This is a genomic window from Arthrobacter sp. Bz4 (assembly GCF_003075455.1).
Classification (GTDB): Bacteria; Actinomycetota; Actinomycetes; order Actinomycetales; family Micrococcaceae; genus Arthrobacter_D.
Window position 1 is genome coordinate 1 of sequence record NZ_QDAE01000007.1, and the last position, 57671, is coordinate 57671.

General features: G+C 64.8%; 44 protein-coding genes and 4 pseudogenes (1 of these 48 running past the window's edge). 28 read left to right on the forward strand and 20 right to left on the reverse strand.

Translation table 11 applies throughout. The annotated features are described in order from the left end of the window. Nucleotides 1–405 precede the first annotated feature (405 nt). Both DDA93_RS07390 and purD read right to left on the reverse strand, forming a co-directional pair. Nucleotides 406–1287, reverse strand: a complete 882-nt coding sequence (locus DDA93_RS07390; protein ID WP_116778392.1) for a phosphoribosylaminoimidazolesuccinocarboxamide synthase — start codon at nt 1285–1287, stop codon at nt 406–408. 2 nt (nt 1288–1289) lie between these two features. Next, nucleotides 1290–2620 (reverse strand): annotated as a pseudogene (gene purD / locus DDA93_RS07395) (phosphoribosylamine--glycine ligase). Between the two features lie 139 nt (nt 2621–2759). Here purD and DDA93_RS07400 point away from each other — a divergent pair. The 8 genes and pseudogenes from DDA93_RS07400 to purM all read left to right on the forward strand — a co-directional run bounded on the left by DDA93_RS07400 (nt 2760) and on the right by purM (nt 10328). Continuing rightward, nucleotides 2760–4297, forward strand: a pseudogene (locus DDA93_RS07400) (molybdopterin-dependent oxidoreductase). An 87-nt stretch (nt 4298–4384) separates the two neighbouring features. Then, entirely contained in the window at nt 4385–5389 is a 1005-nt protein-coding gene (locus tag DDA93_RS07405; RefSeq protein WP_116778393.1) for an asparaginase, read from the forward strand. 5 nt (nt 5390–5394) lie between these two features. Continuing rightward, a complete protein-coding gene (locus DDA93_RS07410; protein ID WP_116778394.1) occupies nt 5395–5772 on the forward strand; it encodes a sterol carrier family protein in 378 nt (125 codons plus the stop codon). Beyond that, the gene (locus tag DDA93_RS16295) at nt 5769–6059 is read left to right on the forward strand and encodes a hypothetical protein (RefSeq protein ID WP_165802590.1); all 291 of its coding nucleotides are present in this window, start codon (nt 5769–5771) and stop codon (nt 6057–6059) included. Before DDA93_RS07410 ends, DDA93_RS16295 begins: the two co-directional genes overlap by 4 nt. Before the next feature lie 151 nt (nt 6060–6210). Continuing rightward, nucleotides 6211–7206: a DUF2079 domain-containing protein gene (locus DDA93_RS07420; protein WP_279325268.1), complete on the forward strand. Its 996-nt coding sequence runs from the start codon at nt 6211–6213 to the stop codon at nt 7204–7206. A 19-nt stretch (nt 7207–7225) separates the two neighbouring features. Further along, on the forward strand, nt 7226–7606 hold the full coding sequence (locus DDA93_RS07425) for a hypothetical protein (RefSeq protein ID WP_237715239.1): 381 nt from the start codon (nt 7226–7228) through the stop codon (nt 7604–7606). A 41-nt stretch (nt 7607–7647) separates the two neighbouring features. After that, complete coding sequence (purF, locus tag DDA93_RS07430) at nt 7648–9207, forward strand: amidophosphoribosyltransferase (protein WP_019482178.1); 1560 nt, start codon at nt 7648–7650, stop codon at nt 9205–9207. Next, the gene (purM, locus tag DDA93_RS07435) at nt 9204–10328 is read left to right on the forward strand and encodes a phosphoribosylformylglycinamidine cyclo-ligase (RefSeq protein WP_019482179.1); all 1125 of its coding nucleotides are present in this window, start codon (nt 9204–9206) and stop codon (nt 10326–10328) included. The genes purF and purM overlap by 4 nt, the downstream gene beginning before the upstream one ends. Before the next feature lie 133 nt (nt 10329–10461). Here purM and DDA93_RS07440 read toward each other — a convergent pair whose 3' ends face one another. Continuing rightward, nucleotides 10462–10698 (reverse strand): DUF3073 domain-containing protein, encoded by a 237-nt coding sequence (locus DDA93_RS07440; RefSeq protein WP_116778397.1) that lies wholly within the window; start codon nt 10696–10698, stop codon nt 10462–10464. Nucleotides 10699–10984: 286 nt separating this feature from the next. On the opposite strand from DDA93_RS07440, the gene DDA93_RS07445 reads away from it, so the two are divergent. Further along, entirely contained in the window at nt 10985–12520 is a 1536-nt protein-coding gene (locus DDA93_RS07445) for a hypothetical protein (protein ID WP_116778398.1), read from the forward strand. On the opposite strand, the pseudogene clpB reads toward DDA93_RS07445, so the two are convergent. Both clpB and DDA93_RS07455 read right to left on the reverse strand, forming a co-directional pair. Continuing rightward, nucleotides 12517–15113: pseudogene (gene clpB / locus DDA93_RS16995) on the reverse strand (ATP-dependent chaperone ClpB). The gene DDA93_RS07445 and the pseudogene clpB sit on opposite strands and share 4 nt — an antisense overlap. A gap of 149 nt (nt 15114–15262) precedes the next feature. Then, nucleotides 15263–16261, reverse strand: a complete 999-nt coding sequence (locus tag DDA93_RS07455; protein ID WP_116778399.1) for an aldo/keto reductase — start codon at nt 16259–16261, stop codon at nt 15263–15265. A 214-nt stretch (nt 16262–16475) separates the two neighbouring features. Between DDA93_RS07455 and betT the strand changes: the two genes are divergently transcribed. The 3 genes from betT to DDA93_RS07470 are packed head-to-tail and all read left to right on the forward strand — an operon-like array spanning nt 16476 to nt 21690. After that, complete coding sequence (gene betT, locus DDA93_RS07460) at nt 16476–18605, forward strand: choline BCCT transporter BetT (protein WP_116778400.1); 2130 nt, start codon at nt 16476–16478, stop codon at nt 18603–18605. Beyond that, the gene (locus DDA93_RS07465) at nt 18602–20089 is read left to right on the forward strand and encodes an aldehyde dehydrogenase family protein (protein WP_116778401.1); all 1488 of its coding nucleotides are present in this window, start codon (nt 18602–18604) and stop codon (nt 20087–20089) included. The genes betT and DDA93_RS07465 overlap by 4 nt, the downstream gene beginning before the upstream one ends. A 2-nt stretch (nt 20090–20091) precedes the next feature. Continuing rightward, nucleotides 20092–21690, forward strand: a complete 1599-nt coding sequence (locus tag DDA93_RS07470) for a GMC oxidoreductase (protein WP_207771319.1) — start codon at nt 20092–20094, stop codon at nt 21688–21690. 29 nt (nt 21691–21719) lie between these two features. Here the strand turns inward: DDA93_RS07470 and DDA93_RS07475 are convergent, their stop codons facing one another. Further along, entirely contained in the window at nt 21720–22637 is a 918-nt protein-coding gene (locus DDA93_RS07475; protein ID WP_116778402.1) for a diguanylate cyclase, read from the reverse strand. Beyond that, nucleotides 22634–26053 (reverse strand): response regulator, encoded by a 3420-nt coding sequence (locus tag DDA93_RS07480; RefSeq protein WP_116778403.1) that lies wholly within the window; start codon nt 26051–26053, stop codon nt 22634–22636. The genes DDA93_RS07475 and DDA93_RS07480 overlap by 4 nt, the downstream gene beginning before the upstream one ends. Before the next feature lie 158 nt (nt 26054–26211). Between DDA93_RS07480 and DDA93_RS07485 the strand changes: the two genes are divergently transcribed. Next, on the forward strand, nt 26212–28143 hold the full coding sequence (locus DDA93_RS07485) for a penicillin-binding transpeptidase domain-containing protein (protein WP_116778404.1): 1932 nt from the start codon (nt 26212–26214) through the stop codon (nt 28141–28143). On the opposite strand, the gene DDA93_RS07490 is transcribed toward DDA93_RS07485, so the two are convergent. Both DDA93_RS07490 and DDA93_RS07495 read right to left on the reverse strand, forming a co-directional pair. Beyond that, complete coding sequence (locus tag DDA93_RS07490; protein WP_019482188.1) at nt 28144–28545, reverse strand: YccF domain-containing protein; 402 nt, start codon at nt 28543–28545, stop codon at nt 28144–28146. It lies immediately after the preceding gene. Nucleotides 28546–28679: 134 nt separating this feature from the next. Continuing rightward, entirely contained in the window at nt 28680–30362 is a 1683-nt protein-coding gene (locus DDA93_RS07495; protein WP_116778405.1) for a DEAD/DEAH box helicase, read from the reverse strand. 304 nt (nt 30363–30666) lie between these two features. Here DDA93_RS07495 and DDA93_RS07500 point away from each other — a divergent pair, with 304 nt between their 5' ends. The 7 genes from DDA93_RS07500 (at nt 30667) to DDA93_RS07530 (ending at nt 37014) form a co-directional block, all read left to right on the forward strand. Continuing rightward, the gene (locus DDA93_RS07500; protein WP_116778406.1) at nt 30667–31905 is read left to right on the forward strand and encodes a M20 family metallopeptidase; all 1239 of its coding nucleotides are present in this window, start codon (nt 30667–30669) and stop codon (nt 31903–31905) included. 175 nt (nt 31906–32080) lie between these two features. Further along, nucleotides 32081–32857: a type 1 glutamine amidotransferase domain-containing protein gene (locus DDA93_RS07505; RefSeq protein ID WP_116778407.1), complete on the forward strand. Its 777-nt coding sequence runs from the start codon at nt 32081–32083 to the stop codon at nt 32855–32857. A 158-nt stretch (nt 32858–33015) separates the two neighbouring features. After that, complete coding sequence (gene trmB, locus DDA93_RS07510; protein WP_116778408.1) at nt 33016–33900, forward strand: tRNA (guanosine(46)-N7)-methyltransferase TrmB; 885 nt, start codon at nt 33016–33018, stop codon at nt 33898–33900. A gap of 64 nt (nt 33901–33964) precedes the next feature. Then, nucleotides 33965–35116, forward strand: a complete 1152-nt coding sequence (locus DDA93_RS07515; protein ID WP_116778409.1) for an MFS transporter — start codon at nt 33965–33967, stop codon at nt 35114–35116. Nucleotides 35117–35217: 101 nt separating this feature from the next. Continuing rightward, nucleotides 35218–35358, forward strand: a complete 141-nt coding sequence (locus tag DDA93_RS16460; protein ID WP_207771321.1) for a hypothetical protein — start codon at nt 35218–35220, stop codon at nt 35356–35358. 142 nt (nt 35359–35500) lie between these two features. After that, nucleotides 35501–35797, forward strand: coding sequence for a transcriptional regulator (locus DDA93_RS07525; protein WP_116778410.1), 297 nt, complete (start codon nt 35501–35503; stop codon nt 35795–35797). Between the two features lie 158 nt (nt 35798–35955). Continuing rightward, nucleotides 35956–37014 (forward strand): LacI family DNA-binding transcriptional regulator, encoded by a 1059-nt coding sequence (locus DDA93_RS07530; protein WP_165802593.1) that lies wholly within the window; start codon nt 35956–35958, stop codon nt 37012–37014. On the opposite strand, the gene DDA93_RS07535 is transcribed toward DDA93_RS07530, so the two are convergent. Next, nucleotides 37000–38253 carry a glycoside hydrolase family 32 protein gene (locus DDA93_RS07535; RefSeq protein ID WP_116778412.1) on the reverse strand — a complete coding sequence of 418 codons (1254 nt, stop codon included), beginning with the start codon at nt 38251–38253 and terminating at the stop codon, nt 37000–37002. The genes DDA93_RS07530 and DDA93_RS07535 overlap by 15 nt on opposite strands. A 120-nt stretch (nt 38254–38373) precedes the next feature. On the opposite strand from DDA93_RS07535, the gene DDA93_RS07540 reads away from it, so the two are divergent. From DDA93_RS07540 to DDA93_RS17100, 7 genes and pseudogenes are all read left to right on the forward strand, one after another. Continuing rightward, nucleotides 38374–39687, forward strand: coding sequence for an ABC transporter substrate-binding protein (locus DDA93_RS07540; RefSeq protein WP_116778413.1), 1314 nt, complete (start codon nt 38374–38376; stop codon nt 39685–39687). 83 nt (nt 39688–39770) lie between these two features. Beyond that, the gene (locus DDA93_RS16760; RefSeq protein WP_243400550.1) at nt 39771–40568 is read left to right on the forward strand and encodes a sugar ABC transporter permease; all 798 of its coding nucleotides are present in this window, start codon (nt 39771–39773) and stop codon (nt 40566–40568) included. Continuing rightward, nucleotides 40466–40765 carry an ABC transporter permease subunit gene (locus DDA93_RS16470; RefSeq protein WP_243400551.1) on the forward strand — a complete coding sequence of 100 codons (300 nt, stop codon included), beginning with the start codon at nt 40466–40468 and terminating at the stop codon, nt 40763–40765. The genes DDA93_RS16760 and DDA93_RS16470 overlap by 103 nt, the downstream gene beginning before the upstream one ends. Beyond that, nucleotides 40762–41709, forward strand: coding sequence for a carbohydrate ABC transporter permease (locus DDA93_RS07550; protein WP_019482200.1), 948 nt, complete (start codon nt 40762–40764; stop codon nt 41707–41709). Before DDA93_RS16470 ends, DDA93_RS07550 begins: the two co-directional genes overlap by 4 nt. A gap of 222 nt (nt 41710–41931) precedes the next feature. Further along, on the forward strand, nt 41932–43839 hold the full coding sequence (locus DDA93_RS07555) for an amylosucrase (protein ID WP_019482201.1): 1908 nt from the start codon (nt 41932–41934) through the stop codon (nt 43837–43839). Nucleotides 43840–43862: 23 nt separating this feature from the next. Further along, nucleotides 43863–45592, forward strand: a pseudogene (locus DDA93_RS07560) (alpha-galactosidase); the annotation flags it as partial. Between the two features lie 96 nt (nt 45593–45688). Then, nucleotides 45689–46024 (forward strand): GH36 C-terminal domain-containing protein, encoded by a 336-nt coding sequence (locus DDA93_RS17100; protein WP_347693268.1) that lies wholly within the window; start codon nt 45689–45691, stop codon nt 46022–46024. Between the two features lie 67 nt (nt 46025–46091). Here the strand turns inward: DDA93_RS17100 and galK are convergent, their stop codons facing one another. The 10 genes from galK to DDA93_RS07610 form a co-directional block, all read right to left on the reverse strand. Further along, nucleotides 46092–47249, reverse strand: a complete 1158-nt coding sequence (gene galK, locus DDA93_RS07565) for a galactokinase (protein ID WP_116778414.1) — start codon at nt 47247–47249, stop codon at nt 46092–46094. Continuing rightward, nucleotides 47246–48394: a galactose-1-phosphate uridylyltransferase gene (galT, locus tag DDA93_RS07570; RefSeq protein ID WP_116778415.1), complete on the reverse strand. Its 1149-nt coding sequence runs from the start codon at nt 48392–48394 to the stop codon at nt 47246–47248. Before galT ends, galK begins: the two co-directional genes overlap by 4 nt. Next, nucleotides 48391–49206: a DeoR/GlpR family DNA-binding transcription regulator gene (locus DDA93_RS07575; RefSeq protein WP_116778416.1), complete on the reverse strand. Its 816-nt coding sequence runs from the start codon at nt 49204–49206 to the stop codon at nt 48391–48393. The genes galT and DDA93_RS07575 overlap by 4 nt, the downstream gene beginning before the upstream one ends. A 220-nt stretch (nt 49207–49426) precedes the next feature. After that, nucleotides 49427–50107 (reverse strand): SDR family NAD(P)-dependent oxidoreductase, encoded by a 681-nt coding sequence (locus tag DDA93_RS07580; RefSeq protein ID WP_019482205.1) that lies wholly within the window; start codon nt 50105–50107, stop codon nt 49427–49429. A 35-nt stretch (nt 50108–50142) separates the two neighbouring features. After that, a complete protein-coding gene (locus DDA93_RS07585) occupies nt 50143–50826 on the reverse strand; it encodes a PspA/IM30 family protein (protein ID WP_116778417.1) in 684 nt (227 codons plus the stop codon). Between the two features lie 20 nt (nt 50827–50846). Further along, the gene (locus tag DDA93_RS07590) at nt 50847–51446 is read right to left on the reverse strand and encodes a hypothetical protein (protein WP_116778418.1); all 600 of its coding nucleotides are present in this window, start codon (nt 51444–51446) and stop codon (nt 50847–50849) included. 55 nt (nt 51447–51501) lie between these two features. Further along, nucleotides 51502–53373 (reverse strand): glycoside hydrolase family 13 protein, encoded by a 1872-nt coding sequence (locus DDA93_RS07595; RefSeq protein ID WP_243400552.1) that lies wholly within the window; start codon nt 53371–53373, stop codon nt 51502–51504. A 3-nt stretch (nt 53374–53376) separates the two neighbouring features. Continuing rightward, nucleotides 53377–54318, reverse strand: a complete 942-nt coding sequence (locus DDA93_RS07600; protein WP_019482210.1) for a sugar ABC transporter permease — start codon at nt 54316–54318, stop codon at nt 53377–53379. Then, nucleotides 54318–55916: an ABC transporter permease subunit gene (locus DDA93_RS07605; RefSeq protein WP_116778420.1), complete on the reverse strand. Its 1599-nt coding sequence runs from the start codon at nt 55914–55916 to the stop codon at nt 54318–54320. The genes DDA93_RS07600 and DDA93_RS07605 overlap by 1 nt, the downstream gene beginning before the upstream one ends. 149 nt (nt 55917–56065) lie before the next feature. After that, nucleotides 56066–57364: a maltose ABC transporter substrate-binding protein gene (locus DDA93_RS07610; protein ID WP_019482212.1), complete on the reverse strand. Its 1299-nt coding sequence runs from the start codon at nt 57362–57364 to the stop codon at nt 56066–56068. Between the two features lie 255 nt (nt 57365–57619). Between DDA93_RS07610 and DDA93_RS07615 the strand changes: the two genes are divergently transcribed. Further along, nucleotides 57620–57671, forward strand: partial view of a glycoside hydrolase family 13 protein gene (locus DDA93_RS07615; RefSeq protein ID WP_116778421.1) — the beginning only. Its footprint extends 1739 nt past the window's final position; the window shows 52 of its 1791 coding nt (coding positions 1–52); the start codon lies at nt 57620–57622; its stop codon lies off the right edge, out of view.

The window sequence follows — 57671 nt, forward strand, 5'->3', positions numbered from 1 at the left end:
GCGGATGACCCTCGATCCGGAACTCTCCGAGGCCGCCAAGGAAATCCTCAGCAGTCTCGAAAGTGGTCACTAAGCCAAGTGGCACGACTCAGGTCAGGCGTGAAGCGGTCGGACAGTCGGTAGCGCTGAGTCTTGCGGACTGCTTGCTGCCGTCGTGGTGCGATCTGGCCAGCGTCCATCCGCTGCAGCGCAGCCGCAATGGTCGTCATCTGCTCGATTTTGTGGCAACCCTGGTTCGAGTAACATCCTAGGACCTCGACCAGCAGAAAAGGCCTCGCGGCCGGTTGAAGACCAACCGCGGGGCCTTTTTTGTGGCTGGTCCGGCACAGTCTCCCACCCACCACGCGCCGACCAGTGGAGATTAAGCGGCGGCCGGAGCTGGTCTGGTGAACAGGAGTGCAAAGGCTAGGCGAAGGTGAGGCCCGTCAGCCGCTCATAGGCCTCAATGTAACGGCCGCGGGTCTTCTCGATAATCTCGGCGGGAAGTTCCGGCGGGGTGGCGGACTTATCCCACCCGGATGCCTCCGAGGTGAGCCAATCCCTGACGAATTGCTTGTCGAAGGACGGCTGCGCCTGTCCGGGGGCATACAGGGCAGCATCCCAGAAACGTGACGAGTCGGGTGTCAGGACTTCATCGCCGAGGGTGATCTGGCCGTCGGTAGAGAGCCCGAACTCCACCTTCGTATCCGCCAGGATGATCCCCCGGGACCGGGCAATTTCCTCGGCCCGGCCGTAGATGGCCAGGGTCAGCCGACGCAGTTCCTCCGCCACGGGCGCGCCCACGGTGGCGACGACGTCGTCGTACGCAATGTTCTCGTCGTGATCCCCCACCGCGGCCTTCGCCGAGGGCGTGAACACCGCCGGCTCGAGCCGCGACCCATCCACCAGCCCGGACGGCAGCGGAAGCGAGCACACGGTGCCCGACGAGCGGTATTCCAGCAGCCCGGACCCGGTGAGATACCCGCGGGCGATGCACTCCACCGGGAACATTTCCAGCTTCCGGCAGATCATTGCCCGACCCGCAACCTCGGCCGGCACATCGGTCGACAGCACATGGTTGGGTACCTCGGCCAGCTGTTCAAACCACCACAGACTCAGCTGGGTTAGGACCCGGCCCTTGTCGGGGATCTCGGAGGACAGCACGAAGTCGTAGGCACTGATCCGGTCGCTCGCGACCACCAGCACCCGGTCGTCTGGTCCGGTCAGGGGCGAGTACAGGTCACGCACTTTTCCCGAATAGATGTGCGTCCACCCGGGTACGTCAATGAACGACGGCGCGAAGGTCACGCTCAGGCCCCCGCGGGCGTGGCCGCCGACGCGGCAGTGACAGGCGACAACGGGGACGCCACAGCGGGCGCCACCACCTCACCCTGCGCGGCCTTCAACGCAATGTCCCGCCGGAACTGACCGCCCTTGAGGCTCAGCTCGGCGATCCCACGGTAGGCCCTGTCGCGGGCGGCCGTCAGGTCATCTCCGAGCCCGACGACGGCGAGTACCCGGCCACCGGCCGATACCACCTTGCCGTGCTTGAGGGCGGTTCCGGCGTGCAGCACCTGGACGCCGTCGATCGTCTCGGCCCGCTTCAGGCCGCGGACGCGGTCGCCCGTGCGGGGAGCGTCGGGGTAGTGCTCCGACGCGAGGACCACGGCCACTGCCGATTGGGGAGACCAGTTGAGGCTTTCAACCTGGTCCAGCCCGCCCTTGGCTGCTGCCATGAGCACTCCGCCTAGCGGAGTCTTCAGCCGGGCAAGGACGGCCTGCGTCTCGGGATCACCGAAGCGGACGTTGAATTCGATGACACGAAGGCCGCGGGTGGTGAGGGCCAACCCAACATAGAGGACTCCAACGAACGGTGTCCCGCGGTGGGCCATCTCGTCGATGGTGGGCTGGGCCACCCGGTCGATGACCTCGTCAACCAGTCCCGCTGGCGCCCAGTCGAGGGGCGAATAGGCTCCCATGCCGCCGGTGTTCGGCCCCTGATCGCCGTCGTAAATGCGTTTGAAATCCTGGGCCGGGGCGAGCGGAAGCACGTTACGGCGTCGGAGAGCACAAAGAGGGACACCTCGGGGCCGTCAAGGAACTCCTCGATGACCACCGTGCCGCCAGCGTCGAAGCAGGCCTGCGCGTGGTCCAGCGCCTCGGCCCGGTCAGTGGTGACGACGACGCCCTTGCCGGCGGCCAGACCGTCATCCTTGACCACGTAGGGTGCGCCGAAGATGTCCAGCGCCTCGGCTGCCTGCTCGGCGTTCGAAGCAACCCGGGCCATGCCGGTGGGGACGTTGGCTGCGGCCATGATCTGTTTGGCGAAGGCTTTGGACGCCTCAAGCTGGGCGGCCTCCCGGGACGGACCGAAGACGGGGATTCCCGCGTCCTGCAGTGCGTCAGCTACTCCAGCAGCGAGCGGCGCCTCCGGGCCGATCACCACGAGGTCCGAGTCCAGGGACTGGGCCAGGGCTGTCACAGCGGCCGGGTCAGCGGCGTCGACTTCGTGGGTGGGGACGATGCTGCCCATCCCCGCGTTGCCGGGGGCTGCATGCACCTCGTGGACGAACGGGTCGGATAGCAGTGCTCGGACAAGGGCGTGTTCGCGGCCGCCGGGGCCAATCACTAGAACCTTCACAGTAGTTCAGCGTACTGTCTCGGCTGGATCCTCGCGAAGCTGTGACGGGGTAATCGGCCCTGTGACAACCCATACCCACGGCGCACCACTCCGAATAAGGTGCATGAACGCTTTACGACGCCCCGGGCGCAAGGAATCCATGCTGGCAGCACTAGCTGGGATAGTCAGTGCCGGCCTGGTGCTGGGCGTGGCAGAACTGCTTGGCTCCTTCCTGACCGCCCGTGCCGCGCCCCTGATCGCCCTCGGCTCCACCTTCATCGACTTCACCCCGCCGTGGTTGAAGGACTTCGCGATCGCCACGTTCGGCACCAACGACAAGGTGGCACTTTTCGTTGGCATGGGCGTCACCATCGTCCTCCTCGCCGCCATCCTCGGTGTGGTCGCCTACCGGAAGTGGGCGCTCGGGGTAGCCGGCGTGGTCCTGATGGGCGCCGTCATTGTTGCGGCGGTGATTTCCCGGGCCGGCGCCACCCTGCTGGACGCTGTTCCCACGGTGATCGGGACCGCCGTCGGCCTCCTGGCCCTGCGCTACCTGATCCGTGCGCTGCATAAAACCCGCGACGACGCCGACGCCACCCAGGAAGCGACCAGCACCAACACCCCAGCCACCGGCACCAGCCGCCGCACCTTTTTGCCGCCGCCGGCATCACCGCAGTCATCGCGGGTACCGCGGCGGCCGGCGGCCGTGCCATTTCCAGCGCCCGGAATACCGTCAATATGGCCCGGGAGGCCCTCACGTTTCCCACCCCGGCCAGCGCCGCGCCGGCTATCCCTGCCGGTGTGGAGTCCGGCGTCGACGGCGTCGTCCCCTGGGTCACCCCGAACCCGGACTTCTACCGCATCGACACCGCCCTGAGCGTGCCGCAGATCGACCTGGAAACCTGGGAGCTGCGGGTGCACGGCATGGTCGAGGAAGAATTCACCATCACGTTCCGGGACCTGCTCGATGCCGACCTGATCGAACGCCACATCACCCTCACCTGTGTGTCCAACCCGGTCGGCGGAAATCTGGCGGGCAACGCCAAATGGCTCGGCTACCCGCTCCGCGACCTGCTGGCCCGCGCCAGGCCCACGGCCGGCGCCGACATGGTCCTTTCCACCAGCACCGACGGTTTCAGCGCCTCCACTCCCCTGCCGATCCTGCAGGATGACCGCGATGCGATGCTCGCCATTTCAATGAACGGCGAGCCCCTGCCGCTGGAGCATGGCTTCCCCGTCCGCATGGTGGTGCCCGGCCTGTACGGCTACGTGTCAGCCACCAAATGGGTGGTGGACCTTGAGGTCACCCGATTCGCCGACAAGACCGCCTACTGGACCGACCGCGGTTGGTCCGAGCAGGGGCCGATCAAGACCATGGCCCGCGTCGAGGTGCCCCGTTCCTTCGCCCAGGTGTCGGCCGGGACGTCGACCATCGGCGGCTCCGCCTGGGCCCAGCACCGCGGCATCACCAAGGTGGAGGTCCAGGTCGATGACGGCGACTGGGAGGAAGCCACTCTCGCCGCCGAAGCCTCGGTGGACACCTGGCGCCAGTGGTCCCATGAGATCAACGTCGAAGCGGGCTCCCACTCCGTCCGCGCCCGCGCCTACGACCCCGACGGCGTACAGACCGAGGAACGCGCCGACACGGTGCCCAACGGCGCCTCCGGCTGGCAGTCAGTGCAGTTCACCGCCGAATAGCGCTCCCCAAACCTTGTACCCACCGGATGTCCGTTCCTCCGGTGGGTACAAGCTCCACCTCGACAGCCGATAAGCGATACTTGTCTCATGCCTCAGACTTTCTCCTCCGCCGACGCCGCCGAACTTGCCGTCCTGGAACGCAACGGCTTCATCGAATCGCGCCACCTGGGATCTGCAGTGATCCTCGCCGCCGATGGCACTGTGGTCACTGAACTCGGCGACATCCACGCCCCCATCTTTCCCCGCTCCACCCTGAAGCCCTTTCAGGCGCTCGCCGCGATGCAGTCTGGAGTGCCGTTGCGTGGGCCTCAGGTCGCTCTGGCCGCGGCCAGCCACGTGGGATCGCATGAGCACATGGACGTGGTGCGCACCATGCTCAGCGCGGCAGGAGTCTCGGAGGAGCACCTCCAATGCCCCGCCGACTGGCCCCAGGACGAGGAAGCCCGCAACTGGCTGATCCGCACGGAGAAGGGCAAGCAGCGCATCGCGTTCAACTGCTCCGGCAAACACGCCGCTTTCCTGTGGGCCTGCACCGAGAACAACTGGGACCACTCCACGTATCTTGACCCCTCCCACCCGTTGCAGGAGCGCATCGCCGCGGTCATTGAGGAGTACACCGAAGAGAAGATTTCTCACTGGGGTGTCGACGGCTGCGGGGCTCCCCTCGCCGCCGTCTCGCTGACGGGCCTCGCCCGCGGCATCGGCAAGTTCTCCAAGGCACCCTCGGACAAGAACGCTGACGCCCGCGCCGCGACCATTGCCACCGCGATGCTCGACTACCCCTGGGCCGTACACGGCCGGGGCCGCGAAAACTCGGTAGTGATGGAGGATCTGGGCATCATCTCCAAGAACGGCGCCGAAGGCGTCCTCGTCATGGGCACCGATACCGGAGTCTCCCTTGCCCTCAAAATACTCGACGGCAACATCCGCGCCACCACCCTGGTGGGCCTGACCCTCCTGGCTGCCACCGGCGCCGTCGACGCCGACAAAGTGAGCGCAGTCCTCGCCAAGGTGGTCCCTCCGGTGATGGGCGGCAGCGCAGCGGTCGGCAAGCTTCGGCTCGCCGCACCGGTCATGGCTCTCCTGGACTAGGCCCCATGGCACGACGACGGATCCCCGCCCCGGCGGGCAAGCCAGCCATCGACGCTGTCCGGTCCGGCTCGGCCACCCGCCCCGAGACGGCCACCGCCGTGCGGTACGCACTCGAGGAATTGGCTGACCGGGCGCCGGGCAACAGCGTAGAGGTGCGGGTGCCGCCGTTTGGTGTGGCGCAGTGCATTGCCGGACCACGCCACACCCGGGGCACCCCGCCGAATGTGGTGGAGACCGACGCCGTCACCTGGCTGGCACTGGTGACTGGAAGTCTCGCCTGGGCCGACGCCGTCGGCGCCGGAAAGGTTGCCGCCTCGGGGCAGCGGGCCGACCTGAGCGATTGGCTTCCCCTGTTCCCCACCGGCACGCCGCCGACACCGTGACAGCTCAACATTCACTTCGCCGAACCACCTTCATCACTGAAGGTGTGCGGTCGTCGGTGGCAGCCGTCCGGCGGCAGCCACCCGCCGCGGTGATCATCGCCCTGCTGATCACCGCCACTTACTCGGTCTACTCCGTGGCGCAGTGGAACCGGCTCGCTACCCCGTCCTGGGACCTCGGCATCTTCACCCAGCTGGCCAAGGCCTACGCCGCTTCGACGCGCCGATTGTGTCGATCAAGGGTGACGGCTTCAACCTCCTGGGTGACCACTTCCATCCGCTGCTGGTAATTCTTGGTCCCGCCTACGCGTTTTTCCCCTCCGGCCTGACCCTGCTGATTCTGCAAAACATTCTGATCGGACTGTCGGTCCTCGTGATCGCTCGGCTAGGCATCCGGCGGCTCGGCACGGTGGCCGGCAGCTGCCTCGGCGTAGCTACGGATTGTCGTGGGGTCTTCAGACGGCGGTGGCCGCGCAGTTCCACGAGATCGCGCTCGCCATCCTGCTTCTTGCGCTCGCTCTTGAGTCGATGATCATCGGGCGGCTGCGCACCGCCGTCGCCTGGGCTGGACTGCTGGTTTTCGTGAAAGAGGACCTCGGCCTGACGGTTGCCGCGATCGGGTTGGTCATCGCGTGGCGGTATCGGGACCGGATCGGGCTGTGGCTGGCGGCGTGGGGCGTCGGCTGGCTGCTGCTCTCCGTGGCGGTGATCCTGCCGCTCCTGAACACTGGCGGCCAATACGACTATTCAGACCGGATCGACGTTCGCGGGATGATTGCTGACCCGGTTGGCGCGCTGGTCACCATTTTCTCGGCCAGCGCGAAATACGAAACGGTGTGGCTGCTGCTGCTGGCGGGAGGCTTCCTGTTCCTGAGGTCACCGCTGTCGCTGATCATGGTGCCCACCCTGGCCTGGCGTTTCGTCTCGGGCAACGATGTGTACTGGGGCCCGGAGTGGCATTACAGCGCCGTCCTGATGCCAGTCCTGTTCGCCGCACTGATCGACGCAATCGATACCTCCCGCAGGTCGGGGCGGCGGTGGCTGCGCTCGGCTGACGCCGTCGTCGTCCCCGCGGTGACCGTCGCTGCCCTGTTGTTGCTGCCGAGCCAGCCCCTGGGTGAGCTGGCCGATCCGGCGACCTTCCGCCAGTCCGAACGGTGGGCGACAGCGCACCAGGTGATGGCTCAGATTCCCGCTGGTTCGACCGTGGAGACGGGGGTGGTGCTGATGCCGTACCTGGTCCCCGACACCGAGGTGTTCTGGCTGGGCAACGATAATCCGGCGCCGGAATACCTGATTGTCGACGACCAGGACTGGAGTTGGGGTCCCACCCACCCGGCCGACGGGGTGGCGCATGCCGAGGAAACCTACCCCGGGGAATCCTACGAACTCGTCTTCCAGGAGAACGGGTACCAATTGGTCAGGCGGATCGGCTAAACGCCGGTAGCCTTAAAGCATGAGTTCAGAGCTACCCTCGCCTCGCGACGACAACGACCCTTCGGTTACTGCCCGCCCCGCGGCCGCAGGCCCCGGCGCGACCCCGGGGCAGGGACCAGCCCGTCGGGAAGTCACGGTGCGCCGTGCTCCGCGCTTTGCGCCCTTCATGGGCCTTGGCGTGCTGGTGGGTGTTGTTATCGCAGCGATCGTCGCCTACGCGGGCCCCGGCGACCCCACCCTGACCCGCGAATCCATCTTCGGATTCTTCATCATGGTGTTTGCGATCCCCGGCCTGCTGCTCGGCGCGCTGCTGGTGCTGGTGCTGGATCGGATCAGCGTCCGACGCTCCAAGCGGGCAGTCGCCCAGCGCACATACGACGACGACCAGTTCCCCGAGTAACCGGTGGAGCCGCAGACCCCAACGCGTGAGAGAATGATGCAATGGTTCGCGGTGACGGAAATCTTTCCCATGACCTTCTTCCAGGCGAGAAGGGGCCCCAGGATGCCTGCGGCGTATTTGGTGTCTGGGCTCCCGGCGAGGAGGTAGCCAAGCTCGCCTACTACGGTCTGTACGCCCTGCAGCACCGCGGCCAGGAGTCTGCGGGCATCGCCACCAGCAACGGTGAGCGGATCAGCGTCTACAAAGACATGGGCCTGGTCTCCCAGGTCTTCGACGAAACCACCCTCAACACCCTTGAAGGCCATATCGCTGTGGGCCACTGCCGGTATTCGACCACCGGCTCCTCCAACTGGGCCAACGCGCAGCCGACCCTCGGTGCCACCGCCGTCGGCACCGTCGCCCTCGCCCACAACGGCAACCTGACCAACTCGGCCGACCTCTACCAGATGGTCCTCGCCCGCCACGGCAAGCCCCGCAGCGGCGAAATGGCCCAGGGAAACACCTCGGACACCGCACTGGTGACCACCCTCCTGGCCGGCGACGACGGCCGCTCCCTCGAGGAAACAGCCCTCGAACTACTCCCCAAAATCAGCGGCGCATTCTGCTTCGTCTTCATGGACGAAGGCACGCTTTACGCGGCCCGGGACCCCCACGGCGTCCGCCCCCTGGTCCTCGGTCGGCTGGAACGCGGCTGGGTGGTCGCCTCCGAGCAGGCCGCCCTCGCCACCGTGGGCGCCAGCTTCATCCGGGAAATCGAGCCTGGCGAATTCATTGCCATCGACGAGGACGGCGTCCGGACCCGCAAGTTCGCCACGCCCACCAAGGCCGGCTGCGTCTTCGAGTACGTTTACCTGGCCCGTCCCGACGCTGCGATCGCTGGCCGTTCGGTGTACGAGGCCCGCGTGGAAATGGGCCGGCAACTCGCCCGCGAGAACTCAGCCGAGGCCGACGTCGTCATCCCCGTCCCCGAATCGGGCACCCCTGCCGCGGTGGGATTCGCCGAGCAGTCGGGTATTCCGTTCGCTCACGGGTTCGTGAAGAACTCCTACGTGGGCCGCACTTTCATCCAGCCCAGCCAGACCCTCCGCCAGCTCGGCATCCGCCTGAAGCTCAACGCGCTGGAGTCAGTCATCCGGGGCAAACGGATCATCGTGGTGGACGATTCAATTGTGCGCGGCAACACCCAGCGGGCAGTGGTGCGAATGCTCCGTGAAGCTGGCGCAGCGTCGGTGCACGTCAAGATTTCCTCCCCACCGGTCCGCTGGCCGTGCTTCTACGGCATCGACTTCGCGTCGCGGGCCGAGCTCATCGCCAACGGTGCGGCAGTGGAGCAGATCAGTAACTCGATCGGCGCTGACAGCCTGGCCTACATTTCCGAAGACGGAATGATCGCCGCCACCGAGCAGCCGCGCGAACGCCTGTGTACCGCCTGCTTCACCGGCGACTATCCAATCGCACTCCCGGCTGAGGAACGCCGCGGCAAGAATCTCCTGGAACGGGTCGATCCCGCCGACAATCCTGGCTCCAACGGCTGCGATCCCGGGCCTGACAGCGAGTTCGAGGCAGTGCTGACCGACGAAGACAAGAAAGAACGGGTATGACCTCCAACTCCCCCATCACCTATGCCAGCGCCGGAGTTGACGTCGAAGCCGGCGACCGCGCCGTTGAACTGATGAAGGACGCCGTCCGGGCCACCCACGGCCCCCAGGTCATTGGTGGGGTGGGCGGATTCGCCGGACTCTACGACGTGTCCCGGCTCCTGACCTACCGCAAGCCTCTGCTGGCGACGTCGACCGACGGCGTCGGCACCAAGGTGGCCATCGCGCAGGCCATGGATATCCACGACACCATCGGGTTTGACCTGGTGGGCATGGTGGTCGACGACATTGTGGTGGTTGGCGCCGAGCCGCTCTTCATGACCGACTACATCGCGTGCGGCAAGGTTGTCCCCGAACGCATCGCCGACATCGTGCGGGGCATCGCCGCCGCATGCTCGGTGGCTGGCACCGCCCTGGTGGGTGGCGAGACCGCTGAACATCCCGGGCTGCTCGGAGAACATGAATACGACGTCGCCGGCGCCGCGACCGGCGTGGTCGAAGCGGATTCACTGCTCGGTCCCGACCGGGTGCGTGCGGGCGATGTCGTCATCGGGATGGCGTCCTCCGGCCTGCACTCCAACGGCTACTCGCTGGTCCGCCGGATCATCAACCAGGCTGGCTGGGCGTTGGACCGCCAGGTCAGCGAGCTCGGGCGGACCCTCGGCGAGGAACTTCTTGAGCCCACCCGCGTCTACGCCGCGGACTGCCTGGATCTGGCCCGCTTCCTGCCCGTTGCCAACGACGCCGGTGTGCACGGCTTCAGCCACGTCACCGGTGGCGGTCTGGCCGCCAACCTGGCCCGGGTGCTGCCGCACGGCCTGGAAGCAACGGTGGACCGCTCCACCTGGGAACTGCCCGCCATCTTCAAGCTGGTCGCCGAACTCGGTGCCGTGCCGCTGCCGGACCTCGAACGCACCCTGAACCTTGGTGTGGGAATGGTTGCGGTGGTGTCGGCGCCGGCAGCAGACGCCGCCATTGCCCGGTTGACCGAGCGTGGCGTCCCCGCCTGGGTAATGGGCCAGATTGCAGCAGCCTCCAACGAGTCAACTGACGGACCGGATTATGTGCAGGGCGCCAAGGGTGTCGACGGTGGATCGGTGCGCCTCGTGGGCCAGTACGCCTAAGCCCCGCCCGCTTTCGAGCACAAAAAAGTGGGGTACCCGCAGAATCGCCGTTGCGCAACGGCTATTTTGCGGGTACCCCACTTTTTTGGTGCAGTGTCTCAACCAGTGCAGTGAATCAAACCGGTGCAGTGACTCAACCAGTGCGGCGTGTTCCGCCGTCGTCCTCGTCGTCGTCCACATCTGCGTACTTGTCTTCGTAAGCCGAGTAGTCCGGTTCAACCGGCTCCATCGGATCCGTAGAACGTTTGGAGGCTCGCTCGCCCGGGCCTGTGAGCTCTCGCTGCAGTGCCGTGTAATCAGTCGCGGGGCTGAAGTACTTAATGTCCCGAGCCTGCTTGGTAGCTTTTGCCTTTTGACGGCCGCGCCCCATGGCGTGACCCCCTTTTGCGTCGATCCGGAGGTGGTCACTGGGGCCTTATCGGCCCAAGGCTGCAGCGAGGCCCCGGAGTATTTGGTCAGTTTGTCGTACCTATAGATTACATGCTTTCCCAGTCTCCGCGTGCGCCCTCCCTGCCGCCCGAAAATCGCCGATCTTCGTCAGTACACTTGGTGCTACCGGCTCCCGCCTACTGCAGCCGAAACTTGGCTAAAGTCGTAGCAGAGGAGCCTGCAGTGAGGGCGGACGCACAAGAACGTAGAAGGCAGGGCGGAACATCATGAGCGATCAGGAGCGCACCCCGCGGGACTCCGAATCCGATCCGGCACAGAGCGGCGCTGAAGAGCACCAATCCGAGCCCATTCACGTCGCTGAACCGCAACTGGTTGACCCGGACACTGTGCAGCTCAGCGACGCCGAGGTATCCCCCGAGACGGTCGAGCCGGAATTGTCGGTCTCCGCCGACGACGTCCAGCTGGTTGAGCCTTCCCTCAACCCGGCACGGATCAGCGAGGACACCGCACGCGCTGCATCGCTTGAGGAAATCGCCGCCGAAGCCCGCCGTGTCGAGCAGGAGGCCCTGGATGCAGGCCTGCTCGTCGCCGGCGCGGTCCCGACGGCAGACCCGACAACGAAGGCCGCTCCCGCCGGGACAGCACCCGCCGGGGGAGCAGCGGGCGACACGACCGATGGGGGCCCGGAGGCCGCAGCCGACAGCACTGACGGCAATCCTGACGCCGTCGACGAGCCACGTGACGCGGAACCAGCCGACGCCCCTGACGCCCCCAAGGACACGAAAGACACCGCTTCCACAGACTCCACAGACTCCACAGGCGAAGCGGTCGCACTGGCCAGCACAGACTCCACAGACGAAGCGGTCGCACTGGCCAGCACAGACTCCACCCGCGCCCTCCCCAACTTCGCCGCCGACGGAGACGCCCCGGAGTGGACTCCCGCAGCCACTGATGCGCAGCGGTGGGACCGCCTCTTCGAAACCACGGGCCCCGCTTCTGATGCCAGTCCAGCAGTTGGGATTGATTCCGACACTGACCTGGAAGCGGACGCCGACATTCCCAGCCCGGTCTCAGCAGCGGCAGCCGCCAGCACGGACCCAGCAGCCCTCCCCGCGGGAATGGGTGCGGCGCCGCCAACCAGCCCCGGCACCCCAGCAGCTCAGACCGGCCCGCAGGGCAGCTACCCCGAGCAGCCGTCCGAGTCCCCTACCGAACCCACCGGAGGCCCCTACGGGCTACCTCCGGCCGGTACCCGGCGTCGCGACGGTCGTCAGGCGGCCAGCAACGGCAAAAACAAGCGGGGTCTCCTGATCGGCGGCGCACTCCTGGGGCTGCTGGCCCTGGGTCTCCTGATCTGGGGCCTGGTCGCCCTCATCACCGGCCTGACGGCGTCGCCGGAGCGGGAGCCCATTAGCAACGGCACACCGGGTGCTGACGGGATCATCGCCGAGAACGTCCTGCCCCTGGACCTCGAAGAGGGCCAGTGCCTGCGGGACTTCGTGGACATCAACAGCACCTCAACTGTCGTGACCTGCTCAACACCCCACAACGCGCAGCTATTGGCCAGCGATTTCTACGCGGACGACGCCGAGTTCCCCGGTGACGACGCGCTGGCTCTCCGCGCGCAGCAGGTGTGCGACGGCGTCGACCTCGATGAAACCGCCGCAGCCCGCTACGAGAACCTCGAGCTCCTGCGCGTCACCCCACGCGAGGGCGCCTGGTCCGACGGCGACCGCCGGGTGGACTGCCTCGTGACCAGCGATGAGGGCAACGTCATCAGCGACACCCTGATCAACAACTAGCTCGTCTCGAGTACCTCGGCAGCAACGCTGAGGCCATCAGCATCAACCACCCGGTCCACCCGCACCGTATCCCCGTCGTTGATGGTTCCGGCCAGGATGCCCCGCGCCAGGCGGTCACCGATCTCACGCTGCACCAGCCGGCGTAGTGGCCGGGCGCCATACGCGGGGTCAAACCCGGTGAGGGCCAGCCATTCGCGGGCTGCGTCGGTGACCGTCAGATTCAGCCGCCGCTCGTGAAGCCGGGAAGCGAGTGACTGCACCTGCAGGTCGACGATCCGGGACAGCTCCTCGAGAGTGAGGGCGTCGAAGAGAACCACATCGTCCAGCCGGTTCAGGAACTCCGGCTTGAAACTTGCGTTCACCACCGACATCACCGCGTCGCGCTTCGCGGAGTCCGTCATCGACGGGTCCACCAGGAACTGGGAGCCCAGATTGGACGTCAGCACCAGGATAACGTTGCGGAAATCGACGGTGCGGCCCTGCCCATCGGTGAGGCGGCCGTCGTCGAGCACCTGCAGCAGAATGTCGAAGACCTCGGGGTGCGCTTTTTCCACCTCGTCGAGCAGCAGCACGCTGTAGGGGCGACGGCGGACGGCTTCCGTGAGCTGACCGCCCTCCTCATAGCCGACATAGCCTGGAGGGGCGCCGACCAGACGGGAGACCGAGTGCTTCTCGGAGTACTCGGACATGTCGATCCGCACCATGGCGTGCTCGTCGTCGAACAGGAAGTCGGCGAGGGCTTTCGCCAGCTCGGTCTTCCCCACCCCGGTAGGCCCCAGGAAGAGGAAGGATCCGGTGGGCCGGTCGGGATCTGAAATACCGGCGCGGGCGCGGCGGACCGCATCCGACACCGTCGTCACTGCCTTTGACTGCCCGATCAGCCGGGAGCCAATGACCTGCTCCATGTGCAGAAGTTTCTGGCTTTCGCCCTGGAGCATGCGCCCGGCGGGGATGCCTGTCCAGGCGGAAATCACCTCGCGATGTCGGTGGCTGTGACGTCCTCCGCGACCATCGGCAGCGGAGTGTCCTCGGGTTCGGCGTCCTGTGCGGCGTCGAGCTCGCGCTGCAGGGTGGGAATTTCGCCGTACAGCAACCGTGAGGCCTGCTCAAGGTCGCCGTCGCGCTGGGCCCGCTCTGCCTGCGAGCGCAGGTCCTCGAGGGCAGCCTTCAGGTCACCCATCCGGTTGAGCCCCGCCTTTTCGGCTTCCCACCGAGCGTTGAGTGCTGCGAGCTTTTCCTTCTGATCGGCCATGTCGGCGCGCAGGGCGTGGAGCCGGTCCTGGGAGGCGTCGTCGCTCTCGCCCGTCAGCGCCAGCTCCTCCATCGTCAGCCGGTCGACTGAGCGGCGCAGCTGATCGATTTCCTCGGGGGCCGAGTCAATTTCCATGCGCAGCCGTGACGCCGCCTCGTCCACCAGGTCGATCGCCTTGTCCGGGAGCCGTCGACCTGAGATGTAGCGGTTGGACAGGGTGGCAGCGGCCACGAGCGCCGAATCGGCGATGGTCACCTTGTGGTGCGCCTCGTAGCGTTCCTTGAGGCCGCGAAGAATACCGATAGTGTCCTCAACGCTTGGTTCACCCACATAGACCTGCTGGAACCGCCGTTCCAGGGCTGCATCCTTTTCGACGTTCTTGCGGTACTCATCGAGCGTGGTGGCACCGATGAGGCGCAGCTCCCCGCGAGCCAGCATCGGCTTCAGCATGTTCCCGGCATCCATTGACCCTTCGGAGGCCCCAGCACCAACCACCGTGTGAAGTTCATCGATGAACGTGACTACCTGGCCGTTGGCGGACTTGATTTCTTCGAGGACTGCTTTCAGCCGCTCCTCGAACTCGCCCCGGTATTTGGCCCCCGCGATCATCGAGCCAAGGTCGAGGCTGATCAGGGTCTTGTCTCGCAAGGATTCAGGGACGTCGCCGGCAACGATGCGCTGGGCGAGGCCTTCGACGACGGCCGTCTTCCCCACCCCCGGCTCACCGATCAGCACCGGGTTGTTCTTGGTGCGGCGGGACAGCACCTGGATGACGCGGCGGATTTCGCTATCCCGGCCGATCACCGGATCGAGTTTCCCCGACCGGGCGATCTCGGTCAGATCGACGCCGAATTTCTCCAGCGCCTGGAAGGTGTTCTCCGGCTCCGGCGTGGTCACCCGCCGGTCGCCGCGAATGCCCGGCAGGGCAGCCGCAAGGGCCGCGCGTGAAGCGCCGGCGTTGTTCAGGATGGCGGCGGTTGAGCCGACCCCGGCAGCAATCCCCAGCAGCAGGTGTTCGGTGGAGATGAAGCTGTCGCCGAGCGTCTCGGCCTCCTGCTGGGCGGCCTTGATGGCTTGCAGGGTGTCGCGGGAGAACTGCGGCTGCGCCGTTGACGTACCCGACGACGACGGGAGCGCCTTGATTGCGGAGCTCGCCCGGGTACTCACGGCGTCGGGGTCGGACCCGGCGGCTTTGAGCAAAGCAACAGCGACGCCGTCACGCTGGTCCATCAACGCTTTCAGGAGGTGCGCAGGTTCGACCTGAGGATTACCTGCGGTCGAAGCATTCATGGCTGCGGCGGACAGTGCTTCCTGGCTTTTGGTGGTGAACTTGGCGTCCATGTCTCAACCTTTCAAACAGCAATAACCTTAGAGTTGAGTGTACCCCGCTCAACTTGGCACAGGTGCGTGTCCGCAGCTGGTTCGCTGACAGCAGACAGGCCCTGCACCGGCCCCCAGTAGAGCACCGCCAGGCGTTGACTGGTAGGGCCCTAAGCCTCTCTTCCCTGAGAGACCCAGGACCGGTCGGCGCTGCGGTCACCCACCACCAGCGCAGCCGCGCCGTCCAGCACATCAAGGTGCGCGGCGGACAGCACCACGGCGGTGGCGCCGGCGTTTTCCTCGACACGTTCCGGCTTCCGGGTGCCGGGGATAGGAACTACTGGCAGCCCGAACCGGCGGCCCTGAGCGGCAAGCCAGGCGAGGGCAACCTGTGCAGCAGTGGCACCCGTGTCCGCGGCAACCGCTTGGACCGCCTCAACCACGGCTGCATTGGCGGTCAGTGCGTCGGTAGCGAACCGTGGCACCCGATGGCGGAAGTCGCCGTCGCCAAGCGTTGCTGCCTGGACTGTGCCGGTCAAGAAGCCGCGCCCCAGCGGAGAGTAGGGGACAAATCCCACCCCCAGCTGCGCAGCCATCGGAACCACGAACGTCTCGACGTCGCGGCTCCAGATTGACCATTCGCTTTGGACTGCTGCAATAGGGTGAACGGCGTGGGCTGCCTGCAGTTCGTCTGCGGTGACCTCTGACAGGCCGAGGTGGCGCACTTTGCCGGCGGTGACCAGCTCGGCCATTGCACCCACCGTTTCCTCGATCGGGACGCGGGTGTCCCGCCGGTGCATGTAGTACAGATCAATGGCGTCGGTGCCGAGCTGACTCAGGCTCGCGTCCGCTGCGTCCCTCACATACCGGGCGTCCCCACGAATCCCCGAGTACCCCTGTGAGGGGCTGCCGATCAGCCCGAACTTGGTAGCCACTTCGACCTCGTCGCGTCGATGGCGCAGCAGCTGTGAGATCAGCGCCTCGTTGCTTCCTGCACCGTAGATATCCGCGGTGTCAATGAACGTGACCCCGATATCCACCGCATGATTCAACGTCGCCAATGCCTGACTCTCATCCAGGCCCCCGTAAACCTCGGTCAGTGCCATGCCACCAAAACCCTGGGCACTGACAGTAAAACCGCTGGCAAGTTCAATCCGCGAAACTGTCATAGTCATAGTCATAACCCTTAGTCCTATGCGCTCCTGAATCAAGAGTTCGGTTGCAGATCGGTCACGAACCACTGATTCGCTGGTAATTTTGATTCTACGACTTGGGGGGAGAAGACCAGGTTGGTAGCGTTGACAGGCCCGTCGCACCCTTACCCTCGCATAACCTGCACAGTTCAGTTGTAGTCCGACGCGGCGTCGATCAACGATTAGGCAGATGATGAGTCAAGAGATCAAAGCACGGCCGGACTCCCCCGGCGAGCCGAATTCAGAACCCAAAACCAGAGTCAACAAGACGGTCTTCATCGGCTCGGCCGTCGGCATTCTGGCAATCACCGTCTGGGCCATCGTCGCCCCGGTAAACGCCGCAGCAGTCATTGGCACCCTGGTCACCTGGGTGTCAGTCAACATGGGCTGGTATTACTTCCTGATCGTCACCCTCGTGGTCATTTTCGTTCTGGTCGCGGCGCTTTCCAGAGTCGGGAAGGTCAGGCTCGGGCCGGACCACTCCAAACCACAGTTCAGCATGTTCACCTGGGCTTCGATGCTGTTCGCCGCCGGCATTGGCATCGACCTGATGTTTTTCTCGGTGGCTGAGCCAATCACCCAGTACCTTGCACCGCCCCAGGGCTCGGGTGAAACAGTTGAAGCCGCGCGACAGGCTATGGTCTGGACCCTCTTCCACTACGGGATTACCGGCTGGGCACTGTATGCCCTGATGGGTCTGGCTCTTGGCTTTTTTGCCTACCGCCACAATCTGCCCCTCAGCATCCGTTCGGCGCTGTACCCCATCTTCGGGAAGAAGGTGGAAGGCCCGATCGGACACACCGTGGATATTGCAGCGTTGCTCGGCACCATTTTCGGCATCGCCACGTCCCTGGGCATCGGCGTCGTGCAGCTCAATTACGGGCTGACCCTCATGTTCGGGCTGCCGGAAAACCTCGCAGTCCAGATCGGTCTCATCGCCGTCGCCGTCGTGATGGCAGTGGTTTCAACGGTGTCGGGGGTCGAAAAGGGCATCAGACGCCTGTCCGAGCTGAACGTGCTGCTGGCCGCCGCCCTCATGCTGTTCATCCTCGTCGCCGGCAAGACCAGTTTCCTGCTGGACGGGATCATCCAGAACACCGGCGACGTCCTCAGCCAGTTCCCCGGCATGACCATGGATACGTTCGCCTATGACCGTCCCGACGAGTGGTTGAGCTGGTGGACGCTGTTCTTCTGGGCCTGGTGGATCGCCTGGGCACCCTTCGTCGGACTCTTCCTGGCACGCATTTCCCGAGGCCGCACCATCAGGCAGTTCGTCCTGGGCGTGATGATCGTGCCGTTCACGTTCATCCTGCTGTGGATCTCGATCTTCGGTAACAGCGCACTGGACATTGTGATGGGCGGCAACGCCGAGTTCGGCGAAGTGGGGATGAACAATCCGGAGCGGGCCTTCTACGGACTGCTGGAACAGTATCCAATGGCTCCGCTGATCATCGCGATTGCTACCTTCACGGGTCTGCTCTTCTACGTCACCAGCGCCGATTCCGGTGCGCTGGTGATGGCCAACTTCACCTCCCACCTCAAGGACGCCAACTCCGACGGCCCGAAGTGGCTCCGGGTGTTCTGGGCGCTGGTGACCGGTGCCCTCACCCTCGCCATGCTGTCCGTCGGCGGGGTCCTGACCCTCCAAAACGCGACGGTGGTAATGGGGCTGCCGCTTTCCATCCTGCTGCTGTTCATCATGTACGGGCTTTACAAGGCTCTGAAAGTGGAAAGCTCGCGGATGGATAGTTACCGGACTTCCCTACCGGGGATCATCTCCAGCAGATCCGGTAGCGAAGCCCGCGGTGGCCGCAGTTGGCGCCAACGACTCGCCCATGTCCTGACCTATCCGGGACGCAAACAGGCCCAGCGGTTCATCGACGAGGTGGCCCTTCCCGCACTCCAGGAGGTTCACGATGAACTCGCCGCGCAGGGCGCCGACGTCACCCTGACCGCCGGCAACGCTGGTCCGGGTGGGGTTGGACAGGTAGACCTGTCGGTCAGCCTGGGCAGCGAACGCGCGTTCAAGTACCAGGTCTACCCCGTGCAGTACGACACTCCGTCCTATGCGCTGAGGAGCGCCTCGACGGCGGACAAGTACTACCGCATGGAAGTCTTCTCCCTCGAGGGAAGCAACGGGTACGACCTCCTGGGCTACACCAAGGAGCAGGTCATCACCGATGTGCTGGATCACTACGAGACACATCTGGAATTCCTGCACAGCAACCGCGCCTCGCCCGGCAACACCGCAATCACCGAGGATCATTTGGCCTCGGACAACTGGGAATCCGATTTCACCAACCCCGAGGAGCGTTCATGAGTACCGCAACACTGTTTATTGATGGCACCTGGGTACCCGCTTCGGACGGTGGTACCCGGGAGATCCACTGCCCGGCTGACGGCGCACTGGTGGGCACGGTATCCGAAGGGACCGCCGACGACGCCGCTGCAGCCATCGCTGCCGCACGCTCGGCGTTCGACCGTGGCGAGTGGGCCGCCGTTCCCGCACCCGAGCGCGGTGACTTCCTGTTGAAAGTTGCTGCCCGCCTGCGGGAGCGCAAGGCCGAGTTTGCGCGCGCCGAAACCATGGATACGGGGAAGCGTCTGGTCGAGAGTGAGATCGACATGGATGACATCATTGGCTGCTTCACCTACTTCGGGAAGCTCGCCGGTCAGAACCAGGGCCGGCTGGTGGACCCCGGAAACGCCGCAGTGGTCAGCCGGATCGAGTACGAGCCGGTCGGCGTCTGCGCCCTGATCTCGCCCTGGAACTATCCGCTGCTGCAGTCCGCCTGGAAGATTGCCCCCGCGCTGGCGGCCGGCTGTACTTTCGTTCTCAAGCCCAGCGAGCTCACCCCCCACACCTGCATGCTCATGATGGACGTGCTGGACGAGCTCGGACTGCCCAAGGGGGTGGCAAACCTGGTACTCGGCGCCGGGGCCACCGTCGGGGCGCCGCTCTCGGAGCACGCCGACGTCGACCTGGTCTCCTTCACCGGGGGGCTTGAAACCGGCAAACGGATTGCCGCAGCTGCATCGGCAACCGTCAAGAAGGTGGCACTGGAACTCGGGGGCAAGAATCCCAACATCATCTTCGCCGACGCCGACTTTGACGCTGCCCTGGACAACGCGCTGAACGCTGCGTTTGTGCACTCGGGACAGGTGTGCTCGGCCGGTGCCCGGCTGATCGTCGAGGAACCAATCGCTGAACGCTTCGTCGATGAACTGGTGCGGCGCGCACAGTTGATCAAGCTCGGCGGTCCCTTCGATGAGAACGCAGAAACCGGTCCGTTGATCTCCGCGGCTCACCGTGACAAGGTCACCAGCTACGTCGACAAGGGCGTCGCTGAGGGGGCGCGGCTGCGCTGCGGCGGCACCTGGGGCACCGGGGACCTGGAAAAGGGCTTCTACTACACCCCGACGGTGCTCGACCAGGTCAAGCGGGGCATGTCGGTGGTAGTCGATGAGGCCTTCGGCCCGGTGGTCACTGTCGAGACGTTCAACGGTGAGGAGGAGGCCGTGGCGATCGGCAATGACACCCATTACGGTCTCGCCGGAGCGGTCTGGAGCCAGGACGCAGGGAAGTCCCAGCGGATCGCCAGGCGCCTGCGCCACGGCACCATTTGGATCAACGACTTCCACCCCTACCTGCCGCAGGCCGAGTGGGGCGGGTTCGGGCAGTCAGGTGTCGGACGTGAACTCGGGCCGACCGGCCTGTCCGAATACCAGGAGGCCAAGCACATTTACCACAACATCGATCCGCAGGTCACCGGCTGGTTTGCGGACCGTAAAGAGGAGCAGTAACCGTGTCTGATCAAATAGCAGCGACTGGCCACTTCGAGAAGACAGCATTCGATTACATCGTCGTGGGTGGCGGTTCGGCTGGCGCCGCCGTAGCGGCCCGCCTGAGCGAGGACCCGACCGTACAGGTAGCGCTGGTCGAGGCGGGCCCCGACGACCGGGGTGTTGACCAGATCCTCCGCCTTGACCGGTGGATGGAACTGCTGGAATCCGGATACGACTGGGACTACCCCATCGAGCCGCAGGAAAACGGTAACTCCTTCATGCGGCATGCCCGCGCCAAGGTGATGGGCGGCTGCTCCAGCCACAACTCCTGTATCGCCTTCTGGGCGCCCCGGGAGGACATCGATGAGTGGGAAACGAAGTTCGGGGCGGAGGGTTGGAACTCCGATACCGCCTATGCCCTCTACCAGCGGCTGGAAACCAACGAGGACGCCGGTCCGGACGCTCCGCACCACGGTGATGCGGGACCCGTGCACCTGATGAACATTCCGGCGTCGGACCCTTCGGGCAAGGCACTGCTTGACGCCTGTGAGCAGGCTGGTATCCCACGGGTCCACTTCAACACGGGTGCGACGGTGATCAATGGTGCCAGTTTCTTCCAGATCAACCGGCAGGCCGACGGCACCCGCGCTTCGTCCTCGGTGTCGTATATCCACCCGATCATGGAACGGCCCAACTTCACCTTGCTTACCGGCCTGCGGGCGCGGGAACTGAGGTTCGACGCGGACAACCGGTGCACCGGCGTCGACGTCGTTGACTCCTCCTTCGGGCGGACCCACGCGCTCACCGCACGGTCAGAAGTGATCCTGTCGGCTGGAGCCATCGATTCTCCGAAAGTGCTCATGCTGTCGGGCATCGGCCCGGCGGAGCACCTCGCAGCGCACGGCATCGACGTCCGGGTGGACTCCCCCGGGGTGGGCGAACACCTCCAGGACCACCCTGAGGGTGTCATCCAGTGGGAAGCCAAGCAGCCGATGCCTGAAACGTCCACCCAGTGGTGGGAAATTGGTATCTTCACCACCACTGAAGACGGACTGGACCGGCCCGACCTGATGTTCCACTACGGTTCTGTACCCTTCGACATGCACACCCTGAGGCACGGGTACCCCACCACCGACAACGGGTTCTGCCTGACCCCGAATGTCACGCATGCCCGGTCACGCGGAACGGTCCGGTTGCGCAGCCGTGACTACCGGGACAAACCAATGGTGGATCCTCGCTATTTCACCGATCCCCACGACATGCGGGTGATGATCGCCGGTATCCGGAAGGCTCGGGACATTGTCGCCCAGCCGGCCATGGCGGAGTGGGCAGGACGTGAACTGTACCCGGGCAAGGACGTGCAGACTGATGAGGAAATTGCCGACTATATCCGGAAAACCCACAACACTGTCTACCACCCCGCCGGTACGGTGCGGATGGGAGCCGCGGCCGATGAGCTGTCACCCCTTGACCCTCAGCTGCGGGTGAAAGGCGTGACCGGGCTGCGCGTCGCAGACGCATCGGTGATGCCGGAACTCACCACCGTGAACCCGAACATCACCACCATGATGATCGGCGAACGGTGCGCGGATCTGATCAGGCAGGCCCGGGCGGAGTAGGGCCACGCACGCTCCGGGCCGGGCTGCCCCTAGCCGGTCCGGAGCGAGCTGGCGACCCGATTCCGGCCGGCCGCCTTCGCCGAGTACAGGGCGTCGTCGGCTTCCTTCAGAAGTTGTCCGCTGCTCACCGCATGGTCAGCGGTGAAGGTTGAGATTCCGGCGCTGATTGTCAGCACCCGCAACGGGTTGCCGGTATGCGCAATGGCCAGTGACTCAATCCCCGAGCGGATCCGCTCAACCGCAACCTCGGCGTCGTGCGCGCCCTGATCGGGCAGGATCAGCAGGAATTCCTCGCCGCCGTACCGGTACACACCGTCGGTGTCCCGTGACAGCTGGGTGAGAGTCCTGGCTACCGCCTTCAGCGCTTCATCACCCGCCGGATGCCCCTGCAGATCATTGAAGCTCTTGAAGTAGTCGACGTCGCACAGCGCCAGGGAATACTGTCCGCCGTAGCGTTGGCTCCGGTTATGCAGGAGTTCGAGGTCTTCGGTCAGTTTCAACCGGTTGTCGACCCTGGTGAGCGGATCGGTTCTCGCCTGCCGGGTGAGTTCCTGCCGGTACTTTCCAAGCTGAGAATGCAGCGCGGTCACGCGGAGCGCCACCAGCAGTCGGGTGCGAAGCGTGAAGGGATCCAGCGGTTTGGTGACATAGTCGTCGGCGCCGGCTTCCATCCCCGCCAGCACGGCGTCCTGGGAGCCGAAAGACGTGAGCAGGACCAGGTAGGTGTAGGTGTCCTCCTCGGCGCTGCGAATTGCCTTACACAGTTCCAGCCCGTTCATGCCGGGCATCATCCAGTCGGTGACGACCACCTGGGGCTGATACCGCTGGAACAGGTCCCAGGCGGCGTCCCCGTTGGTTGCCGACAGGCACTCGTAGCCAGCCTGTTCCACCACAGCCTTGGCGACCATCAATGATCCCGGGTCGTCGTCGACCACCATCACCTTCATGGGGCTCCTCTCACGGAGTCGGCCAGGGCCAGGGAGACCAACTCCAGTTCTGCCGCCAGCTCTTCAATCCTTGCAGGGTGTGTCTCCGCGTCGGCAACCGCATCATTTTCGAGTTCGCCGCAGAGGGCCGCGACGCCGTCGGCGCCAATGTTGGCGGCAGCGCCCCTGAGCTTGTGCGCCGCGTCCCGCAGCCCTGTCCCCTGTTCGATTGCCCGTCTAAGCGCGGCCAGATCGGCGGGGACCCCTTCAAGGAAGGCGGCTGCTGCAGCGGGCAGCACTCCCCATCCGTCGGCTGCGCCGAGCCCGCGGAGTAGCTCCAGCCGGGCTGGATCCACCACCTGCCGCGGTGTGGCAGCGGGACCGGGTTCCGCTGCTGCTGCCGCGGGCGGCGACGCTGGAAGGGTTGGCGCCCTGACCGCCGGCGCTGGCACGCCGGGGGTGTGCACCCAGCGCAGCAGAGTGGTCTGCAGCAGCGCCAGATCAACCGGTTTGGCGAGGTAGTCATCCATTCCCGCGGCGCGGCACCGTTCACGATCCTCGCTAAGCGCGCCAGCGGTCATGGCGATGATCGGCAGGTGCGCACCCTCACGGCCGCGGATGGCACGGGTAGCTTCGAACCCATCCATCACCGGCATGTGGCAGTCCATCAGGACCGCCGCGTAGGTTTCGTGGGAGGTAGCCTTCACCGCTTCGGCGCCGTCGCCCACCAGGTCCACCCGGTACCCCAGCTTCAGGAGCATCGATTCCGCGACCAGCTGGTTCACCGCATTGTCCTCAACCACCAGGATGCGTACATTCGGACCATCCTGGGCATCCTGTAGCTGGACGGTGCGGGAGTGGATGGCTTCCGCTACCGGTTCAGCGTCGGTGTGGGTCATCAAATGCATCAGCCGGTCGTAGAGCGCCGAGCTGCGAACCGGTTTAGTCAACCATTCAGACACTCCGGCAGCGGCGAGCCGGTCGCGGTCGATATGCCCGATGGAGGTGAGCAGGATCAACCGGGTGGCAGCCAGCTCGGGGTGGCTGCTGATTGCCTCAGCCAGGTCGATCCCGTTGATATCCGGCATACGCATATCCAGCACCGCGATGTCGAAAGGCTCTCCGGCGTGGGCTGCTGCGGATAGCCGTTCCAGCGCCGCCTCACCGCTGTCGACGGCAGTTGCCTTCATCCGCCAGGACCCGAGCTGCGATTCGAGGACCAGCCGGTTGGTTGCGTTATCGTCGACCACCAGCACTTTCAGCTCGTCGAGCAGACTGGATTCGGGTGCTGCGGGGACCAGGGATCCTTCCAGCGGCAGCGTGAACCAGAAGGTGCTGCCAGCCCCCAGGGTGCTGGCGACCCCAATGGTCCCGCCCATCGCCTCAGTCAGCCGACGCGAAATGGCGAGGCCCAGCCCCGTCCCCCCATACCTGCGGGTTGTTGAGGCATCGGCCTGCGCGAAGGATTCGAACAATCTCTCGTGGTCGGCGGCCTCCACCCCGATGCCCGTGTCCTGCACCTCAAACCGGATCGTCGGCCGTCCGTCACCGGACGCGTCGGCTGGGTCCTCGCGATACACCCGGATGGCGATCTCTCCGGCCGCGGTGAACTTCACCGCGTTCGAGAGCAGATTGAGCAGCACCTGCCGGATCCGGCCGGCGTCGCCAATCAGCTGCGCTGGCACCTCGGGGAGGCAGTATGCAATCAGCTCCAGGTTCTTCTGCCGCGCACCCTCCGCGAGGAGGCCAGCGACCTCGTCGATGAGGGTGCGTGGGTCAAAGGATTCCATCTCCAGGTTGATCCGGCCGGCTTCGAGTTTCGAGAAGTCGAGGATGTCGTTGATCAGCAGCAGCAGGGACTCGCCGGCACCCTTGACACCCTGGGCATACTGCCGCTGGGTCGAATCCAGTGGCGTATCCAGCAACAACCCGGTCAGTCCGATCACCCCGTTCATGGGGGTCCGGATTTCGTGGCTCATGGTCGCCAGAAATTCGGATTTCAGCCGGGTCGCCTCGAGCGCGGCTTCCCGGGCATTGAGCAACTCGGTCTCCGCCGCGCGCCGCTCGCTGATGTCCTGAGCAATTGTCGCCAGCCCACGCATCACCCCATCCGTGAACACCGGGGATATGGTCATTGCGACCTGCACTACTGAGCCGTCGCTGCGTAAACGCTCCGTTTCGAAACTATGGCCCTCACCGCTGGCTGCCACGAGTGCCTGCGCGGCGTCATTCGCTGCATGTGCCGACGCCGGGACGAAGAAACCCTTGTCCCGGCCTATAGTGTCCGCCGCTGGATACCCGAAAACTCTTTCCGCACCGGGATTCCAGCTGACGATCTTGCCGTCGGGAGTGCAGCCGAAGATGGCGTCCGACGACGACGTCACGATCGCGCCGAGACCCTCCAGTTCCGCTGTGCGCGCGGCCACCTGATCCGCCAATCCGCGGGTCAGCGTGACGTTCGCAACGACGATCAGGACCTGGCGGATCACCAGCAAGACAAGGGCGACGACGCCGATCCCCAGCTGGACCGGATACGTACCGTCGACTGCCGTATATCCGGCGACGACGATCGCGACCACCACTGGAGCGTAGGGGACCAGCTCCAGGGCGACGGCGTAGCGGTGCCGGTCGGCGCCAGTTCTTGGCCGGCGCGGCACCAGGGGTGCGACGGCGATCAGCGTGAAGGCCAGCATCCAGCCGATCGTGAGCGGCGATCCGGTGACGCCGGTGACGCCCTCGAACGTGAGCCGTACGTACACGCTGTCGGTGATGGCCAGCACCAGCAGGCCGCCGCCCATGCAGAACCACCGGAGCCGGTCGCCGACCGGCCGCCGAATCCCCAGCACGAGCACCAGGGAAATGATGATGACGTCCACCACCGGGTAGGAGGTAGCGGTGAGCTGGCCTTCGACCCCCTGGCTGGATGACCTGTGGGCGGGGCCGAGGACCGTCGCCCAGCTGATGAACAGGACGGTTGCTGCGATCACCCCACCGTCCAGCAGCGTATGGAGGCCGGACACCAGCGTTGCTGGCGGCCGAGGGAAGAAGAAGAGGGCGGCTGTTGCCGGTATGGCGTAGCCAATGAACCCAATGTCGGCTACCGAAGGAAAGGGATACAGGTGGTCGCGGGTCACCCCGAAATAGGTCCAGGCCGCCATGCCGCCGAACCAGACGAGCGTCGCCGTCGCCAGCAACCACCAGGCTTTGGCGGATTCCTTGTCGCGGCATGCGGCGACGGCGCAACTGACGGCGGCCGCCAGGCTGAAGAGGAGGAGGCTGATGTTCCCGACATGCTGGGCCAGATCTTCGCCGCTATTGGCGACCAGGTAGCTCCCAACGGCTGCTGCCACGGCCAGCCCAGCACCTGCCAGCCACCACAATCCCGCGCCCGCTTCCGTCGGCGAATACTGCTGGTCGTCAACGACGGAAGTGCCCACGGGGATCCTTTCAGAGCGGCTCGGCAGCTCCGTGCTTCGATAACTTCTAGTTACCCTAACCTCTGGTCGGGTGCTCCCCGGCACTTCGACCGCAGTGTCATCCGAATGTGACTGCCGGTGGGACCTCGGCGACTCCGCGGGTACGTAATAATGACTCAATGGGGAACTTCACACGTCACACAGCTGTCCTGGCCGTTGCAGCGCTTGCCCTCGGTCTCACCGCCTGCACCGATGACCGTCCGACAGCGAACGACGCCGCCGCCGCCTTCGCCGAAGGCCTCAGCACCCTCGATGTCGCCGGCTCCGCGTTCACCACCGGGTCGGTGGAGACGGTCAATACGGACCTTGCCGCCATCACCGCCGCCCTCAACCCGCTGACGCCGTCGGTCTCCGTCGGCGAGGTGGAGTCCGCTTCCGAAGACCAGGCCACCGCGCAGTTAAACCACGTGTGGGATGTCGATGAAAGCGACGAGGACTGGACCTACTCCACCACCGTCGAGCTGTCGCGAACCGACGACGTGTGGCAGGTGGTCTGGGATCCGGCTGTCGCAGTTGAGGGGTTGGCTGCCGGCGAAGTATTGGCGACCTCGTCGGTCCCGGCGGCCCGCGGTGACATCCTCGGCGCCGACGGTGAGGTGCTCGTGACTGACCGTCCAGTCCTCCGCATCGGTCTCGACAAAACCCAGCTCGAGGAAGAGCAGCTCGCAGGATCCGCGCAGGACCTCGCCGGCCTTGTCGGAGTGGACCCGGCGGCCTTCACCAGCCAGGTGGAAGGGGCGGGTCCGGAGGCTTTCGTGGAGGCGATCGTCCTGCGCGATGACGCCTCACGCACCATAACGGATGACGAGCTCGACGCCGTTCCCGGCGTCCTGGCCCTCCCTGACGAACTTGCCCTCGCCCCCACCCGCACCTTCGCCAGGGAGCTGCTGGGGTCGGTGGGCCAGGCCAGCGCGGAGCTGATTGAGCAGTCCGGCGCCGAGCTGGAAGCCGGGGACGTCACCGGGTTGTCCGGCCTGCAGCTGCAGCACAATGACCAGCTGGCCGGCACCCCCGGCCTGACCATCACGGCGACCCCCGCTGAGCCGGCCGACGGCGTCGAAGCCCGGCCCCTCTTCGAGAAGGATCCGGTGGCTGGTGAGCCCCTGAACATCACCGTTGATCAGTCGCTGCAGGCCCTTGCCGAGGAGGTGCTTGAGGAGGAACCGTCGGCGTCCGCAATCGTTGCGGTGCGTCCCTCCACCGGTGAGATCCTCACGGTCGCCAATGGCCCCGGCAGTGCCGGTCTGCAGACCGCACTGTTGGGTCAGTACGCCCCCGGGTCGACGTTCAAGGTTGCCACCTCGCTGGCCTTGCTCCGCGAAGGGTTTACCCCGGAATCTTCCACCCAGTGCACCGAGGAACTGGTGGTCGATGGCCGGTCCTTCAACAACGCCAGCACTTACCCTGCAGCGTTCCTTGGCGATATCCCGCTGTTGCAGACCTTCGCCCAGTCCTGTAACACCGGTTTCATTGCCACCCGCGACGTCGTTTCGCAGGAAAAACTGGCGGCCGCCGCTGCAGATCTCGGCGTGGGGGTCGAAGCGTCGATCGGTATTCCAGCGTTCTTCGGTTCGGTGCCCGAAACTGCAGAAGGCACCGCCCACGCTGCGTCGATGATCGGCCAGGGGGAGGTCCTCGTTTCGCCCCTGGCCCTCGCCGTCATGACCGCGAGCGTGGGGGCAGGTGAGCGTGTCACCCCGACCCTGCTCGCCGCCGATCCGGCCGGGGATGTCACCGGGGCCGACTCGTCGCCGTCGCCGGCGGGGACGCCCGGTGCACTCACCGTCGAGGAGGCGGGAACGCTGCAAACCATGATGGCCGCCGTCGTGGCCGAAGGCGGCGCCACGGTGCTGGCCGATGTGCCGGGCGATCCGGTGCTCGCCAAGACCGGTACCGCCGAGTTTGGTAACGAGGACCCACCGCGGACCCACGCGTGGATCGTTGCGTTGCAGGGTGACCTCGCGGTCGCGGTGTTCGTGGAGGAAGGCGACCTGGGCTCGACGTCCGGCGGGCCGCTGATGGCTGCTTTCCTGCGCGGCGCCGCGGAGTAGCTAGCGGAGCTGCGGGACCCTGGTACCGCGCGTCTCGACGATTTCCTTGCCAAGCGGTGTCAGCGAAACCGGGATCATCTTCAGGTTCGCGATGCCGAGCGGGATCCCAATGATGCTCATAAACATGGGAATGGCGGTCAGGACGTGCCCGATGGCCAGCCAGATGCCAGCGACAACAATCCAGATGACGTTGCCGAGCGTCGACAGGGTTGATGCTCGGCCGCCCCGGTCCACTATCGTGCGGCCGAAGGGCCAGATGGCGTAGGCGGCGATCCTGAAGGATGCAATGCCGAAGGGGATGGTCACGATCAGCAGGCAGCAAATCACACCGGCGAGGACGTATCCCAGGGCTAGCCAGATGCCGCCGAAAATCAGCCAGATGACGTTCAGTATTGCGTTCATGGTTTCAATCTTCCTTCATTGCGCACGTTAGGTCCATGGGCGGCCCTCCCGACAAACAAACAGTGCCCCTCCCGCATGGGGAAGGGCACTGTTTGTTTGTCGACGGTTCAGCGTCTACCAGCTAGGGCTGCCAGCTAGTTGCTGCGGCGATCGTTTGATGCAGGTGCACTGGCACGGCGCGGCCCTGACGGGCGACGTCCGGCACCGGTCGACGGGGTGTGGTTGCGCTGGTTGCCTGGCTCCTGCTTGGCCCCTGATGTGCTGGAGCGGTGAGCGGACTTGCCCTGCGGAGCGACGTCGGCTGCCCGGGCGCCACTGGCGGGACGACGGGTGCGGTTACCGCCACCGTTGCCTGAGCCGGCTGGACGGTCGTCGTCGCGACGGCGTGCGCCGCCGGTGGTTGCGCCAGCCGAAGCGCCGGTCTGGCCGCCGAAGCGGGCTCCGCGGGGCTGATCCTGCCGGCGGTCTGACCGGTTACCTGGCTCGGCTGCAACGCGTCCGCGTCCACCACGTCCACCGCGGCCACCCGTTGACGGTGCTGCCGTGCCGCGGCGCTTGCGCTGGGCATTGGCTCCAGTGGAGGTACCGCCCCCACGCTGTGCCTCGCGGGATGCGACCAGCGACGCCCGGGTGCGGGGGTCAATCTTCTCCGCGACATCACCGATCAGCTTGCCGACCAGCGGTGAGGTGGCTTTCACGTTCTCGAAGGCGACGTCAACGCCTGCGGCGCGCATCAGCTTCTGCACCTCGGACTTCTGCTCCGGCAGGGTGATCGTGACGACGGTCCCTGACGAACCGGCGCGGGCGGTACGGCCCGAGCGGTGCAGGTATGCCTTGTGTTCGGTGGGTGGGTCCACGTGGACCACCAGTTCGACGTCGTCCACGTGCACACCGCGGGCGGCGACGTCGGTGGCGACCAGAACGCGCACGTCGCCGGAGGAGAACTCGGCGAGGTTCCGGTCACGGGCGTTCTGCGACAGGTTGCCGTGCAGATCGACGGCCGGGATGCCGGCATCGGTCAGGGTCTTGGCCAGTTTACGGGCGTGGTGCTTGGTACGCATGAAGAGCAGACGACGTCCGCTCCCTGAGGCGAGCTGAACGATCAGCTGCTTCTTCTGGGTCTGGTCGCCGACCAGCAGCACGTGGTGCTCCATGGTGGTCACCGAGGCCTGGGGGTCATCGACCGAGTGGGTCAAGGGGTTGGTCAGGTACCGCTGCACGAGCTTGTCCACGCCGTTGTCCAGGGTGGCCGAGAACAGCAGGCGCTGCCCTTCCTTGGGCGTGGTGTCCAGGAGCTTCTTCACGACAGGAAGGAAGCCCAGGTCAGCCATGTGGTCGGCCTCATCCAGGACGGTGATTTCCACGGCGTCGAGGGTGATGAGCTTCTGGCGCATCAGGTCCTCAAGACGGCCGGGGCAGGCGATGACGATGTCGACGCCGGCGCGGAGCGCCTTCTCCTGGCGGGCTTGGGAGACACCGCCGTAGATGACCGTGGTGTTGAGCCCGAGCACTGTGGCCAGCGGCTCAATGGTGGCGTTGATCTGGGTGGCGAGCTCGCGGGTCGGGGCGAGGACCAGGGCCAGGGGGCGACCGGGCTTCCGGCGGTAGGCGGCTTCCTGCTCGGCGAGCCGGGCCACCATGGGCAGCGCGAAGGCGAGGGTCTTACCGGAGCCGGTGCGGCCACGGCCAAGCACGTCGCGGCCAGCCAGGGTGTCTGGCAGGGTTTTGACCTGGATGGGGAACGGTTCGGTGATTCCCTGGGCAGTAAGGGTTTGGACCAGAGCCTTGGGCACACCGAGTGCAGCAAAAGTAGTCATGTAGGTACACGAACTTTCTTCTCATCTTCCCCACGAATCGGTTGACGCGAGGGGTTCGCCGAAGAAAAGTCAGACAGTGTCAACCGCGCTCACAATGTTGGGAGCTCAAATGCGGGACAAAAGAATGCGTTCATCGACGCAAGCTGCGATCGTTTTCCAGCACAGTTGAAGTGATCCCAACCAAGCCGACACGCAGACAAGTACCCCAACTCTATCAGCGAAAGCTGTCCTGGATTTGCGTTGGGAGCGGTTTGGCCGTGGACTGTGGGTGGAAGTGACTGACACCACAGCTATCGGGGGACCCATGACACACTCCGCTGAGACGGTACTCGCCGAAGCTCACGGCATCCAGGACGACCTGGTGCGCCTGCGCCACCGTCTGCACCAGGAGCCGGAGATCGGCCTGCAGCTGCCCCGCACCCAGGAGAAGGTGCTCGAGGCTCTTGACGGCCTGCCCTACGAAATCACCCTGGGCCGGGACACCACCTCGGTGACCGCTGTGCTCCGTGGCCAGGGCGCCTACTCGTCAGCCGACAAGCCGGTGGTCCTCCTGCGCGGAGACATGGATGCCCTGCCCGTCCAGGAGCAGACGGGAGTGGGGTACACCTCGACTATTGACGGGGCCATGCATGCGTGCGGCCACGACCTGCACACCTCGATGCTCGCCGGTGCCGCCACCCTCCTGGCCGAGCGGCGGGCTCAACTCGCCGGCGACGTCGTCCTCATGTTCCAGCCGGGAGAGGAAGGGTTCGACGGCGCAGGGGTGATGATCCGCGAGGGAGTGCTCGAGGTGGCCGGGCGGCTGCCCGACGCCGCATATGGGCTGCACGTCATGTCGGCGCTGGAATCCAATGGCCGGTTGGCGACGCGCCCCGGCACGCTGATGTCGGCGTCGGATGGGCTCTCGGTGACCGTGCATGGAGCCGGCGGGCACGGCTCCGCCCCGCATCTGGCGAAGGATCCCATCACCGCCGCAGCGGAGATGGTGACCGCCCTGCAGGTGATGATTACCCGGCAGTTCAACATGTTCGATCCGGTGGTGGTGACCGTTGGGGTGCTCAGGGCCGGCACCAAACGCAATGTGATCCCCGAGTCGGCCATGTTTGAGGCGACGGTCAGGACGTTCTCGGAGGCAAACCGGGAAAAGCTGCAGCACGTGATCCCGCGGCTTCTGGCGGGCATTGCCGCCGTCCACGGGGTTGAGGTGACCGTTGACTACTCGACCGAATATCCGTTGACCGTCACCGACGACGACGAGACGGTGCGGGCGGAATCGGTCATCGCCGACCTGTTTGGCTCGGAACGGTACAGCAGAATGGCCCAGCCGCTGAGCGGATCGGAGGACTTCTCGCGGATCCTGGCAGCGGTACCGGGCAGTTTCGTCTTCCTGTCCGCGGCGACGCCCGGCTCCGATCCGCTGAAGAGTGCCTTCAACCATTCTCCGTATGCGACGTTCGACGACAATGTGCTGGGCGACGGTGCAGCCCTGTACACGCAGCTGGCGCTGGCGCGGATCGCCGAACTGGCCGCCGTCGTGAGCTGACTGAGGCCTCCGCTGCAGATACCGGCAGCCGCGCCCAATATGACTACCGCGGCTGCCGGAATCTGCAGCGCTGGCCGGTATCTGCAGCGCTGGCCGGCCGGGCGCACCGCCCGGCGCGAGGTGCGCTGCCAGTGCTCCTCGCCTAGGGTGGAAATAACGACTAGAGGAGCACTCAATGAAAAAAGTCCTACTTGTACTGACCAGCGTTTCCGAACTCGGCGACACCGGCGAGAAGACCGGCTACAACGTGGCCGAGGCTGCTCACCCATGGAAGGTTTTCAAGGATTCGGGTCACTTCGTTGACTTCGCTTCCATCAAGGGTGGCGTCCCGCCCCGCGACGAGGTCGACACATCCGACCCGATCCAGGTGGCCTTCACCGAGGACGAGACCACCAAGGCCGGCCTGTACAACACGGCACGGGTCGACGTCGTTGATCCTTCGCAGTACGACGCCGTTTACCTGGTCGGCGGGCACGGCACCATGTGGGACTTCCCGGACAGCGAGGGTCTGCAGAAACTTGTTGCCAGCGTGTACAACGCTGGCGGAGTGGTCGGAGCCGTTTGCCACGGCCCCGCCGGCCTGCTGAACGTAGAGCTGGAGAATGGCCTGCGCCTGGTCGAAGGCAAGCGCGTTGCGGCGTTCACCAACGATGAGGAAGTCGCCGCCGACAAGGACAAGATCGTTCCGTTCTTCCTGGCTGACCGCCTTGAGGAGCAGGGTGCCACCCATGTTTCGGCTGGTGTCTTCGAGGAGAAGGTCATTGTCGACGAGCGTCTGGTGACCGGCCAGAACCCTGCCTCCGCCGGTGGGGTTGCCAAGGAAATGGAGAAGCTCCTCGCGGAGGTCATCCACCAGGAGAAGGCCGAAGAGCAGGACGAGTCCGAGGCCCTGCGGGCCGAGAAGGACGCTGAGAAGGCGGCAGCGGCCGCGGCAGCCGAGTCGGACCACTAGGCTCCCTCATTCAGGGCCCCGTTTTCCTGGGGCCCCGTTTTCCTGGGGCCGCGTTTTCTGGGACGCGCCCGCTGAGAGTGTTGGATTGACCCGCTCGTGCGGGGTCATTCTGACACTCACTGCGGGCGCGTTTCGTTCGCTTGGATACGCTTAGAACAATGAGCACTAACCCAGCAGCCCCCACTCCACCAGCCGAGCAGCACCTGTCCCAGCCGGTTTCCTTCGTCCGGAGGGGATCGCGCCTCCAGGGCCGGCGCCGCCAGGCGTGGGCGGAACTCGACGGCTTCGTGGTCGACGTCCCACGCAGCACCATGGCCGACACTTCAGTGGATCCTGAGTACCGGTTCGACGCCGCAGCCGAGTTCGACCGTGACGCACCCCTCGTCGTCGAAGTCGGTTCGGGCCTCGGCGAAGCGATCACCCACGCCGCCGAGCTGCAGCCGGACTTCAACTTCCTGGCGCTGGAAGTCTACAAACCGGGCCTCGCCCAGACCCTGCTGCGGATCGAGCAGAAGGGGCTCACCAACGTTCGGATCGCGCAGGCCAACGCTGCCGAGGCCCTCGCCACCATGCTGCCGGAAGGATCCGTCAGCGAACTCTGGGTATTCTTCCCCGACCCCTGGCACAAAACCCGCCACCGGAAGCGCCGCCTGGTCAAAGCGGACTTCGCCGACGGCGCGGCACGAGTGCTCGCACCGGGCGGCCTCTGGCGGCTGGCAACCGACTGGTCCGACTACGCCGTGCAGATGCGCGACGTCCTGGACGCGTCAGATGATTTCACCAACGCGCACGACGGAGAACGCACCGGCGCGGACAGCCCCCTCACCCAGGTGTGGGAAAGCGGGGTGGAACTGGTGGTCGGCGGAGCCCCGGTCAGGGAAGGGAAAGACCCCGTCAGCACCGGAAACACCGGAGTCAATGAGGGAATCGACACCCGCGGCGGGTGGGCCCCCCGCTTTGACGGCCGAATCCTCACCAGCTTCGAGAACAAGGCCCACGAGGCCGGCCGGATGATCTTTGATCTGACCTACCGTCGGGTTTAGGCGAGCGATGACCCCGCCCGCGACGTGGGACGGTCATGCAAAAGGGAGCCGAGCGTATAACCGGATGCTCTGGGCCCTGTTCTTCGCCGGAGTGGCTACCTTTTCCCAGCTGTACTCGGTGCAGAGCGTGCTCACGAGCATCGCCGACGGCTTCTCCATCTCGGCGGCGCAGGCAGCTCTCACCGTGTCTGCCGCCACCATCGGCCTCGCACTGGCGGTCATCCCCTGGTCCTGGGTAGCCGACCGGGCAGGCCGCAAACGCACCATGACCTGGGCCATCAGCGCCGCCGTCGCCTTCGGGCTGCTGGTTCCCCTGGCACCCACCTTCGAGCTGATGCTGGCGCTGCGGTTCCTGGAGGGCACAGCGCTCGGCGGCATCCCCGCCATCGCCCTGGTGTACCTCAACGAGGAGGTGCAGCGGTTACACGCCGCCGTCGCCGCGGGGACGTATGTTGCGGGGACCACCATCGGTGGGCTGTCCGGGCGGCTGGTGGCGGGCCCGGTGGCCGACCTGTTCGATTGGCGCGCCGGTGTCCTGGCCGCAGGCCTCATGGCAGCGCTGGCGGCCGTGGCCTTCGTGTGGCTGGCCCCCGCGCCGCGACGATTCACCCCCGTGGTCAGGGGGATCGGACCGAAGCTGTCTGAACGGATCGTCCACAACCTCAGGTCGCCGAGGCAGCTCGGCCTCTATGCCCAGGGATTTTTGCTGATGGGCGGGTTCGTCGCGGTGTACAACTACCTCGGCTTCCGGCTTGAGCTCCCGCCATTCGGCCTCCCCGTCGCGGTGATCAGCCTGCTGTTCCTCGCCTACCTGGCCGGAACCGTCACCTCCCGGGTGGCCGGAACCCTGGCCGTCCGGTTTGGCCGGCTTCGGGTGATGCTGGCCGGGATCCCGGTGATAGTCATCGGTCTGCTGATCACGCTCACCGATTCGCTGCCCCTGATTGTCGTAGGTCTGGTGATTTTCACGGGCGGGTTCTTCACCGTTCACGCGGTGGCTGCCGGGTGGACGCCACGACTTGCTGCGCTGGGCAGCGCCCAGGCGTCGAGCCTCTACAACTTCTTCTACTACGCCGGTTCCAGCCTGATTGGCTGGATCGGGGGCTTCTTCTTCGGCGGTTTTGGCTGGGCTGGTGTTGTTGTCTTTGCCAGCGCTTTGGCGGTAGTTGCCGGCCTGCTCGCGGCGTCGACCCTCCGCGGCGCGCCAAACCACTAGCTCACCTGATCACCCCGCCCCCCTCTTGCACACAGACTGGTTTGCGTGACCAACTAGTTTGCATAATCGGTTAGCGCGTAGTCCAGACCAAGGGGAACCAAATGATTACTCAAGCACCCGACGGCGATCAGCCGCTCGATCTCCACAACGCTCTCCGCGTGGTGAAGAGCGCCGAAGACACTGCTCGTCGTGAGCTCCGCGGCAATGAAGCCCTGCTGTATCTGGTCTGGGGGCTTTCCTGACTGCTGGGTTTCGGCACCCTGCATGGCTCCCGCTTCGGGTGGCTACCGCTCAGTCATGAGCCCGCGCTAGCCATCTTCTGCGTCTTCCTGGCGGGCGCCGCGGTGGAAACTGTCCGCTGTCGTCAGCAAAGGCAGCAGACCCATGCCTGAGCTGGACCCCATCATCCATGCCGAGACCCGCCTGCGAGCCATCACCACTCTCAACGAAGTCGGCGAGCGGGACCGCATTGCCTTCACCAAGCTGCGCAAGATCCTGGACATGACAGCGGGCAATCTGTCGACCCACCTGCGCAAGCTCGAGGAGGCGGGGTATGTGGAGATCACCAAGACCATTGAGGGGCGCACTCCCGCCACCTATGTCGCTATCACCGTCAAGGGTAAGGCGGCTTTTGCCGACTACCGGAAGGCCCTGCAGGACCTCCTCGCAGGACTCTCCTGATCATTCGACAGGAGTCACAGTGACCCGCTTTTCCTGACCCGCGGGTGAAATCCCAGCGGCAATACCGTTGGGAATTGCCGGCTAGCGTGTGGCACAGGTCTCACGGTAAACGTTTTGGTCTACAGTGATCTGTACGAAGCGCATTGAGGGGAGCAACCGTGGCGTCTAGTGATGCTTTCGTCAAGCCTGTCGGAATCGAGGATGTTGCTCGAGCGGCCTCCGTGTCGATCACGACCGTCTCTCACGCCTTGAGCGGCAGGGGCAAGGTTGCTGAATCCACCCGGAAGCGCGTGCTGGAAGTCTCCCGCGAACTGGGCTATGCCCCGAACCGGATGGCCAGCGGGTTGAGGAGCAGGCGTTCACAAATCGTCGGCCTGGTATCCGACGACATTGCTACTACACCGTTCGCCACCGGTGTTGTCCTTGGCGCCCAGGATGCCGCGTCAGAGCGCGGCCAGCTTCTGGTGGTCGTGAACTCAAATCGCGATAGCGACATTGAATCAAAACAACTTGCCGCGCTCCTGGCCGCCCAGATTGACGCTGTCGTCTATGCACGAATGTTCCATGAGGATTCCAGCGAATTACCTCCGGAGCTTGATCGAATCCCGTCGGTGCTGGTGGACACTACCGACAGCCGCGGGGAGCTTCGCTCAGTGGTTCCCGATGAGGAGCAGATCGGTCGGCTGGCTACCGAAACCCTCCTGTCCGCTGGCCACACTGCCATCGCTCACCTCACGGTCACCGGAGCCGGGCGCGGCAAAACCGGGCGGGCAACGGGGTACGAGGCGGCGATGCGCGACGCCGGCCTGCAGCCCAGGGTCTTTACCGGCCAGGATACCGGCACCTCGGAATCAGGCCGTGTCGCCTTCACGCAGATGATCGAGTCGGCTTCCCAAGATGTCACCGCTGTGTTCTGTTTCAACGATCCGATGGCGATGGGCGTGTATCAGGCGGCCATGAGAATGGGTGTGAGTATCCCCGCGGATCTTTCCTTCATCTCCGTGGACAATTTCGAGCCGGTCGCCGCGGCGCTACAGCCGGGCCTGACAACTGTCGAGTTGCCCCATTACGGTATGGGGAGGTGGGCAGTTGATGCGGCGCTGGCGGAGATGATACCGGAGCGACCCGCTGCCCCGTTGGAGACCCGGCTGCCGGGCAAGCTGGTGACCCGAGAGTCGATTACAGCGCCTCGCGTCGGGGACCTATTCCCGCGCTAGCCGATACACCGTCACGTCTGCACCCACAATGGTCCATGACTTCTCCAGCGCCGCCATCGGTGCGGCGAACACGCCGGCCCGCGAACAAACTTCGACCACGGGCCCGTCGACGATGATGCGAATGTCGCCCGCCCACGGGAAGCTGTATTCCTCATTCTGCAAACAGACCGCGAGATGAGTTGAACCGCGCTCGAAGGAGAGCACCGCGGCATGGTCCTGCCTGATTTCGAAATGATTCTCAGCCGATGCAGGCCAGAGGATGTCGTACGCCGAACCAGGTAATGTCTCCGATCGACGTCTGTCGGGGATTTGATAGTTATCAAGGTCGGGATGGGGTGTGAGCATCAACGAATCATCCTCGATCGAAATGCGATACGGAATCGAGTGAGCACCCATCCACTCCGTGCCAGCAATCTCACGGAGCCAGAACATCATGCAGGGCTTGCCCTCGGCGTCCTGGAAGGTTGTTGCCGCGTATGGCGAGGGCCCGTAGCTGAGTCGCCGCCAGGTGCGCACGGTGAAGGCGCCGTCGGCGAAGTTACCGAGGGCGTAGACGACGTCGACGAGGACGTCGTCATCCCACACGGAGACGATGAGCGCATGCTGCCCATCAATTTCCACGATCTGGGGGCACTCCCACATGGCTCCGCTCCATAGCGGACGGTTTTCATTCGTCGAACGGCTGAGTACAGGGCCATCCTCGCGCCAGGTGACACCGTCAGTGGACGAATATCCCAGGGCGCCAGCCCGGCCATCCGCGAAGGCGGCACCAACAATCATGTGCCAGCCGTCAGCTGAGCGGATGAAGGACGGATCCCGGAAAGCACTCAGACTCTCCACCACCGGCGGGGACAGCACGATAGGACCCTTTTGCCACTCAATCCAGTCATCGTCAAGGGGGGTCGCCGTCCGCACCGCACCCAGCGCCGGATGGTCACTGGTCACTGACGTATAGAAAATTGTCGGGGTTCCTGCTGCGTCGATGATGAGCGAGCCGGACCAGACACCATCGTCTCCTTCCCCGGGCACCAGGGCAGGCTTCAGTTCCTCGAGGGAGAACAGGTCCGGGCCGCTGGCGTGGCCCCAGGAACACCCCAGCCCCCAGGCCGTTTGCCCAGGAACATACTGGAAGAAATGGTGGTACCGGCCGTTGGCGAAGGTGATCGCATGGGGATCGTTGATCCACCCCTGCGAGGTGAAATGAAACTTTGGACGCGGCAGCGCAGGGGCAGGTTCCATGGTTCTCCAATCGTTATGTTCCTGAGACCTAAAACGTTTTGTCTTTGGGTGTGATTTTGGTTACAGTCGTTCAACACCAAACGTTTTGGTTATAGTACTCGTCATTGAAAGGACGAAGCGATGAAGCTTCCTAATAAGATCGCCGGCTCACTGACTGTCGCAATAGCGCTCGCCCTCACCGGTTGCTCCGGCGGCGGCGGCGAGGATGGCGGTGGCGACGCCAAAGAAATCACGATTCTGGGCGCGTTCACCGATGTGCAGGCCGCAGCGTTCCAGGCGGATCTCGACAAATGGTCGGAAACGTCTGGCGTCAAGGTCACCTACGACGGCAACACCGACTTCCAGACGGCCGTCGTCTCGCGTGCCAGTGCCGGAAACCCACCCGATATCGCGATCTACCCCCAGCCCGGCGTCCTCAAGAGCCAGACCAACACCCTTTACGCGCTTGAGGACCTTGGCATAGACGTCGCCGCGATTACGGCCGACCAGGCAAATGGACTGGGCACTATCGCCCAGGTTGACGGGAAAACCTACGCACTGCCCTACTCCATCAACGTCAAGTCACTTGTCTGGTACAACCCGAGTGCCTTCGAAGCGGCAGGCCTCAGCATCCCCAGCACGGATGAGGAATTGACCGAACTGCAGTCCACCATCATCGACGAGGATCTCGGTTCGCCCTGGTGCGTGGGGATGGAATCGGGTGCAGCCACCGGCTGGGTTGCAACAGACTGGCTCGAAGAGTACGTGCTGCGCTACGGCGGCCTCGAGGAGTACAACGCCTGGATTGCAGGCGACGTGACTTTCGACAGCGATCTCGTGAAGAAGGCTGGCGAAAAGGTGGCCAGCCAACTGTTGGAAGAGGGAAAGATCAACGGCGGCGGTCCCGCTGCTGCGACGACATCCTTCCAAACCGCCGGCAACCAGCTCTTCGCTGATGGCAAGGACAACGGCCAGTGCTTCATGATGCGTCAGGGTTCATTTATTTCTGACTTCTTCCCCGATGAAATCAAATCCCAGATCGAAGCGGGCGACCTGTCCAACATCGACTTCTTCCAGCTCCCCTCCCCCGAAGGCACCGATGCAGCGATGCTTGGTGGTGGAGACCTCGTCGGAGCGTTCACCGACTCAGATGAAACCAAGCAGGTCATCGAGTACCTCGTGGGCAAAGATTTCGGCACCAATGGATACGCCAGCCAGGCAATCTTCCTTTCCCCGCACAGTGACTTCGATGCCTCGAACTACACCTCGGAATTCCAGAAGAAGGCACAAGACCTCCTCGCCGAGTCGTCAGTCTTCGGCTTCGACGCCTCCGACCAGATGCCCGGAGAAGTTGGCGCAGGAACCGAATGGACCCAGCTGACCAACTGGTTCTCAGGCCAATCCTCCATGGAGGAAGCCTTCACCGCCATCGATGCCTCCTGGCCAGACCGATAACCACCTCCCAAGCGGCCGGGGGCCGATATTTGGTCCCCGGCCGCCTCGGCTCATCCTCGTAGAAACGTCAGGTGGTCCAAGCGATGCCCATCTTCAGCGCACTCATCTCCGTGGTCCTCGGACTCGGCATATCACTACTGATCTTCTGGAGCCTGAACTGGCTCGTCGAGCAGTCCAACAACAAGTGGAAGTCCCGGCTCCTGCCGTACGTCTTCCTAGCCCCCGTCTTCGTGCTGGTGGCAATATTCCTCCTCTACCCGGCTCTGCGCACCATCGTGCAGAGCTTCACCCAAACCAGCCTGAGGCGTGGTGAGGGCGACACTTTCGTAGGTTTCCAGAACTACCAGGAGCTGCTGACCGACCCAGGGTTCCTCGGTGTTCTGCTCAACAACCTGCTGTGGGTCCTCGTTGTCCCTGCAGCTACGGTTGTGATCGGTCTTGCCGTTGCGATCCTCACGGACAAGTTGGGGAAACGCCGGGAGACCACCTTCAAGGCAATGATCTTTGTGCCCATGGCCATCAGCGGCGTCGCAGCCGCGGTCACCTGGAGGTTCATCTACTTCTACGCCCCTCCCGGCAATCCGCAAATCTATCTGCTTAACTCGATCTGGACGGGCCTCACCAATCAGGATCCGGTGCCTTGGCTGACCCTGGACGCGGGTCGTCTCAACAGTTTCCTGATCATGTGCATCGCTATCTGGCTTTATGCCGGCTTTGCATGGTGCTTCTCTCAGCTGCTATCAAGGCCGTTCCTGAAGAAACCATCGAAGCAGCCCGGTTGGACGGGGCCAGCGAACGACGCGCCTTTTTCCTCGTCATTGTCCCGCAGATTCGCGGCACGATCCTGGCGGTCTTCGTCACCGTTGTCATCTTCGTCATGAAGATCTTCGACATCATCTATGCAATGACCGGAGGCCAGTACAACACCAGCGTGCTTGCCGTGGACTTCTACTCGCAGCTCTTCAGCTTCCAGAATCCCGGCAAGGCTGCCGCTGTGGTCATCCTCCTGATGATCGCTGTGGTCCCCCTCATCGTTTATCAGATCCGCAGCTATAAGGCGCAGGAGGAACTCCGATGACTCTCATCCCTACCCCGGTCGTCGACGAAACCAAAGGCCGAACAACCGTCGATGTCCACCGGAAGAAGCGGCGCCTCAATGCAGCAGGCGAAGCGCAGAAGCCCCACATCATCACCACCCTGATCATGGGGGCCATCGCCCTGATCTGGCTTTTCCCCTTGCTCGGACTGCTCATCACGAGTTTCCGCACCAAAGCCGGGGTCGACGCGACCGGATGGTGGACTGTCTTCGTCGATCCTTTCGGCCAGGGGTGGACGGGACAGAACTTCGTTGATGCGTGGGCCGCTCTCGATGTTGGAACCACGTTCTGGAACTCAGTGGCCGTTACCGTTCCTGCCACCGTGCTACCGGTCATGATCGCGGCGATGGCGGCCTACGCCTTCACCTTCTTTCAGTTCCGCGGTAAGGAAATCTACTTCGGCATCGTGCTGGGGCTGATGGTCGTTCCGGTTCAGCTGGCCATCATCCCCGTCCTCCAGCTGTTCGTCCGGTTCGGCGAAATTACCGGGATCCAGATCATCGGTCAGTACCCGGCAGCGTGGATCGTGCACGCAACGTTCGCGATGCCGCTGGCGATCTACATGCTCCGAAACTACATGCAGACCCTGCCCAACTCACTCATCGAAGCAGCCAAAATCGATGGGGCCAGTCACTTTCAGATTTTTTGGAAACTGGTCGTCCCGATGTCCGTTCCAGCCCTGGCATCATTCGCAATCTTCCAGTTCCTCTGGGTGTGGAACGACTTCCTCGTCGCCTACATCTTCATCCAAAGCGGAGATAACGCCGTGATGACACAGGGGCTGTACACACTCCTGGGTCAATACGGGCAGGGCTGGCAGCGCGTCGCGGCAGGTTCCTTCATCACCCTCGTCGTGCCTCTGCTCATCTTCTTCGGACTGCAACGGTTCTTCGTCCGCGGACTAACCGCCGGGTCCGTGAAGTAAATCCTCGCGGGTGCAGCGCGTGGGCCAGGTTTGACCAGCCGCAGGCACTCAACGCAGCAACCGCAGCGCAGTTGACGCAGAAAAGTCTGGCCGCATCGAGGAGTGTGCGGCCAGACTTTCGTCATCCGAGGACCTACCCCGGGCCAGTCGCTGTATTATTTTCTGGCCGCCTGTACATCCGCGCGCATCCTCATCAGGTGCCACCGAGTAATAAGGAGAACTGTGCCGACCACCGCTTCAGGTCTGCCTGATGACCATTTCCAAAAACAGTTGCTGTCCGCGCGGCGGCCTGCGACGTCGGATGCCGACTGGCAGTCCTTTGAGGCGCGGTTCGACCGGGAATTCTCCCGACTGCGATCGCTGTTTCACCGCATCTACGGGCCGGCGGCGGACGCCGAACTGCTGCAGGTGGTACTCGACGCCGCCGCGTCGTGGCAGGACCGCCCAGCGGATCTGAAGGGCATCGACGCCTCCCGCGCCATGACCCCGGACTGGTTCCAGTCCCACCGGATGCTCGGTGGTGTTTGTTACGTGGACCTCTACGCGGGGAACCTCGCCGGCCTGCGCGAGCGGATCCCCTACTTCCGGGAACTCGGCTTGACCTACCTGCACCTGATGCCACTGTTCGCGGCACCGGCAGAGAACTCCGACGGAGGGTATGCGGTCTCCAGCTACCGCGACGTCGATCCGGCGCTGGGCACCATGGACGATCTGGCGGCCCTCGCCCGGGAACTGCGCGACAGCGGCATCGCCCTCGTGGTCGACTTCATCTTCAACCACACCTCGAGCGAGCACGCCTGGGCCCGCAAAGCCATCGCCGGGGACCCGGAGTACAGAGACTTCTATCTGATCTACCCTGACCGGGAGATGCCCGACGCCTATGAGCGGACCGTCCGCGAGATCTTTCCCGATGACCACCCAGGGTCGTTCGTCCAACTCGAGGACGGACGATGGATTTGGGCTTCCTTTCACTCCTTCCAATGGGACCTCAACTACCGCAACCCACGCGTCTTCCGGGCGATGGCCGGGGAGATGCTGTACCTCGCCAATCAAGGCGTGGACATCATCCGGATGGACGCCGTTGCCTTCATCTGGAAGCAGCTTGGCACCACCTGCGAGAGCCTGCCCGAGGCGCACCTGCTGCTGCAGGCCTTCAACGCGGTTTGCCGACTCGGCGCGCCATCCCTCCTGTTTAAATCCGAGGCGATAGTGCACCCCGACGAGGTGGTGCAGTACATCGACCCGGGCGAGTGCCAGCTCAGCTATAACCCGTTGCAGATGGCCCTCATTTGGAACTCGCTCGCCACCCGGGAGGTCTCCCTGCTCGCCCAGGCCCTCGAACGCCGGCACAGCATCCCGGCGGGCACAGTGTGGGTCAACTATGTGCGCAGCCACGACGACATCGGCTGGACCTTCTCCGACGAAGAGGCCGCCGAGCTCGGCGTCAATGGGCATGACCACCGCCGGTTCCTCAACGCGTTCTACGTCAACCGGTTCCCCGATAGCTTCGCCCGCGGAGTCCCTTTCCAAGACAACCCACGTACCGGGGACTGCCGCATCTCCGGCACCGCGGCATCCCTCGCCGGGTTGGAAGCAGACGACGACGCCGCCGCTGTTGCACGTATCCTGCTCATCCACTCGATCATCCTCAGCACCGGCGGTATCCCGCTGCTCTATCTGGGCGACGAAGTCGGTCAGCTCAACGACTACTCCTACCTCGCGGATCCGGCCAAGGCTGGCGACAGCCGCTGGGTGGGCCGACCCGCCTACCCCGCAGACCGCTACGCGACCCGAACAGACCCCGGCACGGACGCCGGGGCGATTTACACGCGGCTGAGACACCTCATCAAGGTGCGGAAGCAGACACCAGAATTCGGCGGCGGACAACTCGTCCCGTTCAACACCAATAACCCGCATGTCCTCGGCTACCAGCGCCCCGGCCTGCTCGACGGTGAACCCTCGACCGTCGTCGTCTTCGGTAACTTCGCCGACACCCCGCAAAAGATCACCGCTGACACCCTCTCGGGTCTCCCCGACACCGCGCTGGAACTCATCACCGGCGAACGCTGCCGCCTGCACGCACCCCTGACCCTGGAACCCCACGGCGTGCGCTGGTATCGAACCCCATGATCCCTTTTCTGAAAGAATGTGCAATGCCTATCCACTTATCAGCGGCGGACACCAGCGTAGTAATCGACGCCTCCGGACCCGGCGTCCCGACCATCCTGCACTGGGGGCCGTCCCTGGGAGCCTTGAACGAGCAGCGGCTCTCAGCACTTGCGGCATCTCTGGTGCCGCAACGCGTCTCCGGGGGCCTCGATGTCCCAGCCCAGCTGTCGATCATTCCGCAGGAAGCGTTTGGCTGGCAAGGCACGCCAGGTTTCACCGGCCACCGGCAGGGGGCGAATATCTTTCCCGCGTTCCGCCACGCTTCGCTCGAGCAGACAGCGGTTGCTGGCGGGCAGGAGGTGGTGTTCACCGCTGACGATGAGGTTGCCCGCCTTCGCGCTACCGGGTCGATCAGCCTCACCGCCGGCGGTGTTCTGCGTCAACAGCTGTCGGTGACGAACACTGGTGACTCCGACTACGAGGTACGGTCGCTGCTGGCATCCGTGCCGTTGCCCGATTCAGCGGTCGAGGTGCTGGATACGACGGGGCGGCATTTGCGCGAACGGAGCCCCCAGCGCCACCTGCTTACCCAGGGAAGCTATCGCAGGGAAAGCCGGCGCGGTCGACCCGGCGCTGACGCCAGCCTCGTGCTGGTCGCTGGCACCCAGTCCTTCGGATTCGAGACAGGTCTGGTGCACGCCATACATCTGGCCTGGAGCGGGAATCATCAACTCAGCGCCGAGAAGACTCCGACGGGCCAGGCATTCCTCAGCGCCGGGGAACTGCTGCTCCCGGAAGAGATCGTCCTCGCGCCAGGCGAGACGTACACAGCCCCGCTGATGATGGCGTCCTGGGGGCACGGCCTCAACCAACTGTCCGCCCGCTTCCATGACGAGGTCCGTTCCCGCCCCGCTCACCCCTCCTCCCGCCGCCCCGTCACGCTCAACACCTGGGAGGCCGTGTACTTCAACCACGACCTCAACCGCCTTACCCGCCTTGCCGACAAGGCAGCCGCCCTGGGCGTGGAACGGTTCGTCCTGGATGACGGCTGGTTCGATGGCCGCCGCGATGACACCTCCAGCCTGGGCGACTGGTTTGTTGACCCCGAGGTCTGGCCCGACGGTCTCACCCCGCTCATCGATCACGTCCGGGGCCTCGGCATGGAATTCGGCCTTTGGTTCGAACCAGAGATGATCAACCTCGACTCCAAGCTCGCTGTGAACCACCCCGACTGGATCATCCAGGCCGAGGGGAGGCTTCCGGTCCCGGGCCGCCAGCAGCAGGTCCTGAACCTCGCGAACCCGGCCGCCTACGACTACATCCTGGAATGCATTGACACGATCCTGAGTTCCCACGACATTTCCTACCTCAAGTGGGACCACAACCGGGACCTGCTCGACGCCGCAGACGCTTCCACCGGTCACGCGGTCGTCCATCAGAACGTCGCTGCCGTGTACCGGTTGATGCGCACGCTCAAGGACCGCCACCCAGGGCTGGAGATCGAGAGCTGTGCCTCCGGCGGAGCCGCGTGGACCTCGGAGTTCTCGACCAAACAGACCGGATCTGGACCAGCGACTGCATCGATCCCCTCGAGCGGCTGACCATCCAGAAGTACACCGGACTTCTGGTACCTCCCGAACTCATGGGAATGCACATCAGCGGTCCGACCTCCCACTCCACCGGTCGAACCCATACCCTGCCCTTCCGGGCAGCGACAGCGATCTTCGGTCATTACGGCATCGAATGGGATATCTCCACACTCACCGCGATGGAGACAGCACACCTCAAGGGGTGGATCGACCTCCACGTCCGGTGGCGGGACATCCTCCACACCGGCATCGTCGTTCACGCGGATCTGCCGGATCCGGCGATGGACCTGCGCGGAACGGTCGCCTCCGACCAGTCCGCGGCCCTGTTCGCCTACTCGCTCACCGCCTCCAGCGCGTCCTACCCGCCGGGGAAACTCACCTTCCCCGGCCTTGACCCGGACCGCTCCTACACGCTGCGGCTCGCCAGCCCTTACACGTCCCTTCCGGGCAACGGCCAGTCACCCCTGGCCTGGGCCGAAGCAGCTCTGACCGGCACGCCACTGGAGCTGACCGGGGCCAGCCTCGCCCATGTCGGTATCCAGGCACCCGTCCTGTTCCCCGAGCAGTCCATCCTGATCGAACTTCATGCGACCGGAAGCCTTGGCGCAGCTGACTGAACCAGGCGGGCGCTTCACCCCAGGCTGTCACCCCAGGCTTCGCCCCAGGGAAAGCCTGGGGTGACAGTCAAGCGATGCGGGCAGCTCCTGCGCCGGGCAGGACGCTGAAGATGACCGGCGCCCGGAAACGGGCAGCGGCGAAGGCATCCTCGACGGCCGCCCGGATGGTGGGTACGTCCTCGACGGCTACAAGCGCGATGGCCGCGCCGCCGAAGCCGCCACCGGTCATGCGGGCGCCCAGTGCGCCGGCGTCGAGGGCCGCGTCAACGGCCGTGTCCAGTTCGGCACAGGAAATCTCGAAGTCGTCCCGCATCGATGCGTGACTGGCCACCAGCAGCGGGCCGAGCGCAGCGGGTCCCTCGCGGGTGAGGAGCCGGACGGCGTCCTGAACCCGCGCGTTTTCGGTCACGACGTGGCGCACCCGGCGGAACGTCTCCTCGTCGAGGACACCGGCAGCTTCGGCCAGGTCTTTGACTGATAGATCCCGGAGGGCGGGAACGCCCATCAGCTTGGCACCGAGTTCGCAGGAGCGGCGACGCGCCGCGTACCCGCCGGTGGAATGCGAGTGGCTGACGCGGGTGTCGATCACCAGCAGTTCCAGCCCGGCGGCCTCGAGGTCGAGGGGGACCAGCTGGGACTCCCCGGAGCGGCAATCAAGGAAGACGGCGTACCCGGCCTCGCCCAGCAGTGACGCCGACTGGTCCATGATGCCGGTCGGCGCTCCCACCATCCGGTTCTCCGCCAGTTGCCCAATAGCAGCAAGCTCCTGGTGGGATGCCCCCGCCTGAGCGAGCTCGTTTGCCGCGACGGCGACGGAACACTCCAGTGCGGCGGAGGAGGAGAGCCCGGCTCCCACGGGGACGGAGGAGTCGACCAGGAGGTCCATGCCGGGGCAGCGGTAGCCCGACTGTTCGAAGGCCCACAGGACACCGAGCGGATACGCAGCCCAGCCCTCGACACCGCCTTCGGCCAAGTCGTCGAGGTCGGCCGTGACGGCGTCGTCGTCGGGGGCGAAGGTGGACGCGACCCGCACCCACCGGTCCCCGCGGACAGCGGCCGCCACCGTCGTCGAGTGCCGGATGGCGAAGGGCAGGACGAAACCCTCGTTGTAGTCGGTGTGTTCACCGATGACGTTGACGCGTCCCGGCGCTGACCACAGACCATCGGGTTCAGTGCCGAACCGGTCGGTAAAGGCCGCCGCGAGGTCGTGCGGGGTGGAGGTCATGCGTGGTCCTTCCGGGCTGAAACGGCAGCAGCGTTAGTGGCGGGCGTGGCGCGGCGGAGTGCCTCCGCGACGGTTTCCGGGGTGGTGTCGTTGATGAAGGCGCCCATCGCGGCCTCGGAGCCAGCGAGGAACTTCAACTTGTCGGCGGCCCGCCGGGGCGAGGTCAGCTGGAGGTGCAGGTAGCTCGCGGGCCGTAGCCCGTCATCGATCGGTGCCTGCTGCCATGCCGCGATGTACGGCGTGGGGGTGGGGTAGAGGGCGTCGAGCCTGCCAAGGAGCTCCAGGTAGACGGTGGTGAGTTCGTTCCGCTCCTCATCGGTCAGGCCCGCCAGATCGGCGACCTGCCGGTGGGGTACCAGGTGTACCTCGAGGGGCCACCGTGCCGCGAAGGGTACGAAGGCGCTGAAGTGTTTTCCCTCGAGGACCATGCGGTCCCCGGCGTTCCGCTCGGCGGCCAGGGCATGGCCCATGAGGGTCTGCCGCCCGCCCGAGGCTTCGAAGAACGCCGCTGCCCGCGCCGCGAGGGTCGCGGCCCGGGGCGGGATGAACGGGTAGGCGTAGATCTGGCCGTGCGGATGCAACAGTGTCACGCCGATATCGGCGCCGCGGTTCTCGAAGCAGAAGACCTGTTTGATTCCGGGCATCGCGGACAGCGCCTCGGTGCGGTGCGCCCAGGCGTCGATGACCGTCCTGGCGCGCTCGGGGCTGAGTGAGCCGAAGGATCCTTCGTGCGCGGAGTCAAACGCCACGACCTCGCACCGTCCTGACGCTGTCGCCGTCGTGCCCCAGCCCGGCGTCTCCGGAAGCCCGTCAAGATCGGGGCCAAACGAGGAAAAGCGGTTCTCGAACACGACGACCTCGTAGTCAGAGGCTGGAATCTCCGAGCGGTTCGCCGGCGTCGTCGGGCACAGCGGGCACTGATCTGCGGGCGGCAGATGCGTGCGCGACTGGCGGTGGGCGGCGACGGCGACCCACTCGCCCGACAGCGCGTCGAAGCGCGCGGTACCGGCGGCTCCGCGGGGTGGCAGCCCCCGCGTGTCGCGGGTAGCTGCTGCGTCACGGTGCCGCACAGCGCTGTCCTCGTGCGCGTCGAAGTAGATCAGTTCGCGCCCGTCGGACAGGCGGGTAGGGGTGATGGAGGTCATGGGCGCTCTTCCAGATGAGGATCGAACAGGTGGGGGTCGGGAACGGGTTCGCGGAGGATGCGGGTGAGGGCCCCGTACTCGCTGTCGGGTTGCCGGTCCGTGACCAGGGCCGCAGCCGTGTCCAGCGGAGCGACTTCGGCGAGGCTCACGACGCCGATTTTCGTGGCGTCGGCGAGCACGACGAGTCTGCCGCAGGTGCGCGCGAACGCCTTGTTCGTGTCCGCCTCGGCGAGGTTCGGGGTGGTGATACCCGCGGCCGCGTCCACGCCGTGCGCTCCCATGAAGCACAGGTCTGCGCGCAGGGAGGCGATCGTGTTCGTGGCGAGGGGTCCCACGAGCGCCTTCGACGGAGTGAGCTGACCCCCCGAAAGCAGGACCCGCGGTGCACCGTCGCCAGAGGTTGCGCCATGCAAGCGGTGCAGTTCGTCCGCCAGGGGAAGGGAGTTCGTGATGACGGTAAGTCCAGGCACGCGGAACAGGAGTGGGGCCAGGGCGAAGGTTGTGGTGCCGCCCGTGATGGAGACGGTCATGCCGGGTGCAAGGAGGGAGACCGCAATGGCCGCGATCTGCTGCTTCGCTTCCTTCCCACGCATCCTGTTGGCGTCGAACCCCGGCTCCACCGCACTGATCGTGCCGGGACGCACGGCACCGCCATGCACGCGCACGAGCGCCCCGCGCGTTTCGAGGACATCGATGTCCCGGCGGATTGTCATCTCCGAAACGCCGAGGGCCAACGCGAGTTTGCTGACCCGCACCGCAGGCCGGCGGGTGAGCCTGTCGAGGATGGCGGCATGGCGCTCGGCTGCAAACATGATCCTCCTACCGGCTGTGTGGGCGCGTTGGCACTGCGTATCAGCGGATCACGACACTGCGAGAAGCGAACGGGTTCGCGCGGAAACGAACAAAATCTATCATGATGAACACGGGAAGGGAATAGGCGCTTCCCACTATCCGCTGGTGAGAGTCTCTGTGCCTCTCGGTCCCGACCTCGCTTGACCCCGGGATCGGCGGCGATGCCTTCCCGTGGAACGGTTAGCTGAAGGCGGCCGCTGGCAGGTCCTTCTCGCCGTTCACGATGGCCGCCACGATCCGTTCCGCGACGGCTTCTGGGTCCTTCCCTTGCGGAAGGCGAGGCGCGGATCCTGCTATCGCGCGGTTCACCAAGCCCGTCTCGGTGTGCGGCGGCCGAACATCGATTACCCGGATGCCCTGCCGCCGGGTTTCCAGCGTCAACGCTTTACCGAACGCGCTGAGCGCAGCCTTGCTGGCTGAATAGGCTGCCATGCCGGCGGTGGGGCTCTCGGCCACGACGGCGCTGACCTGAATCACCACTGAGTCCTTGTGCAGCTGCGGCAACACCGCCCGGATGAGCCGGATGTACGCCATCAGGTTCACCAGAAGGAGCTCGTCCAGGGTTTCATCGTCGAGCTCCGCGGCTGGGCCGAAGGCCACCACACCGGCGGCGTAGACCAAACCGTCAAGATCCTCGCAAGCGTCCGCGATTTCAGCTGGCGCTCCGGGATGCGTGAGATCGGCTGGGATGGTTCCGGCTACCGAGGTCCCGAGTTCTTCGGCCAGGCTGTCCAGCTTCTCAGTGGACCGTCCGGAAAGGGTCACCCGCGCCCCGGCTGCTACGAGTTGCCGCGCCACGGCGGCGCCGAGCACCCCAGTTGCGCCGATGACCAGGAAATGGTTGCCACTGATTGTTGTCATGCCGCCGAGTCTACCCACGCCGCCCGGGTTGGGCCCTAGTCGCGGGGGTGGTGGTTCTTCAGACGGTCCAGTTCCCGTTCGGTGGCCGAGCTGGCTTCGAGTTCCTCGAAGGCTTCTTCCACCCGCCGCGAGTTGGGGTCCGTCCAGGACAGCTCGTCGTGGGCGGCGGCCCGCGCCTGGACGCGTCGCGCTTCCAGCTCGGCCTGTCGAGCTGCGGCTTCGGCTCCCGCCGCTGCCTGCCCGGACCCGGCAAGTGCGTCCTGCATGCCAAGTTCGGCCTGGGCGGCACCGTGGCGGGCCTTCAGCGTCTGGTAGCGGATGCCGTTGTCTTCCACCCGGGTTTCGAGCCGCTGGAGGTTGGAGTCGAGCTGGCGCACCTGGGTGTCGAGATCATCCCGCTGACGGGTGAGGGTTTCGAGGCGCTTGGTGACGGCGAGACTTCGCCGCAGTGCCGCCCGGGCGGCGTCGTCGTCGCCCGCGTTGACCGCGCTGGACGCGCGGCGCTCAAGCTGGTCGAGCTCCGCCCGCGCTTCGCCCGCGAGCAGTTCAAGGCGGTGACGGTTGGCGGCCAGATCAGCAACACTGCGGCGGGCCTGATCCACCAGGTCGAGCTGCTGCCGGTGCGCTTGTTCAACGGTCTGGATGGGGTCGGTGGGCTTCTCCTTGGCAGCGGTCCGGTTGGCCCGGACGATGCGGGAAATGCGGCGGCCAATTGACATGGTGGTGGTTCCCTCAGCCTCTACTGGATTTGGTCGGGGGTGCCGTAGGACTTGCTCCACGCCTGCAGCACATTGATTTCGCGTGTGAGGTGGGTGCTGGCCCGCTGAATTTCGTTGGCACCGGTGGGCTGGCCCGCCTGCATCAACGACCGGCGGAGGTCAGCGGAGAGAGTGCCGTAGGACTGGACCTGCTCCCCAATCCGGCCGGCCAGATCCCGTTTGAGCTGCCGGTCGGGTTCGCGCTCGGCCATTCGCAGCTGGTTCTCGAGTGCCCGCTCCGCACGGAATAGGTCCTCGGCAACGATGGGAAGTTCACCGATCGGGCCGCCGCTCCCGGCTGCAGCATCGAGGGCCCGGCGGGTCGCCTGACCGGAGCGCCGCAGGTCCAGACGCAGCCGCGCGATCCGGCGGACGCCGTCGTCGACAGCGTAGGAACGGGCGGTGAGCACCCCGTTCGAGAAGCCGCGCTGCACCACACCGGAGCGACGGAGCCGCCGGACAATGATCCAGGTGGCGAGGGCCATGCCGAGGCCGATCACCAGCAGCGTCGCCCCACCGATCAGGAGCAGCTGCACGAGCGTTTCACCGAAGTCACCGGCGTCGGAGAACTGTTGAGGCATACCCCCAGTCTGCACCGTAACGGCAAGGGTTTCCAGCGGGGCGCCAGATGTACGCTCAGGGCAGGACCAGCCCTGGGAAGCGCCAGACCTGAACGCTAGGGCCCCTGCCCGAGAGCACTAGCATCTGATCTGCCAGCACTCCGGTTGCGTCCGGCCACCCCAGGGCAACCTGTTCGGCGTCGGACCACAACCCCGGCAGGAGACCCAGCGGAATCGTGACAGAGTCGTAGTCCGCCCTCGCCGCTACGATCACGAAGCATTCATGCTCATGCTCCCGGGCGAGCGCAACCACGTCCCGCGCAACAGCTAGCCAGCGCACCGTGCCCTCCAGGAGCGCCGGAGACCCCGCCCGCAGCGAGGCTAGCACTGCAATGAGGGCGCGCAGATCATCGGGCCGGTCGGCGGATCCTTGCCACGGCATTGGCGTACGGGAATCCTCGCCGTTGCTGCCGCGCAGCCCAAATTCATCGCCGGCGAAAAGAGTGGGCAGGCCAGGTAGCAGGAACACCAGGGCCATACCGACGGCGGGGCCGCCCTTGATCATCACGGTTCCTGCCCGTGCCGTGTCATGGGTGTTCAACGCGCTCATATTCTGGGTTCGTGCACGCCAGGAGAAGCCTGCAGAGAGGGCGAGGTGCGTCGCCACAAAACCATGACCGTCGATGCGCGGAATGCCGGTGATAGGGGTTCCGAAGAAGTTGGCTACCGCATCTTCACGTGCAAGCCACTGCCACAGTGGCCTGGTGAAATTGGAGTAGGTCATGGCTCCGTCCCACGCCTGGCTGGTCAGATTCTCGGTGGCATCCCCGGTGGATTCAGCGAGGAGCAGCAGTCCCGGTCGCACATCGTCCATGGTGGCCCGGATCAGCGCGGCGATCTGATGGTTCATGTCCACGTCTGAGTTGCGTCCCATCATGTTGGCCACGTCGATCCGCCACCCGTCCAGATTGAACGGCGGCAATAGCCATTTCGCCACCACCGAGTCCGTTCCCTCAATGAAGCGCCTGCGCAGCTCCTGGGAGGCCCAGTTCAGTTTGGGCAGACTCGGCACGCCGAACCAGCAGGCGTAGCCGGCGGATTCCTCGTCGAAGTAGTAGAAGCTGGCCTCGGCGCTTGTCGGATCGGCGCGTGCCTTCTGGAACCACTCGTGTGCGTCACCGGTGTGGTTGGCCGTCAGGTCACCGATCACTGCGATGTTGCGGGCGTGGGCTGCTTCCACCAACCGGATCAGGGCGTCATCCCCGCCCAGGAGGGGATCGACGACGTCGAAGGTTGTTGCGTCATAGCGGTGGTTGGAGCGCGCAGGAAAGAAGGGAGTCAGATACAGGATCGTGACACCAAGATCGACGAGGTGGTCGAGCTTTTCGGTAATCCCGTCAAGGTCCCCCCCGTAGATCTGCCGCGGGGTGAGCTCCCCTCGGGGCTCAACCGGGTCTTCCCAGGCACATGCTACGGCCCAGCCGGGGAGGTCCGCTGGGTGCTGCGTCTCTGACCTGGCGAAACGATCAGGGAAGACCTGGTAGACCACCCCGCCCCGGGCCCACTCAGCTGGGGCCGGCCGGCAATGGATGACGAAATCGTCCCGGTCTGGGGTGTCCCAGGGGGATGCGCCGGTGGCGGTCAACCAGGACCAGCTGGGGCCTTGGGCCTCAGCCCCCTTGAGCAGGAAGCGGTACCTCAGTGTCGGATTGACCACTGTGACGTCTGCCTCCCACCAGGACCAGCCGTCGACGCTCGGGAGGCTTCGGGCCTGGTCATAATGTGGTTCACCGTCCCTCAACGACCGAAGGAATACCCTGCGCGGTGTCCCCCAGCGCGCGGGAACCCGCAGCCGCAGGGCAAGGACATCGCCTACTACCGGTGACTGATTCCTGACGTATTGTGGCGAACCGTCGTGGTGGGGCGAGCTCAGGGTTGCATCTTGCACGGCTCAGCCCTTGACTGAACCGGCCACGAGACCGTTGGTGATGTATTTCTGCAGGAACAGGAACAGTGCCATCACCGGAACAGCGGCGAGGACGGCGCCCGCGGCGAAGACCCCCCAGTTCTCGGATCGCTGCTGCGCTACATAGGAGTAGAGGCCCACGGCGAGGGTCTGGGAGTCCGGGTCGGTCAGGACGACGCTGGCAATAACGAATTCGCTGCTCAACCCGATGAAGGCAAGCAGACCAACCACCGCGAGGATGGGCGTCACCAGCGGGAGGATGATGGTGAAAAAGACCTGGACGTGGCTTGCTCCGTCGATCCTGGCTGCCTCATCGAGCGACTTGGGCACCGTGTTGAAGAACCCGTACATGAGGTAGGTGTTAACCCCCAGGGCCCCGCCGAGGTAGACCATGATGAGTCCGAGTTGGCTGCCGAGGCCCAGCCACGGCACGATATCCGTAATGGCATTGAGCATCAGGAAAATGGCGACCACAGCAAGCAGCTGGGGGAACATTTGCAGGATCAACAGGGTAAGCAGGCTGATCCTGCGCCCGGTGAACCGCATGCGGCTGAACGCGTAGGCAGCGAGCGCCCCCAGGAAAACTGTCGCAGCGGACGTGACCACACCGATGACCATCGTGTTGATGAACCACCGGCCAAACGGCCGGCTCGGGTTGGTGAACAGCGCTTCGAAGTTGCCGCCGTCAATCTGGCTGAACAGGGCGTTGGAACCGACCATCGTTCCGTTCGAGTTGAGGGCCGCTGAAAGGACATAGATCAGAGGGAACACGGCAAAGAGGGTGGTCACCACACCCACCACATGCCGCCACCCTTTATGCCTGAACCATTGGCTGAAGGTGCGCTGGCGACGCTCGGGGATCTTGCCCGTGGATTGCGGGTGGGGTTCGGCGACGGCGGTCGCCCGGGGCTCGGTGAATGCAGTCATCAGTTGATGTCCTCCAGTGCCTTGGTCTGCCGGAAGCTGATGGCCGAGACCACGGCGACGATGATGAAGATGATGATGGATAGGGCGCTGGCCAGGCCATAGTCACGGCCCACCCCGGTGCCGAAGGCGATTTCGTAGACCATCGTGATGAGGATGTCCGTGTGCCCGATGTTTGCCGTCGTGTTGCCGAAGCGGGGCCCGCCGTCGGTCAGCATGTAGATGACGTTGAAGTTGTTGAAATTAAAAGCGAAGCTCGCGATCAGCAGCGGCGCCACCGAGACGAGCAGCAGCGGCAATTTGATGGCGGTGAAGGTCCTCCAGGCCGTGGCGCCGTCCATGCGGGCCGCCTCGTTGACCTCCTCGGGCAAGGATTGCAGGGCGCCCGTGCACACCAGGAACATGTAGGGGAAACCGAGCCACAGGTTGACGACGAGCACACTGACCTTCGCCAGCAACGGATCGGTCAGCCACGGAATGTCCGCTCCCCCAAAGAAGGTGTTATTGACGAAACCAAATTCCGGATTGAGCAGTCCGGACCAGACGAGACCGGCGAGGAAAGCCGGAAAGGCATACGGAAGGATCATCAGGATGCGATAGACCCGCTTGCCGCGGAGGTCGGGAAGATTGAACGCGTTGGCGAGGAATAGCCCCAGTGCGAAGGTGGAGAGAACTGAGACGATCGCGAAGGTGAAGGTCCAGAGAACCACCTGCAGCAGCGGTCCCCTGATGTTCTGGTCGGAGAAGGCCTTGGCGAAGTTGTCGAACCCGACGTTCACTTTCCACCCAGTACTGAGCTGCTCACCGTCGGCCGAGGTGAACGAGCCCTCGCCCGAATCGGTGTAGGTGGCTCCGGTTTCGAGGTTGGTGAACGTGCTGGTCGCCTCATCAAAGCTGAGCGAGGGACGGTAGACGTAGGCGCTCGATCCATCGCTTGTCTTTAGGCTGCCGTCCTCGGGGTCGTCTGAGAAAGGGACGGTGACGGCCAGGATATCGGCCTGGTTCGTGAGGATCTCAGCGAAGCCCAGTGTCCGGTACCCCTCCAGTTCCACTGCCCTGCCCGTCGAGTCCGTGACGGCCTCGCTCGCGTCTTCGAGCGGCGAACCAGTGGTGCCAACTGACACGTCGCCGTCGGGATCGGTGGCGAGGAGGTGGAGTTCGCCGTTGCGCTCCAGGATGGAGACGCGGTAGGCAGGCGAATCCGGCACCCGTTGCTGCGCCGACAACTGGATGGCGCTCACGGCGTCGGCTTTGGTGCTGTTGTGCCCGTCGCCGTAGTTGGTGAACGCGACGTACCCGCTGTAGAGCATCACAAACACCTGGAAGAGGACCAGGAAGAAGATGCCCGGTGCGAGGTACTTTGCCGGCAGTCCACCCTTCCTGAGATAGATCCAGTTGATGAGCAGTGTCACCGACGCGGCGACGATCAGGATTAGCCACTTCTCCTGAAAGAAGAGGGTAATCATGACGTACACGGCAAAAGCATCCACCAGGCCAAGTAGCGTGATTTTGACCAGCAGCCCAAAGGTGGAATCTGCGGTCGAGCCGGGCTTCTTCCGGGGCCGCGTTGTGGACCGGTCGGGAGGGGCAAGGGTAGACATCGAAAAGGCTTTCGTTGGTAGGCCGAGGGCGGCCGCTGCGGTGAGGTTATCCGCCGCGGACCGGGGAAGGGCACCGGCCCGCGGCGAAGAGGTTGCTGCCGGAGCAGCCAGGGGTGGCGCCCGCCCAAGGAAGGACGGGCGCCGGGTTGTTACTGCCCTGCGATCTTCTCTTCGATGTTGCTGACCATGGTGGTCCAGGCAGCCTCAGGATCGCTGCTGCCCTTGATCAGGGCGAGCTCGGTTGCTCCCCAGTCAGCCCAGACGGCCTGCATTTCTGGCAGCGCTGGCATAGGCACACCATTGGCTCCGATCTCGCCGAATGCTGCAACGATCGGATCCGAGGACGCCTTGTCGAAGCTGGCGTTGAGGGCCGGTGGGCGCCCCCCAACGGCGTACATCGCGTCCTGTGCTTCCTCGGTGCTGAGATAGTTGACGGCAAACTCATTCGCCGCGAGCGCGTTGGCGCTCTTCGAGGAAATGAAGAATCCGTTGACACCGATGAAAGGCTGCGCGTCTTCCTCCCCGACGGTGGGAAGGTTGTCGACAGCGATGTTCAACCCTGCGGCCTGGGCATCCGGCACGTTCCAGGGACCGGTCAGGAAGTAGGGCGACTCGCCCGCGTTGAATTTCTCCTTCGCGATATCGCCGGTGATGTTCGAGTTGATGATCTTCGACCCTTCGTCACCCCATTCGACGAGCTTCTTCGCGAACTCGACGCCGTTGGGCTCGCCCAGCAGCAGTTCGTCCGCGTTGTAGCTGCCATCGTCGTTCTGGCCGAAGACGGGGACCCCCATCGAGGTCTGCAGCGGGTACAGGTGATACGGATCGCCCTGCTTGGGATCCATGCCCACCAGGAAGGGGTATTCGGCGTCGCCCGCGGCGACGGCGGCCTCGCCGTTCGCGATGACCTCGTCAAAGGTGGTTGCTGCCTCGGGTACCAGGTCGGTGTTGCGCAGCAGCGCAATGTTCTCCAGCGCGTAGGGGACGCCGTAGACGCTGCCGTCGTAGGTCATCGCCTGGATGGCGGATTCCTGGAACTCCGCCGCCTTGTCACCAAGCTCCACCGGCGCCACCACGCCGTTCTGAACGAAAGTGCCCAACCAGTCATGTGGACCCACGATCAGGTCTGGACCCTTGCCGGTGGGCACCTGGGTGATGAAGTCATCACGTACTGCGGCGAAGTCCTTGACCGCGAGTTTCACTTCGATCCCAGTGTCCTCTTTAAAGGAAGCGGTGATCTCCTCAAGGGCGGGTGCTCGCTCCGCGTCAACCCACATGGTGAGCGTCGTGGCGCCCCCCTCTGAGAGGTTTTCCGCGGCGGGGGTGCTGCTGGTGCCGGCTGACTCGGATGCTCCTCCGCCACAGGCGGTGAGGGCCAGGACTGCAACGGACAGTAGTCCGGTGAATAGGGTGTGCCGACGCATCGGCTGGGTGGATCGCACCTTCATTGGTGTACCTTTCGTGAACGTCATCGGTCAGTGCCCGGCCATCGGAGCGGTACGTCCGCTCACCGGGAAACGTCTATGCCACAACCCGCCCGATCGGACCGATCGTGATAAGAGTCACAACTGTAAACGCTTGCACAAAATATTCCAACTGTCAGAAAAAACTGGTTGAAAATTCGCCCTCAAACCGGCATGCGGCAAGCTAGCCCAAGGCAAGCGCTTCCACTTTTAGTTGATTTGCGGTCTAAGATAGTCGGCATGCCTGAGATTGTTCCCGTCCTGAGCGGCGATCACCTGTCCTCGCCTGCCT

Excerpts from the sequence above, each read along its gene's own strand:
- DDA93_RS07405 (WP_116778393.1), top strand. The coding sequence starts at position 4,385 with ATGCCTCAGACTTTCTCCTCCGCCGACGCCGCCGAACTTGCCGTCCTG.
- DDA93_RS07410 (WP_116778394.1), top strand. The coding sequence starts at position 5,395 with ATGGCACGACGACGGATCCCCGCCCCGGCGGGCAAGCCAGCCATCGAC.
- DDA93_RS07425 (WP_237715239.1), top strand. The coding sequence starts at position 7,226 with ATGAGTTCAGAGCTACCCTCGCCTCGCGACGACAACGACCCTTCGGTT.
- purF (WP_019482178.1), top strand. The coding sequence starts at position 7,648 with ATGGTTCGCGGTGACGGAAATCTTTCCCATGACCTTCTTCCAGGCGAG.
- purM (WP_019482179.1), top strand. The coding sequence starts at position 9,204 with ATGACCTCCAACTCCCCCATCACCTATGCCAGCGCCGGAGTTGACGTC.
- DDA93_RS07440 (WP_116778397.1), bottom strand. The coding sequence starts at position 10,698 with ATGGGGCGCGGCCGTCAAAAGGCAAAAGCTACCAAGCAGGCTCGGGAC.
- DDA93_RS07445 (WP_116778398.1), top strand. The coding sequence starts at position 10,985 with ATGAGCGATCAGGAGCGCACCCCGCGGGACTCCGAATCCGATCCGGCA.
- DDA93_RS07455 (WP_116778399.1), bottom strand. The coding sequence starts at position 16,261 with ATGACAGTTTCGCGGATTGAACTTGCCAGCGGTTTTACTGTCAGTGCC.
- betT (WP_116778400.1), top strand. The coding sequence starts at position 16,476 with ATGATGAGTCAAGAGATCAAAGCACGGCCGGACTCCCCCGGCGAGCCG.
- DDA93_RS07465 (WP_116778401.1), top strand. The coding sequence starts at position 18,602 with ATGAGTACCGCAACACTGTTTATTGATGGCACCTGGGTACCCGCTTCG.
- DDA93_RS07475 (WP_116778402.1), bottom strand. The coding sequence starts at position 22,637 with ATGAAGGTGATGGTGGTCGACGACGACCCGGGATCATTGATGGTCGCC.
- DDA93_RS07485 (WP_116778404.1), top strand. The coding sequence starts at position 26,212 with ATGGGGAACTTCACACGTCACACAGCTGTCCTGGCCGTTGCAGCGCTT.
- DDA93_RS07490 (WP_019482188.1), bottom strand. The coding sequence starts at position 28,545 with ATGAACGCAATACTGAACGTCATCTGGCTGATTTTCGGCGGCATCTGG.
- DDA93_RS07495 (WP_116778405.1), bottom strand. The coding sequence starts at position 30,362 with ATGACTACTTTTGCTGCACTCGGTGTGCCCAAGGCTCTGGTCCAAACC.
- DDA93_RS07500 (WP_116778406.1), top strand. The coding sequence starts at position 30,667 with ATGACACACTCCGCTGAGACGGTACTCGCCGAAGCTCACGGCATCCAG.
- DDA93_RS07505 (WP_116778407.1), top strand. The coding sequence starts at position 32,081 with ATGAAAAAAGTCCTACTTGTACTGACCAGCGTTTCCGAACTCGGCGAC.
- trmB (WP_116778408.1), top strand. The coding sequence starts at position 33,016 with ATGAGCACTAACCCAGCAGCCCCCACTCCACCAGCCGAGCAGCACCTG.
- DDA93_RS07515 (WP_116778409.1), top strand. The coding sequence starts at position 33,965 with ATGCTCTGGGCCCTGTTCTTCGCCGGAGTGGCTACCTTTTCCCAGCTG.
- DDA93_RS16460 (WP_207771321.1), top strand. The coding sequence starts at position 35,218 with ATGATTACTCAAGCACCCGACGGCGATCAGCCGCTCGATCTCCACAAC.
- DDA93_RS07525 (WP_116778410.1), top strand. The coding sequence starts at position 35,501 with ATGCCTGAGCTGGACCCCATCATCCATGCCGAGACCCGCCTGCGAGCC.
- DDA93_RS07535 (WP_116778412.1), bottom strand. The coding sequence starts at position 38,253 with ATGGAACCTGCCCCTGCGCTGCCGCGTCCAAAGTTTCATTTCACCTCG.
- DDA93_RS07540 (WP_116778413.1), top strand. The coding sequence starts at position 38,374 with ATGAAGCTTCCTAATAAGATCGCCGGCTCACTGACTGTCGCAATAGCG.
- DDA93_RS16760 (WP_243400550.1), top strand. The coding sequence starts at position 39,771 with ATGCCCATCTTCAGCGCACTCATCTCCGTGGTCCTCGGACTCGGCATA.
- DDA93_RS07550 (WP_019482200.1), top strand. The coding sequence starts at position 40,762 with ATGACTCTCATCCCTACCCCGGTCGTCGACGAAACCAAAGGCCGAACA.
- DDA93_RS17100 (WP_347693268.1), top strand. The coding sequence starts at position 45,689 with ATGGACCTGCGCGGAACGGTCGCCTCCGACCAGTCCGCGGCCCTGTTC.
- galK (WP_116778414.1), bottom strand. The coding sequence starts at position 47,249 with ATGACCTCCACCCCGCACGACCTCGCGGCGGCCTTTACCGACCGGTTC.
- galT (WP_116778415.1), bottom strand. The coding sequence starts at position 48,394 with ATGACCTCCATCACCCCTACCCGCCTGTCCGACGGGCGCGAACTGATC.
- DDA93_RS07575 (WP_116778416.1), bottom strand. The coding sequence starts at position 49,206 with ATGTTTGCAGCCGAGCGCCATGCCGCCATCCTCGACAGGCTCACCCGC.
- DDA93_RS07580 (WP_019482205.1), bottom strand. The coding sequence starts at position 50,107 with ATGACAACAATCAGTGGCAACCATTTCCTGGTCATCGGCGCAACTGGG.
- DDA93_RS07585 (WP_116778417.1), bottom strand. The coding sequence starts at position 50,826 with ATGTCAATTGGCCGCCGCATTTCCCGCATCGTCCGGGCCAACCGGACC.
- DDA93_RS07590 (WP_116778418.1), bottom strand. The coding sequence starts at position 51,446 with ATGCCTCAACAGTTCTCCGACGCCGGTGACTTCGGTGAAACGCTCGTG.
- DDA93_RS07600 (WP_019482210.1), bottom strand. The coding sequence starts at position 54,318 with ATGACTGCATTCACCGAGCCCCGGGCGACCGCCGTCGCCGAACCCCAC.
- DDA93_RS07605 (WP_116778420.1), bottom strand. The coding sequence starts at position 55,916 with ATGTCTACCCTTGCCCCTCCCGACCGGTCCACAACGCGGCCCCGGAAG.
- DDA93_RS07610 (WP_019482212.1), bottom strand. The coding sequence starts at position 57,364 with ATGAAGGTGCGATCCACCCAGCCGATGCGTCGGCACACCCTATTCACC.